General features: G+C 47.5%; 55 protein-coding genes. 25 read left to right on the top strand and 30 right to left on the bottom strand.

Going from position 1 to position 57137, the window contains the following annotated elements; genetic code table 11:
- Positions 1 to 98 (top strand): IS1 family transposase (locus J0L70_RS26120; protein ID WP_502711026.1); only part of this gene is annotated, 98 nt, incomplete at its 5' end.
- Between the two features lie 31 nt (positions 99 to 129).
- Here the strand turns inward: J0L70_RS26120 and J0L70_RS26125 are convergent.
- From J0L70_RS26125 to J0L70_RS26140, 4 genes are all read right to left on the bottom strand, one after another.
- Positions 130 to 963, bottom strand: coding sequence for a nitrate ABC transporter ATP-binding protein (locus J0L70_RS26125; protein WP_287456465.1), 834 nt, complete (start codon positions 961 to 963; stop codon positions 130 to 132).
- 158 nt (positions 964 to 1121) lie between these two features.
- The gene (locus J0L70_RS26130) at positions 1122 to 3122 is read right to left on the bottom strand and encodes an ABC transporter ATP-binding/substrate-binding protein (protein WP_287456436.1); all 2001 of its coding nucleotides are present in this window, start codon (positions 3120 to 3122) and stop codon (positions 1122 to 1124) included.
- Positions 3123 to 3289: 167 nt separating this feature from the next.
- Positions 3290 to 4126: a nitrate ABC transporter permease gene (gene ntrB, locus J0L70_RS26135; protein ID WP_287456437.1), complete on the bottom strand. Its 837-nt coding sequence runs from the start codon at positions 4124 to 4126 to the stop codon at positions 3290 to 3292.
- An 83-nt stretch (positions 4127 to 4209) separates the two neighbouring features.
- Entirely contained in the window at positions 4210 to 5571 is a 1362-nt protein-coding gene (locus J0L70_RS26140; RefSeq protein WP_017289698.1) for a CmpA/NrtA family ABC transporter substrate-binding protein, read from the bottom strand.
- 906 nt (positions 5572 to 6477) lie between these two features.
- Between J0L70_RS26140 and petJ the strand changes: the two genes are divergently transcribed.
- Together petJ and J0L70_RS26150 are read left to right on the top strand one after the other, a co-directional pair.
- Complete coding sequence (gene petJ, locus J0L70_RS26145; RefSeq protein ID WP_316428182.1) at positions 6478 to 6798, top strand: cytochrome c6 PetJ; 321 nt, start codon at positions 6478 to 6480, stop codon at positions 6796 to 6798.
- An 88-nt stretch (positions 6799 to 6886) separates the two neighbouring features.
- Complete coding sequence (locus J0L70_RS26150; RefSeq protein WP_017289700.1) at positions 6887 to 7933, top strand: SpoIID/LytB domain-containing protein; 1047 nt, start codon at positions 6887 to 6889, stop codon at positions 7931 to 7933.
- Here J0L70_RS26150 and J0L70_RS26155 read toward each other — a convergent pair.
- The 4 genes from J0L70_RS26155 to J0L70_RS26170 all read right to left on the bottom strand — a co-directional run bounded on the left by J0L70_RS26155 (position 7924) and on the right by J0L70_RS26170 (position 9892).
- Positions 7924 to 8355, bottom strand: coding sequence for an NADH-quinone oxidoreductase subunit B family protein (locus tag J0L70_RS26155; RefSeq protein WP_017289701.1), 432 nt, complete (start codon positions 8353 to 8355; stop codon positions 7924 to 7926). The two genes, J0L70_RS26150 and J0L70_RS26155, sit on opposite strands and share 10 nt — an antisense overlap.
- Before the next feature lie 244 nt (positions 8356 to 8599).
- Complete coding sequence (locus J0L70_RS26160) at positions 8600 to 9070, bottom strand: Hsp20/alpha crystallin family protein (RefSeq protein WP_026148819.1); 471 nt, start codon at positions 9068 to 9070, stop codon at positions 8600 to 8602.
- 128 nt (positions 9071 to 9198) lie between these two features.
- Complete coding sequence (locus tag J0L70_RS26165; RefSeq protein ID WP_017289703.1) at positions 9199 to 9462, bottom strand: hypothetical protein; 264 nt, start codon at positions 9460 to 9462, stop codon at positions 9199 to 9201.
- 163 nt (positions 9463 to 9625) lie between these two features.
- Positions 9626 to 9892, bottom strand: a complete 267-nt coding sequence (locus J0L70_RS26170) for a GlsB/YeaQ/YmgE family stress response membrane protein (RefSeq protein ID WP_017289704.1) — start codon at positions 9890 to 9892, stop codon at positions 9626 to 9628.
- A gap of 399 nt (positions 9893 to 10291) precedes the next feature.
- Between J0L70_RS26170 and J0L70_RS26175 the strand changes: the two genes are divergently transcribed.
- Positions 10292 to 10423: a hypothetical protein gene (locus tag J0L70_RS26175; protein ID WP_287456438.1), complete on the top strand. Its 132-nt coding sequence runs from the start codon at positions 10292 to 10294 to the stop codon at positions 10421 to 10423.
- A 124-nt stretch (positions 10424 to 10547) separates the two neighbouring features.
- On the opposite strand, the gene J0L70_RS26180 is transcribed toward J0L70_RS26175, so the two are convergent.
- Together J0L70_RS26180 and J0L70_RS26185 are read right to left on the bottom strand one after the other, a co-directional pair.
- On the bottom strand, positions 10548 to 12623 hold the full coding sequence (locus J0L70_RS26180) for a CHASE2 domain-containing protein (RefSeq protein WP_287456439.1): 2076 nt from the start codon (positions 12621 to 12623) through the stop codon (positions 10548 to 10550).
- A gap of 98 nt (positions 12624 to 12721) precedes the next feature.
- Positions 12722 to 12880, bottom strand: a complete 159-nt coding sequence (locus J0L70_RS26185; RefSeq protein WP_287456440.1) for a hypothetical protein — start codon at positions 12878 to 12880, stop codon at positions 12722 to 12724.
- Between the two features lie 455 nt (positions 12881 to 13335).
- Between J0L70_RS26185 and moaA the strand changes: the two genes are divergently transcribed.
- The 5 genes from moaA to J0L70_RS26210 all read left to right on the top strand — a co-directional run bounded on the left by moaA (position 13336) and on the right by J0L70_RS26210 (position 17139).
- Entirely contained in the window at positions 13336 to 14322 is a 987-nt protein-coding gene (gene moaA, locus J0L70_RS26190; protein WP_268181485.1) for a GTP 3',8-cyclase MoaA, read from the top strand.
- Between the two features lie 174 nt (positions 14323 to 14496).
- On the top strand, positions 14497 to 15039 hold the full coding sequence (locus J0L70_RS26195) for an adenine phosphoribosyltransferase (RefSeq protein ID WP_017289709.1): 543 nt from the start codon (positions 14497 to 14499) through the stop codon (positions 15037 to 15039).
- A 37-nt stretch (positions 15040 to 15076) separates the two neighbouring features.
- Positions 15077 to 16126, top strand: coding sequence for an ABC transporter permease (locus tag J0L70_RS26200; RefSeq protein WP_017289710.1), 1050 nt, complete (start codon positions 15077 to 15079; stop codon positions 16124 to 16126).
- Positions 16127 to 16214: 88 nt separating this feature from the next.
- Positions 16215 to 16517: a hypothetical protein gene (locus J0L70_RS26205; protein ID WP_017289711.1), complete on the top strand. Its 303-nt coding sequence runs from the start codon at positions 16215 to 16217 to the stop codon at positions 16515 to 16517.
- 154 nt (positions 16518 to 16671) lie between these two features.
- Positions 16672 to 17139, top strand: a complete 468-nt coding sequence (locus tag J0L70_RS26210; RefSeq protein WP_017289712.1) for a hypothetical protein — start codon at positions 16672 to 16674, stop codon at positions 17137 to 17139.
- Positions 17140 to 17228: 89 nt separating this feature from the next.
- Here the strand turns inward: J0L70_RS26210 and J0L70_RS26215 are convergent, their stop codons facing one another.
- Positions 17229 to 17594 (bottom strand): hypothetical protein, encoded by a 366-nt coding sequence (locus J0L70_RS26215; RefSeq protein ID WP_287456441.1) that lies wholly within the window; start codon positions 17592 to 17594, stop codon positions 17229 to 17231.
- A 366-nt stretch (positions 17595 to 17960) separates the two neighbouring features.
- Here J0L70_RS26215 and J0L70_RS26220 point away from each other — a divergent pair, with 366 nt between their 5' ends.
- From J0L70_RS26220 to hemJ, 3 genes are all read left to right on the top strand, one after another.
- Positions 17961 to 18290 (top strand): DUF3082 domain-containing protein, encoded by a 330-nt coding sequence (locus J0L70_RS26220; protein ID WP_268181482.1) that lies wholly within the window; start codon positions 17961 to 17963, stop codon positions 18288 to 18290.
- A 663-nt stretch (positions 18291 to 18953) separates the two neighbouring features.
- Positions 18954 to 19154: a DUF2811 domain-containing protein gene (locus J0L70_RS26225; protein WP_017289715.1), complete on the top strand. Its 201-nt coding sequence runs from the start codon at positions 18954 to 18956 to the stop codon at positions 19152 to 19154.
- 9 nt (positions 19155 to 19163) lie between these two features.
- A complete protein-coding gene (gene hemJ, locus J0L70_RS26230) occupies positions 19164 to 19739 on the top strand; it encodes a protoporphyrinogen oxidase HemJ (RefSeq protein WP_017289716.1) in 576 nt (191 codons plus the stop codon).
- Positions 19740 to 19821: 82 nt separating this feature from the next.
- On the opposite strand, the gene J0L70_RS26235 is transcribed toward hemJ, so the two are convergent.
- Complete coding sequence (locus J0L70_RS26235) at positions 19822 to 20448, bottom strand: DUF2996 domain-containing protein (RefSeq protein WP_017289717.1); 627 nt, start codon at positions 20446 to 20448, stop codon at positions 19822 to 19824.
- 79 nt (positions 20449 to 20527) lie between these two features.
- On the opposite strand from J0L70_RS26235, the gene J0L70_RS26240 reads away from it, so the two are divergent.
- Positions 20528 to 21352: an alpha/beta fold hydrolase gene (locus J0L70_RS26240; protein WP_017289718.1), complete on the top strand. Its 825-nt coding sequence runs from the start codon at positions 20528 to 20530 to the stop codon at positions 21350 to 21352.
- Between the two features lie 142 nt (positions 21353 to 21494).
- On the opposite strand, the gene J0L70_RS26245 is transcribed toward J0L70_RS26240, so the two are convergent.
- From J0L70_RS26245 to carA, 5 genes are all read right to left on the bottom strand, one after another.
- Positions 21495 to 21773 carry a DUF1816 domain-containing protein gene (locus tag J0L70_RS26245; protein ID WP_017289719.1) on the bottom strand — a complete coding sequence of 93 codons (279 nt, stop codon included), beginning with the start codon at positions 21771 to 21773 and terminating at the stop codon, positions 21495 to 21497.
- A 166-nt stretch (positions 21774 to 21939) separates the two neighbouring features.
- The gene (gene rlmB / locus J0L70_RS26250) at positions 21940 to 23601 is read right to left on the bottom strand and encodes a 23S rRNA (guanosine(2251)-2'-O)-methyltransferase RlmB (protein WP_287456442.1); all 1662 of its coding nucleotides are present in this window, start codon (positions 23599 to 23601) and stop codon (positions 21940 to 21942) included.
- An 88-nt stretch (positions 23602 to 23689) separates the two neighbouring features.
- Positions 23690 to 24085, bottom strand: a complete 396-nt coding sequence (locus J0L70_RS26255; protein WP_197693247.1) for a Mini-ribonuclease 3 — start codon at positions 24083 to 24085, stop codon at positions 23690 to 23692.
- Positions 24086 to 24254: 169 nt separating this feature from the next.
- On the bottom strand, positions 24255 to 24629 hold the full coding sequence (locus tag J0L70_RS26260) for an STAS domain-containing protein (protein ID WP_026148823.1): 375 nt from the start codon (positions 24627 to 24629) through the stop codon (positions 24255 to 24257).
- A 75-nt stretch (positions 24630 to 24704) separates the two neighbouring features.
- Positions 24705 to 25844 carry a glutamine-hydrolyzing carbamoyl-phosphate synthase small subunit gene (gene carA / locus J0L70_RS26265; protein WP_017289723.1) on the bottom strand — a complete coding sequence of 380 codons (1140 nt, stop codon included), beginning with the start codon at positions 25842 to 25844 and terminating at the stop codon, positions 24705 to 24707.
- A gap of 127 nt (positions 25845 to 25971) precedes the next feature.
- Between carA and J0L70_RS26270 the strand changes: the two genes are divergently transcribed.
- Entirely contained in the window at positions 25972 to 26811 is an 840-nt protein-coding gene (locus J0L70_RS26270; RefSeq protein ID WP_017289724.1) for a retropepsin-like aspartic protease family protein, read from the top strand.
- Positions 26812 to 27043: 232 nt separating this feature from the next.
- Here the strand turns inward: J0L70_RS26270 and J0L70_RS26275 are convergent, their stop codons facing one another.
- The gene (locus tag J0L70_RS26275) at positions 27044 to 28111 is read right to left on the bottom strand and encodes a mannose-1-phosphate guanylyltransferase (RefSeq protein ID WP_017289725.1); all 1068 of its coding nucleotides are present in this window, start codon (positions 28109 to 28111) and stop codon (positions 27044 to 27046) included.
- 402 nt (positions 28112 to 28513) lie between these two features.
- Between J0L70_RS26275 and J0L70_RS26280 the strand changes: the two genes are divergently transcribed.
- The 3 genes from J0L70_RS26280 to J0L70_RS26290 all read left to right on the top strand — a co-directional run bounded on the left by J0L70_RS26280 (position 28514) and on the right by J0L70_RS26290 (position 30861).
- Entirely contained in the window at positions 28514 to 29887 is a 1374-nt protein-coding gene (locus tag J0L70_RS26280; protein ID WP_225885684.1) for an LCP family protein, read from the top strand.
- 40 nt (positions 29888 to 29927) lie between these two features.
- Positions 29928 to 30446, top strand: a complete 519-nt coding sequence (locus J0L70_RS26285) for a pentapeptide repeat-containing protein (RefSeq protein ID WP_287456443.1) — start codon at positions 29928 to 29930, stop codon at positions 30444 to 30446.
- Positions 30447 to 30531: 85 nt separating this feature from the next.
- Complete coding sequence (locus tag J0L70_RS26290; protein WP_144056248.1) at positions 30532 to 30861, top strand: hypothetical protein; 330 nt, start codon at positions 30532 to 30534, stop codon at positions 30859 to 30861.
- Between the two features lie 77 nt (positions 30862 to 30938).
- Here the strand turns inward: J0L70_RS26290 and J0L70_RS26295 are convergent, their stop codons facing one another.
- Positions 30939 to 32384 (bottom strand): MFS transporter, encoded by a 1446-nt coding sequence (locus J0L70_RS26295; protein ID WP_026148825.1) that lies wholly within the window; start codon positions 32382 to 32384, stop codon positions 30939 to 30941.
- 163 nt (positions 32385 to 32547) lie between these two features.
- On the opposite strand from J0L70_RS26295, the gene J0L70_RS26300 reads away from it, so the two are divergent.
- The 3 genes from J0L70_RS26300 to moeB all read left to right on the top strand — a co-directional run bounded on the left by J0L70_RS26300 (position 32548) and on the right by moeB (position 35785).
- Positions 32548 to 33954, top strand: a complete 1407-nt coding sequence (locus tag J0L70_RS26300) for an amidase (RefSeq protein ID WP_017289730.1) — start codon at positions 32548 to 32550, stop codon at positions 33952 to 33954.
- 176 nt (positions 33955 to 34130) lie between these two features.
- A complete protein-coding gene (locus J0L70_RS26305; protein ID WP_017289732.1) occupies positions 34131 to 34574 on the top strand; it encodes a M67 family metallopeptidase in 444 nt (147 codons plus the stop codon).
- A gap of 32 nt (positions 34575 to 34606) precedes the next feature.
- Positions 34607 to 35785, top strand: coding sequence for a molybdopterin-synthase adenylyltransferase MoeB (gene moeB / locus J0L70_RS26310; protein WP_017289733.1), 1179 nt, complete (start codon positions 34607 to 34609; stop codon positions 35783 to 35785).
- Positions 35786 to 35874: 89 nt separating this feature from the next.
- Here moeB and J0L70_RS26315 read toward each other — a convergent pair whose 3' ends face one another.
- The 4 genes from J0L70_RS26315 to J0L70_RS26330 all read right to left on the bottom strand — a co-directional run bounded on the left by J0L70_RS26315 (position 35875) and on the right by J0L70_RS26330 (position 38826).
- The gene (locus J0L70_RS26315; protein ID WP_017289734.1) at positions 35875 to 36315 is read right to left on the bottom strand and encodes an HHL1-like protein; all 441 of its coding nucleotides are present in this window, start codon (positions 36313 to 36315) and stop codon (positions 35875 to 35877) included.
- Positions 36316 to 36376: 61 nt separating this feature from the next.
- The gene (argF, locus tag J0L70_RS26320) at positions 36377 to 37312 is read right to left on the bottom strand and encodes an ornithine carbamoyltransferase (protein WP_287456444.1); all 936 of its coding nucleotides are present in this window, start codon (positions 37310 to 37312) and stop codon (positions 36377 to 36379) included.
- A 92-nt stretch (positions 37313 to 37404) separates the two neighbouring features.
- Complete coding sequence (locus tag J0L70_RS26325) at positions 37405 to 37632, bottom strand: hypothetical protein (RefSeq protein ID WP_017289736.1); 228 nt, start codon at positions 37630 to 37632, stop codon at positions 37405 to 37407.
- Positions 37633 to 37665: 33 nt separating this feature from the next.
- On the bottom strand, positions 37666 to 38826 hold the full coding sequence (locus tag J0L70_RS26330; RefSeq protein WP_287456445.1) for an HhoA/HhoB/HtrA family serine endopeptidase: 1161 nt from the start codon (positions 38824 to 38826) through the stop codon (positions 37666 to 37668).
- A gap of 145 nt (positions 38827 to 38971) precedes the next feature.
- Between J0L70_RS26330 and J0L70_RS26335 the strand changes: the two genes are divergently transcribed.
- Positions 38972 to 39313, top strand: a complete 342-nt coding sequence (locus J0L70_RS26335) for a metal-sensing transcriptional repressor (protein WP_225885683.1) — start codon at positions 38972 to 38974, stop codon at positions 39311 to 39313.
- Positions 39314 to 39449: 136 nt separating this feature from the next.
- Here the strand turns inward: J0L70_RS26335 and J0L70_RS26340 are convergent, their stop codons facing one another.
- Positions 39450 to 40139: an SDR family NAD(P)-dependent oxidoreductase gene (locus tag J0L70_RS26340; protein WP_287456446.1), complete on the bottom strand. Its 690-nt coding sequence runs from the start codon at positions 40137 to 40139 to the stop codon at positions 39450 to 39452.
- Positions 40140 to 40259: 120 nt separating this feature from the next.
- A complete protein-coding gene (locus J0L70_RS26345) occupies positions 40260 to 40919 on the bottom strand; it encodes an NAD(P)H-binding protein (RefSeq protein ID WP_017289740.1) in 660 nt (219 codons plus the stop codon).
- 307 nt (positions 40920 to 41226) lie between these two features.
- Here J0L70_RS26345 and J0L70_RS26350 point away from each other — a divergent pair, with 307 nt between their 5' ends.
- Positions 41227 to 41907 carry a DUF1997 domain-containing protein gene (locus tag J0L70_RS26350; protein WP_287456447.1) on the top strand — a complete coding sequence of 227 codons (681 nt, stop codon included), beginning with the start codon at positions 41227 to 41229 and terminating at the stop codon, positions 41905 to 41907.
- A gap of 124 nt (positions 41908 to 42031) precedes the next feature.
- On the opposite strand, the gene cphA is transcribed toward J0L70_RS26350, so the two are convergent.
- Together cphA and J0L70_RS26360 are read right to left on the bottom strand one after the other, a co-directional pair.
- On the bottom strand, positions 42032 to 44734 hold the full coding sequence (gene cphA, locus J0L70_RS26355) for a cyanophycin synthetase (RefSeq protein WP_268181460.1): 2703 nt from the start codon (positions 44732 to 44734) through the stop codon (positions 42032 to 42034).
- Between the two features lie 260 nt (positions 44735 to 44994).
- Positions 44995 to 45837, bottom strand: a complete 843-nt coding sequence (locus J0L70_RS26360) for a cyanophycinase (RefSeq protein ID WP_017289743.1) — start codon at positions 45835 to 45837, stop codon at positions 44995 to 44997.
- Positions 45838 to 46046: 209 nt separating this feature from the next.
- Here J0L70_RS26360 and trmD point away from each other — a divergent pair, with 209 nt between their 5' ends.
- Together trmD and J0L70_RS26370 are read left to right on the top strand one after the other, a co-directional pair.
- Positions 46047 to 46775, top strand: coding sequence for a tRNA (guanosine(37)-N1)-methyltransferase TrmD (trmD, locus tag J0L70_RS26365; protein ID WP_017289744.1), 729 nt, complete (start codon positions 46047 to 46049; stop codon positions 46773 to 46775).
- On the top strand, positions 46769 to 47764 hold the full coding sequence (locus tag J0L70_RS26370; protein ID WP_287456448.1) for a DUF1517 domain-containing protein: 996 nt from the start codon (positions 46769 to 46771) through the stop codon (positions 47762 to 47764). The genes trmD and J0L70_RS26370 overlap by 7 nt, the downstream gene beginning before the upstream one ends.
- A gap of 117 nt (positions 47765 to 47881) precedes the next feature.
- Here J0L70_RS26370 and J0L70_RS26375 read toward each other — a convergent pair whose 3' ends face one another.
- The gene (locus tag J0L70_RS26375; RefSeq protein ID WP_287456449.1) at positions 47882 to 51697 is read right to left on the bottom strand and encodes an ATP-binding protein; all 3816 of its coding nucleotides are present in this window, start codon (positions 51695 to 51697) and stop codon (positions 47882 to 47884) included.
- The gene (locus J0L70_RS26380) at positions 51694 to 54507 is read right to left on the bottom strand and encodes an ATP-binding protein (protein ID WP_287456450.1); all 2814 of its coding nucleotides are present in this window, start codon (positions 54505 to 54507) and stop codon (positions 51694 to 51696) included. Before J0L70_RS26380 ends, J0L70_RS26375 begins: the two co-directional genes overlap by 4 nt.
- Before the next feature lie 193 nt (positions 54508 to 54700).
- Between J0L70_RS26380 and glnT the strand changes: the two genes are divergently transcribed.
- Entirely contained in the window at positions 54701 to 56059 is a 1359-nt protein-coding gene (gene glnT, locus J0L70_RS26385) for a type III glutamate--ammonia ligase (protein WP_287456451.1), read from the top strand.
- Between the two features lie 125 nt (positions 56060 to 56184).
- Here the strand turns inward: glnT and J0L70_RS26390 are convergent, their stop codons facing one another.
- Complete coding sequence (locus J0L70_RS26390) at positions 56185 to 57048, bottom strand: ABC transporter permease (protein ID WP_287456466.1); 864 nt, start codon at positions 57046 to 57048, stop codon at positions 56185 to 56187.
- Positions 57049 to 57137 lie beyond the last annotated feature (89 nt).

Genomic DNA, 57137 nt, shown 5'->3' on the forward strand with positions numbered 1-57137 from the left:
TTGCCAGAAAGACGATCTGTTTTTCCAAGACTGAGAAGATGCATGATACTGTGATTGGATTATTCATCAATCGTCATGAGTTCGGGCGAGCAGTATAACGTTATGCCCACACATCTAGAACACTACCCGTTATTCGTCGTCGTGAGCGAAGCGATTATAGAGGAAATCCAATGCATAGTTTCGCAGTTTGTAATACTCTGGTGTTTCCATCATCCGCCCACGATTTCGAGGACGGCGGAATGGAATCTCCATCACTTCTCCAATGTTTGCCGCAGGTCCGTTAGTCATCATCACTAATTTATCTGCAAGAAATAACGCTTCATCAATGTCATGCGTAATCATCAACACCGTGCATTTGTGAGTGTTCCAGATCTTCAAAAGTTCTTCTTGCAATTCTTCTTTGGTGATGGCATCTAATGCACCAAATGGCTCATCTAAGATCAAAACTTCTGGACAAATGGCAAGCGCACGGGCGATCGCAACTCGCTGTTTCATCCCACCTGAGATTTGGGTGGGCTTTTTCTCCATTGCATCGGCTAGCCCAACCATTGCCAAAAAGTCTTTGACAATCTGAGTTTTTTCAGATTTGGGCTTGTCAGGATAAACGACGTTGACCCCGAGATAGACGTTTTCAAACACGGTGAGCCAAGGAAGCAATGCATATCCCTGGAATACGACCATACGATCGGGACCAGGTTTCTCGATCGGTTTACCTTGCAGCAGAACAGAACCTGTGGTGGGCTTGGAAAATCCGCTCACCATGTTGAGCAAGGTAGATTTTCCGCAACCCGAGTGACCGATAACGCAGATGAATTCACCCTGATTAACAGTGAGGTTGACATCTTTCAAAACCGTGTAGTCGCCATTTTTAGTGGGATACACTTTGGAGACTTGATCGATGACGAGAAAGGGATTGGCTGCTCTGGACGCAGAGCTTTGTGCAGATTGTGCCGAAGTCACCATTGTTCTAGATGATTGAGTGGTTTGCATGGTTAGGAGAGGGTTGATGTGCAGAATGAGGTAGCACGGCGGTGTTGCTGCGCGATCGACGGATCGGTGTTCTCTTAATCCTCCAAATCTGGAGGATCGAGCGAATGTGTGGATTCGCGATCGCGCACACCTTAAGCTGCCAGAATGCCTGGAGCTTTTAGCGGAATGTCTGCCATGTAGACATCGTGCTTAATCTTGAGGTGGTTGAGATAGCCGATTGGATCTTCTGCGGTAAAGGTTGTGCCATCAAACAGTTGAATTGGTCCGCGACTGTAGGAAACATCCTCTAGTTCAAGTTCACGAGACGCGATACTAAAGACACTCACCTTACAAATCCGCTCTAGAATTTCCACCCAGTTCCGCGGGAAGGGAATATCGCCCCACCGAGCCAACTGCGTCAGAATCCAAAGATGCTCTGTCCGGCTGGGACGGTTGACCCCTGCTCCAAAGAACTGAGGGTGTGAGTTCTCGCGCGGCGATCCTTTAATGTCACAAGTACTATGGCTGCCATCGCCAAGCCCAATGTAATCCATCTCACAATCGAGATATTGCGGTTGAGACAGAATCGCTTGAACTTCTGGATGATTTTCTGGATTTGCACAATAAGCACAAGCTTCGAGCAGTGCTTTGACGAGGGCAACGTGCGTGTTGGGATAGGTATTTGCCCAATCTTCTCGAACGCCTAGAACCTTACCAGGATGACCATCCCAGATTTCTAAGTCAGTTGCGATCGTATAGCCAATCTTGTCGAGCGAAGCCCGAATGTTCCAAGGTTCACCAATACAGTAACCATCAATGTTTCCAGCTTCTAGCTGAGCAACCATCTGCGCTGGCGGAATGGTTGAAATGGTTAAGTCTTTATCTGGATCGACTCCACCTGCCGCGAGCCAGTAGCGCAAGAGGAGGTTGTGCATCGAAGCCGGGTGAACGACTCCAAAGGTATGACGTTCATCTACACTCTCGAGCAGCATCCGCTTTAGCTCAGCCAAGGTGGTAATGCCTTTGTCAAAGAATCGCTTGTCGAGTGTAATTGCATTCCCATTTCGGGTCATAGTCAAAGCACTGACGACAGGGAGGGGTTCTCCTAATCCCCCGACGGTTAACCAAACAGGCATCCCAGAAGGCATTTGTGCGGCATCTAAATATTTACCAGCAATGCCATCTTGAATGCCGCGCCAGCTTGATTCACGAACTAAGTTGACTTCATCTAAGCCATGATGGGTGAAGAAGCCTTTCTCTTTGGCAATGATCAGGGGAGCCGCAGCTGTGAGCGGGACAAATCCGATTTCAAGATTGATCTTCTCTAAGCCATGACGAGCGATCGCGGTTGTTTTTCTCGCTCTCAGTTTCTTGATTTGCTTTTGCTGATTCAAGAAGTAAATGATTTCACTGCGATAGCTGTAGTAGTTGGGATGATTGACGACTTCCATGCGCTTGCGAGGGCGAGGAATGTCTACTTCCATGATTTGCCCGATCTTTGATTCGGGTCCATTCGTGAGCATGACAATGCGATCGCTCAACAGCAAAGCTTCATCGACATCGTGCGTGACCATGACAGCAGTCACATGACTCTCTTCGCAGATTTTCATCAATTGCTCTTGCAAGTTCCCGCGAGTCAGCGCATCCAATGCTCCGAAAGGCTCATCTAGCAGTAAGAGCTTCGGACGAGTTGCCAGCGCCCGTGCGATCGCGACTCGCTGCTTCATTCCGCCAGAAAGCTGATCCGGTGGCTTATCCACGGCATGTCGAAGACCAACTAAATCAATGTGTTCTTCAACAATTTGGTTCCGCTCGGCTGCTGAAAGATCTTTCATCACATTGTTAACCGCCAGCGCAATGTTTTGGCGCACGGTCATCCAAGGCAAGAGCGAGTAGTTTTGAAAAACCACCATTTTATCGGGACCAGGGCGCAGGATTTGTTCGCCTTGCAGCATCACGACACCATCTGTCGGTAAATCTAAACCTGCCACCATGTTCAGTAAGGTGGATTTACCACAACCCGAGTGACCAATCAGCGAGATAAATTCGCCCTGCTTAATTTCTAAATCAATTCCCTTCAGTGCAACGTAGTTGCCACCACCTTGAAGGGCAAAGGTCTTTTCAAGACTTTCAACAGTAACAAAGGAAGTCATAACTAAAACCTGGAACGACAGTGGTTAAGTGTTTCAGAACGGAATAGAGAACGATCGCTGGGATAAAAAGTGAAGGACGCAGAGGCGCAAACGTCGGAGAACAAATCCAGTCCTCATCATCCTTCACCTCTTGCTACCGCAGTGGAGCAAGCGCGCTAGTTCTTGGATTACCGTTGGCTTTGCGGCAAGATCTTATTCTGAAGCCATGCCATCAGGTTATCGAGCAACCAACCGACTAAGCCAATGTAAACCAAGGCTAAGATGATTTCACTCACCTGACTGTTCTGATAAGCGTTCCAGATAAAGAAGCCAATCCCCACAATCCCGGACATCACAATCTCTGCTGCAATAATCGCCAACCAAGCCAGACCAATTGCAATTCTCAATCCAGTAAAGATGTAAGGCAGTGCAGAGGGAATCAAAATCTTGAAAAAGTACTCCGACTTGGGCAATTGCAGCACTTGAGCAACGTTGTTATAGTCCTGCGGAATCTGTCGGACTCCCACTGCGGTGTTGATTAAGATCGGCCAAATTGCAGTAATGAAGATCACGAACAGTGCAGCAGGCTGGTTTTGCTTCAATGCAGCAAGTGCGATCGGAACCCATGCCAAAGGCGGAACAGTTCTTAAGATGTTGAAAATTGGATCGAGACCTTTTGAAAGACGTTTGTTCAATCCAACCAAGATGCCTAAGCTAATGCCTACCACTGCGGCAAACGTATAGCCAACTGCAACCCGTTGCAAGCTGGAGAACACTTGCCAGAATAGCCCTTTGTCTGTGCCACCCTTGTCATAGAACGGGTATAGAATCAAAATCCGAGTTTCTTCAATGACTTTGAAAGGCCCTGGCAAATCGGTCGGCACAATCATGGTCAGAATTTGCCAAAGGGCGAGCAATCCGAACAATGCTCCAATCGGCATCAGAATGTTGTCGAGTGTCTCTTTGGTCTTGTCGTCCCAAGTGAAGGCGGGGAATGTTGTCGTTCGCTTCCGGGCGATAGTCATGACGGTTTGCTCCTTATTAACTGCGGTAAGTGTTTAACAAATCAGACAAGTCATTCAAAGTGCGAGATGCACCGATTTAGCAACTACGCTGCTAGCTTCTTAATCTTTAAGCTGTCGAGATAAGCTTTGGGATTCTCTGGGTCAAACTTGACGCCATCGAAGAACTCTTCCACGCCTCGGGATGTACTGGTGGGAATGTCAGCAGAAGCAACTCCTAATTCTTGAGCAGCTTGTTTCCAGAGGTCTTCGCGATTGACTTTATCAATCATTTCTTTCGCTTTGTCTAGCGTGTTTTGTGGCAGGAAGCCCCAACGGACACTTTCGGTTAAGAACCACAGATCATGGCTCTTGTAAGGGTAAGACACGCTGCCTTTGCTATCTTTCCAGTACATCACAGCCAGTGATTTGTCATCGACGGTGCGCTCACCCAAGTTGTATTTGCCCATGAGCGGCTCGATGAGGACGTTCTCTGGAACGTTGAAGTATTCACGGGTAGCGAGGATTTTCGCCATTTCAGTCCGGTTGTTGAAATCATCACACCATTGCTGAGCTTCCATCACAGCTTTGAGCAGTGCTTTGGTTGCTTTAGGATGCTTATCGACCCAGTCTTTGCGAACTGCAAGGTACTCTTCTGGGTGTGCTTTCCAGATTTCTCCGGTCAAGGCAGCAATAAATCCAGTCTTATCAGCAACAATACGAGCGGGCCAGGGGTCGCCTGTACTAAATGCATCCATTGCACCACGTTTCATATCGGCAACGGTTTGTGCAGTCGGTACGGTGAGCAACTCAACATCTTCTACTGGATCAACGCCACCTGCTGCAAGCCAGTAGCGAATCCAAAATTCTTGGTTTGCTTTGGGGAAGGTGTAAGCGGCTTTGAAACGTCCGCCTTGAGACTTCAGACCGCCAAAGAATGCAGTTTGATCGGCGAGTTTCAAGCCGATGTTTTTACCAAGGTGCTTGCTTGCGATCGCAATTCCATTTCCTTGAGTGTTTAATTGCGCCAATACATACATTGGAACTTGAGCGCCATCGGTAATAATGCCTTCAGAAATCAAGTAGGGCATCGGCATTTGCCATTGTCCCCCATCAATTCCGCCGCCACCTGCGCCAATTTTGACGTTATCGCGGGCTGCACCCCAGTTTGCTTGCTTATCGAGCGAAACTTCAGTTAAGCCATGCTTGGCAAAGAAACCTTTTGCCTGAGCGATGATCAGCGGGGCTGCTTCAACGATCGGTAAATAGCCCAATTTGACCGTTTTAACTTCAGGTTCTTCGCCTGCTTTGACGGCAGAACCTACATTAGCAACGGGAGAAGCTTGTAGTCCACCAGTCGTCTGCTCTGGCGGATTTCCTAGACATCCTTTTAATAAGAGCGTAGAAGCAGTAGTCGCTCCTGCTGTTAATAAAAAGTTGCGCCGTGACATCGACGAAAAACGCTTCATATCCAACTCCCAAACATAGATAAATCAACAAATTAAGCGCTCGATTGAGCAAGCGAATCTGATCCAGAGATCCTTGTAATCACTGGAGTCTAGCTATTCAGACTGCGAAAATCTAATGTGCAAATTCAACGACAAAAATTAAGTTGAATTGCTGCATCACACCAAGCAAAAGCAGCCCTTTGAGCCGCAAAAATTAGACCAGCTTTGGCAGTTATTAATCGGTTTAACTCACTTGTTTAAGTCAATCAAACTTGATTAATCTGTTGAATATTAAGATACTCTGAAATTCTGTAAAAAGTCTAGACGTTGAAGTGCAAATAAGACCATAAATCTCAAATCTAATAGATGGATTTCAGTCTATAGATTCTCATCCCTGGATAGTAATTACTCCGATAAGCAAAGGATATATTAGTGATGAGTTACAGCTGAAAAAATACTGTGTATTCTGCTGAAATTCCTACTGTGACAAGACTACGCATGTTTTAAATAATTTGTATATGGCCTAAATTAATAGACTTATTTCTATTTTTTAGAAAGTATCTCTCCTCATCTCATAGGCTCAACTCATTGGAATTATCAAAATCAAACATACATTGATGAGATTCAATAATGGCATCGATTCTTTGAGATGAATAGATGAAATTAAGGTAATTAATTGGGTTGCTCTATCCATTGAGCGAATCCACAATGAATCATTACTGAAAGCCCTAAAACTGTAAACTTCTGTGAACCTTTATTTGCATCCCAGGTAACGAACTATTGCGGTTAATAACGAAACCGAAAAGTTTTACGCGCTGTCTTTTGACGTAGGGATTTTCCTGAAGACAGCATGACACTGGTGAGAACTGCTTACCGAATGTTGATGTTTAAGAGAAGAACAAAATGATTCGCAGAATGAGAACACTGTTGGCTACAATCGTCCTGTCTGTGGTGTTTCTAACCACATTGATCAGCCAACCTGCATTTGCAGCCGACGCAGCAGCAGGCGGAAAAGTCTTTAATGCAAACTGTGCAGCTTGTCATGCAGGCGGCGGTAACGCAATTAACGGCGCAAAAACTTTAAAGAAAGATGCGCTGACCGCAAATGGCAAAGATACAGTTGAAGCGATCGTTGCTCAAGTGACGAATGGCAAAGGTGCAATGCCCGCATTCAAAGGTCGTCTCAGCGATGACCAAATCCAATCCGTTGCACTCTACGTCTTAGATAAAGCAGAGAAAGGTTGGTAAGCGGATTTTGGAATTCAGGCTTGAATAGAGGGTAAGGTGGAGATCTGTTCCGAATATTCAATCCTGAATTCCGCACTTTATTATTAATATGTGGCGTAAATCGATTTTAGAGTGGCTAAAACAGCGTCCCTGGTTATTGGTTCCGTGTCTGGCGTTAATTCCGCTGGCTGGCGTTTATTTGAATCAGCAAAGTCATAGTGAACCTGCACCGCTGCCTTCTCCGATCGCATCTCCGTTGCCAAGCCCGATCGCTTTGCCGTCACCTCCGCCGAAATTAGCGCAACCCGTTAAGTCTCCCGCTCCAAAAAAGACGTTAACGCCCGTTGATCCGAAGCAATTTACTCCAGAAGAAGCTGCCCTGAATGCGAAAACCAAAGCGGCATTGATGGCTTCGATTGGAACGGTTGATTCATTAATTGAAATGCAAGTTGCGATCGCAATGGGACAACCGAGTTTGGCGATCGCGGCTTCTCAAGGTGCAACGATTCTGGATGGAGAAGGAAAGCCCATCGGTCAACTTTCGTCTGGAAATTCTTACCCGATTCAGGGAATTGGCGATCGCATGAATTTCGGCAACGGACAATTACCAGGAATGGTGATGATTCAGCCCCCGCCGAACGGAATTCTCTATCTTGGAGACAAACCGTACCGAGGTCGATTTTTACTCGCGGCTCAAGGCGGAAGAATTTGGGTCGTGAACTATATTAATTTGCGACACTATTTGCATAGTGTCGTTGCCAGTGAAGTTTCACCTAGCTGGAGTGCAGAAGCGCTAAAAGCTCAAGCCGTTGCGGCGCGATCGTATGCCTTAACTTACTATTTCCGGCGTGCTCAACCGCTTTATCACATGGGGTCTGACGAATATTTTCAAGTCTATAGCGGTATCTCTAGAGAAGCAGATGCCACCAATCGGGCGGTTGATCAGACCGCAGGGGAGTTTGTCAGCTATCGCGGCGGAATTGTCGAGTCGCTGTATGCCGCATCGGATGATATTGTCGCAGAAGCCTTTCGAGGCAAGGGAATGAGCCAACTAGGAGCATTGAGCCTTGCCGAACAAGGATATAACTATCGTCAGATTTTGGCACGCTACTATCCGAAAACGGGAATTGCTCGGATTGAGCAGGATCACGAATGATGCAAAGATGCGATCGCGTTTAACAGCGTTTGCGATCGCAATGGGCATTCCATAATGTAAGTATTGACTGGAATCAGACTGCCTACAGCAGTGAGCGAATTCTCGATCGGGCTACATCCTCCGAGTGCGATGACAAATTTTGGATCGGGCATTTGTTCGTAAAGCCGGATCAAGGTCGGGGCAAAATTGGGCGTGACTAGGCTAGCTGTGATGAGTAAATCAGCGGGATGAGCAGGTGCTTTGTGGGTACTCAGCAATGATGCAACCTTGATGAAGCAGCAAGTCGGCTCACATTCAGGCGAAGACAGTTCAGAGCGATGGATCTGTTGATATAAATTGTTGACGGTTGTTAGGATTGCATTTTCAAACAGAGGCTGTTTGTTCGGGTGCAATTTGTCTGCAATTAAGATTGTGTTTGGCATGGGACTGAGTATCCTGAGTGTGATCGATTGAATGCAGAATCAGTTCATTTTTCGCGGTTGTTGTAGCGTTGTTGCGAAGAGACAGTTTCAGTTTGACATAATCTTCTGAGATGACATCCGGAGTTTTGCAGAGATTCATATTTGACTGCTAGTACAAACAAAACTAGCACACACAAAAAATGGGAGGCACGATCGTGCCTCCCACCTCTTCAGAGTTCAATCTGTTTAGAATTCAATCTGCAAACTATGCGTTGGTCGGTTCAGGTGTCCCTGCGATCGCGCCTGTGGCATCTGCCAAATTCAACTTCACAGTCTTGACTTGATCAACTTTCGGCAAGATCAAGCTCAAAATTCCATCTTTGAACTCAGCTTTGACTTGATCATTCTTCACTTCAACTGGAAGAGGAATGACTCGTTGAAACTTACCATAGCGGAATTCGCTTCTAAAGAATCCACCTTCTTCGGTCTTTGATTCTTGGCGATGCTCACCTGCTAACGAAACCGCATCTTTGGTCACCTGAACATCAAGATCCTTTGCGTCAATGCCAGGGAGTTGGGCGCGGAGAACAAACTCATGACCTGTATCTTTTAATTCGACTGCAGGAGTCCAGTCAGTCGGCTCATGGGTCATCGGAGCCATCGAATCAAGCAATTGGTCAAATTGGCGACGGAATGTATCGATTTCTCGCCAGGGTTGCCAGTAACGAACTAACATCTTGTCACCTCTTGAAAAACGATTAAGAACTTGAATCTTCATGTCCTTATCGTGCCGCATCTTGAGGCAATCGACAGTCGCGTAAACTGTACTCTCTGAGTAGAGCTAACCGACTATGCTCAGACAAGCTAAGCTAAGACAAATTCGACGAGTGAATTGACACCTAGCGCATATTCAATGTCATCAATCTGATCGTGGTCGCGCCATTCATCCAAGACACCGAGTAAACAGCGTACGGCTAAATCCCGCTGAATCAATTCTGTAACGGCTTGCCATGCATCTGGCGCGTTCAGGAAAAATCCAAGCTGGATCATGCCTCCTTCATGCCACCAGACCCCAATCCAACCGGAATCTTGCTCTGTGATTTCGATGTGCTGTCCGAGGTAGGTCATCACTGTTTTACCTTAGTTACAAATCTTGAATGCATCTCAGCATACGATTTGCGATCGCAGTTTGACCTCTACTAAAAAGAAGGGATCGTACAATTCATCTCCCTATTCAGAGGAAGAGAAGTAGTACAACCCCTAATGTTGAACTTAAAAGAGTTTTACAATCTTAAGAAGCGCTGCGAGTGACTAATCCCCACAAGAAGATTGCAATCATTGCACCCAGAATTGCCACAATTAAGCTCGGTAGGCTAAATACCGAGATGGCAATCTTACCGCCGCCCGTGATCAGCGAGAATAAGCTACCTCCTAGCATTGCGCCTGCAATTCCCAAAATCATGGTGCTGAGAATGCCGCCGCCTTGGCGACCGGGATAAAGCAGCTTCGCGATCGCGCCAGCGACAATTCCAAGTAATGCCCAAGCAATAATGTTCACAGAAGTTTCTCCTAGAGCTTCAAAGTCTTAGCTGATAAGAATGTGCGATCGCAGGTATAGAATAGCGACCGACTTTTTCTATCTGTGGAGATACTATATCTTCCTCTTTGCTTTTAACAAAGCAATAAAATTTTTATTTAATAATCTACGACCGTAAGTGTACTAAAGCTATTGTTCAATTTTTTACTTCGAGTTTACAAAACGATTTAATTCATCATTCAGAATTTTCTGATACTCGTACTTTGGCAGGGATAAGATTCTATCTCAAGTCATATGACGTTCAGGTAAAGTGAGTTAAAATAGTATCACAGGGCACAAAAAAGATTCGGACATGCGTCGATTTGCATGGTGACAGGTTTGGAAGTGCCTCCTGCAATTACTTCATTGAGGAGGACTCTTATGAAATTCTTTCAACGTCAGAACTCGGAAAAAGACCAACCCCAAGTAGAACACGGTCCGCAACGTGAGCCAGAAGGTCATGTTCATCCGAACTATCGTCATTGGGTTTACTTGCGGAGATCGAGCAAATAGCTTGCGGGAGTACTAAAATTTGCGACTGAAGGGGCTGATTGGATGCAGCCCTTTTTTTTGCATTGACATTTTTGCATGGACAAAGGGAGAGTGAGGCTTCCTAGCAGATTAAGGTCTTGTATGCTTATGCACCGAGGCGATCGCGTAATTCTAAGTGAGTGATTGCAACTTCGGAGGCAGACGCATCGCTCTCGGCAGACGTGACGAATTCTGCATCCAGATCAAACCAAAACATAGTCCCAACTTGCAGAGTACTGTGAACTTGTAGCTTGGAGCCAAGTAGCTGGAGTAATTGTTGGCTAATCGATAAGCCTAAGCCAGAACCTTGTCCAGATCTGCGCCCTGACTCGGTTTGCATAAATGGTTTAAACAGCGACTGCATCTCGTGCGGCGCAATTCCAATCCCAGTATCTTCGACTTCAAAGCGCAATCGCGATGCTTCTATCCATAAGACGCGCAGAGAAATAGCACCTTGTTGAGTAAACTTCAGTGCATTGGTCAGAAGATTCATTAAGACTTGCCGTAACTTGCATTCGTCAGTTTGTACCCACTCTGGAACCTCTTGATCGCAGTGCAGCGTTAGGGTTAAATCGCGCGCGATCGCTTGAGGTTGATAGAGTTCTTCTAAACTGTGCAACATCTGGGGAATCGACACGGCTTGCAACTCGACAGTTTCTGCATTCGCTTCGAGTTTTGCCAACTCTAAAACACCGTTGATCAAATCTAAAAGGTGCTGCACACTTTGAGTAATCATCGTCAATCGCTCTTTCTGTTTCGGTGCAAGCGATTTATCGTAACCCATCAATTCGCTGCTGCTGAGAATAATGGACAGTGGCGTGCGCAACTCATGATTCACATTGGCAAGAAACGTTGTTTTAGCTCGATCAGCAGCTTCGGCTTCTTGTTTTGCCTGCATCAATTCAAGATTCTGTTGCTTTAAAGCTTGGGTGCGCTCTTCGACTTTCTGTTCTAAAGTTTTTGCATAATGTTGCAGCATGTCATGAGATTCAGAGAGCGATCGCCAAACTAAATGCATCCGCATGGTTAACGCGACCAATTTCATTCCCAAAATTGGAGCGACGATCGGCATCCACCAGCCTGCCAAAAATAAAAGATACGTTCCAGCAATGCCGCTTAACGTAACGCCAACGGCTAATATCAGTGCCAATCGCAACGATTTCACACGCCACCCTAAGACCGCACCGCCTCCGAGCCAAATTAACAACCAAGCGCCCCCGACTCCAGCCGGAACCCCTCGTAAAAGTGGTCTGCCCTCGATCGCAGCGCTGATCAACTGGCTGGAGAAATCTGCATGCACTTCAACGCCTGCTGAAGTCATTTGAGCCGTTTGCGAATAGGGGGTAAAAAAGCGATCGTTCAGACTTTCTGCGATCGACCCAATCACCACGATGCGATCTTGCATCAATCCGGCGGGAACCCGATCTTGTAGCACATCGTTAAAACTAACCGAGGTAAAGCGCTGCCTCAGATTGCGAAAATTCGCCATCAGCTGAAATCCACCCGTGTCCGCGCGAACATACCCCCCAGTTGTTGGCGACAAAGCTTCCAAACGGGCGCGCCCGAGTTGGATCTGAGATGTTCCGGAGATCGGTCTTGGCGTAATGCCTTCTGCTTTGAGATACTCTAGCGCCAAGCGAGTTCCCAAGGTTTCCAGCGTCCGCGAATCTTTTCCCCATAGCTTATTGACTCTCAGCGAAAGCAGGTTGCGCCGCACTTTGCCATCGTGATCGAGAACAATATCGCTCGCTGCAATTTGATTGCGCTGACGCAGGATAGGCGGGGGATCAACGGAAGGAAAGTTGTTGCCGCTGATCGTCTTCTCAATGCCAATCAGATTGGACATTTGACTGTAAACCTTTTGCAAGGCGGCATGTCCAGGTTCAACAGGCAGATTTCGATACAGATCCATTCCCACGACTCGTGGCTTTTGGCGCTGAATCTTGGTGAGCAACTCAGCCAGGAGTTCATCTGAAATTGGGTATTGTCTGAGTGAATTAAAGTCAGATTCGTCGATCGTGACGATGACCAACCGGGAGTCGACAGGTTCTAAGAGACGTGCCCGAAACCATTGATCGAGCACCATTAACTCCAATTGCTGGAATGCGCCAGCAAGCTGCATTCCGAGAACTGCTGTTGCTGTTGCGATCGTGCTGAGACTAACTCTTACCCACTGCCGCACTGATTTTCACCACTCCTAGCCCCTAAGCTGCTGTTATTGTCAAGTCTTTACAAACTTTAGGGCAGTGTGATGAAGTTGTCTACCGCAACTGAAAATAATTAAGATCGCGATCCGCCACCTGTGGTGGTTCCGGGTGAACCTGAATTTGGAGGCGGTGTGATTTGGGCGTAGGCAGAATAGCTTGAAGCGGAAATAATCTGAATCCCAACCGACAAACCGATAGCGAAAACTGCGTAAGCAAGGCGAGAAGTAGTCATATTTTTGCCCAATGGAATAATCTGATGACACTGTTCTGAGTCTTCGATCGACAGTTTTGTCGTAACGAGGTTGAGCCATGATGTGAACCAGTAGGTCAGTAAATGAGCGGGTGAGTTGCCTCAGTCGCATCAAATGACTTAAGAGAGAAGAGATGGTTCACGCAAATAGAGAATAGAGCGATCGGTGAAACTGTCGATGGATACGGGGTTCGGACGCAATTAAGTTACTATACAAACCCAGGAAGATATCTCAGTATTTTTACGGCGGTTTCCTGCTTCTTCAAACAAGTTTTCCTGAAGAGATGATAGAGGTTTGATGAAGACCGAAGTTGATGTTCCACTGTCAGGCTGAAATGACCGAGTTGCAATTGATACACGCTTTATAAGATTTATGAATCGCCTGAGTAGTTTTGAGGAGATTGCGGCTTTCGGGGCGCATCCGGCAGAATGGAACGATGAACCAAGTTGATTATCTACGAATTAGTTTAGTCGATCGCTGTAATTTCCGGTGCCAATATTGTATGCCGGAAGGAAGTGACTTAGCGTATGTATTGCAGCAAGATCTGTTGACTCAGGCGGAGTTGCTGACATTGCTGCGAGAGGTGTTTATTCCAGTTGGGTTTACACGATTTCGGCTGACGGGGGGAGAGCCTTTGATTCGTCCGGGAGTCGTCGAGATTGTCAGCGCGATCGCACAATTTCCTGAAACCAAAGACTTGTCGATGACGACAAATGCCTTCTTACTAGAGTCGATGGCGCAGGATCTCTATGATGCAGGATTGAGAAGAATCAATATTAGTTTAGATTCACTCGTTCCAGAAATCTTTGATCAAATTATTGGTCATCGAGGTAAGTCTCGTTGGCAGCAGGTTTGGGATGGAATTCAAGCCGCGCATCGGATTGGATTTAGTCCTTTGAAGCTGAATGTTGTGGTGATTCCAGGTGTGAATGATCATGAAGTGCTAGAGTTAGCAGCTCTGAGTCTTGATCGAGAATGGCATGTGCGATTTATTGAGTTCATGCCGATTGGGAATGATCAATTGTTTCAGCAACAGGGTTGGATCGATTCAGAAACGATTCGTCAACAGATTCGAGAACGCTGGGGATTAACAGAAGCGACTGTGAAAGGAAATGGTCCAGCGGATGTGTTTCGGATTCCAGGGGCGAAGGGGACGTTGGGATTTATTAGTCAAATGTCGGAATGTTTTTGCGATCGCTGTAATCGAATGCGATTATCTGCCGATGGCTGGCTCCGCCCTTGTTTGCTCAATGAGATCGGACAGATTGATTTGCGATCGCAACTGCGATCGGGCGTTTCGACTCAAGCACTGCGCGAGCAGGTCAGTGAACTTTTAGGACTGAAGCCTGAGATTAACTACAAACAGCGTGATTCGGGCACCACTGGGAAGTATCACCGCACGATGTCGCAGATTGGAGGTTGAGAAGCTGAGAGTGACATGACAAATTTGCAGGAAACCAGAGAGAATTCCCAAGTATTGAATGACAACGGGAAAATCAAATTTGTCTACGATCGTGATCGGTGCCGAGATTTTTGAGCGATCGTCTCAGTTGCAAACTGTAGAAATCTTTGCCGAGACTCAAGCGAACGGTAAGATATGACTGACCTTCTTCCAGTCTTGCCCATTATGGATCTCAAACCCTTCATCCGCGAAATTCCAGATTTTCCCAAACCCGGTATTCTGTTCAGAGACATTACAACTTTATTACAAAATCCAGCCGGACTAAGAGCCACGATCGAGCTATTTGAGGAAAAATGTTCTCACCTCAATCCTGACTACATCGTGGGCATGGAATCGCGAGGGTTTATTTTCGGCGCACCCTTGGCTTACCGAATGAATATCGGATTTGTACCTGTCCGTAAGCCCGGAAAACTGCCCGCTGCGGTGCATTCAGTCGAATACGAATTGGAATATGGAACAGACACTTTAGAGATGCATCAAGACGCGGTACAGCCTGGAAGCCGCATCTTAATTGTGGACGATCTGATTGCCACGGGCGGAACCGCAGGTGCAACGGCAAAACTGGTTCAACAAATTGGGTGTGAATTAGTCGGCTGTGCGTTTTTGATTGAATTAAAAGAATTGCAAGGACGCGATCGCTTGCCGCAAGTTCCGATCGTTACGCTCGTCGAATACTAGCGCTATAATCACGAAACCGATCGCTCTGGTTTTCCACATGACTACTTCAACCCCTAGAAGATTCCAATCTGGTTTCGATCGAATTCTTGAAGCGCTGACCAGTGAAACTTCGATTTATGTGATGAAGCGATTATTGCAAGCATTATTTACACTCTTGCTTGCCGCCGCATTAAGCTTTTTCATCATTCAGCTTGCGCCAGGTGACTACCTCGATACGCTGCGCGAAAACCCGAAAATTTCGCCAGAACGGATTGATCAACTTCGCAAGCAATATGGGTTGGATCGATCTTGGATCGAACAGTTCTTCTTGTGGGTCTGGAACATCATTACAAAAGGTGACTTCGGAACGAGTTTTGTTTACAATCGCTCGGTTGTATCATTGCTCTGGGAACGAGTTCCACCCACGCTTTTACTAGCAATCACTTCGCTGGTTGTAACGTGGGGCGTGGCGATTCCGTTGGGAATCTTAGCAGCGATTAAACAGCAAAAATGGGTGGATCGAGTTTTACAAGTACTCAGCTATGCAGGACAAGGATTTCCAAGCTTTGTGACTGCTTTGCTGCTGCTCATTTTTGCACAGAATACTTCGCCCCTGTTTCCAGTGGGAGATCTGACCAGCATTGATTTTGCAGATTTGAATTGGTTCGGTAAGATTCTCGATGTTGCCTGGCATTTGATTTTGCCGACTTTGGCTTTAGCGATCGCAGGATTTGCCGGATTGCAGCGAATTATGCGAGGTCAGTTGCTCGATGTGTTGCGCCAAGATTATGTGCAAACGGCGCGCGCAAAGGGACTGTCCGAAAATCGCGTGATTTATGTTCATGCGTTGCGAAATGCAATCAACCCGCTGATTACGCTTTTGGGCTTTGAATTTGCCAGCCTGTTAGGTGGGGCCTTTATCACGGAGAATTTCTTTAATCTCCCAGGCTTGGGGAGATTGATTTTGCAAGCTGTTCAGGCTCAAGATCTGTACTTGATTATGTCGAGCTTGATGATGGGAGCAGTGATGCTCATTGTCGGGAATTTACTAGCTGATTTACTGCTGAAAGCAGTTGATCCACGAATTAGCATTGATGACTTGAATTAGCATGGATTCTAGGCAGATGAGCATCAATCATGATTCGTCTGAACTAAACCTGACTTTAAAGTTCAGGACATCAAGATGAGAGCTAAAAATGTTTTCACAGACTTACTATTTAATTCGATCGAGAATTGACGGCAGCTATCTTGCTGCTTATCCGAAGTTAAAAGAAGACGAAGCGCGATCGCCTGCAAATGGGTATGTCCTACTCTTTCAAGAACAATTCGATGCATTGGGATACCTCAACAAGTATGCAGGTGAAATGAGCGATCGTTTTGTCACCGAATCGATCATTGGCTCGCAAATGACGAGTTTGCTTGATCGCTGGGGCTATAAGGGATTTGGCATCGTCAAAGACCCTTTGATTCCTACCATCGAATTTCTGTCAAAATCTTAGCCTCATCCACCTTGAGATAGGAATCACTGGAAGAAAAACTCACCCTGATGCAGATGGTGATCGATGGGAAAGTTTGAGTAGATAGTTGCAGATTTAACGCGAACTGCCTTTGGCAAGTTTCTAAAAAAACTCTGTACCTATGGAGGGTATCTGTATGAAATCTTTGTTATCTGGACTCCGGTTTTTCTTCACGGTTTGCCTCTGTGCAACGATGATGTTTGTCTCAGTGGTATCGAGCGCTTCGGCTCAAGCTGTTGTCAAAGACAAACCGATGACGAACGAAGCATCCGAAGTCGCAAAAGAATATGAACGGACTGCGAAAGACACGATCGATAAAGGTGGTTTGCAATCACTCGAAGAAGTTCGCGATCGCTCGAAAGGTGGCGCGATCAACGAAGTGCAAGGCACCGCAGGATTCTATAACATGAAGCGCCCATCGAATACCGACGCTAAATCGATCGAGCAACAGATCGAAGAAGGGTTAGATAACGCTGGAGAAGCACCTGCAAAGCTCAGCAGTGAAGCCAAGAAAGCTGCAAAAGATGCTGAGAAGACCGCTAAGAAAACCGCTAAGCAAGCAGAAAGAGCAGCGAAGAAAGCGATGAACTCAATGAATGACTAAATCCTACAGCTGGCTTAAACGTGGATAAATGCAGACTAAGGAGGTAATTAGGATATTGCCTCTTTTTTTTGCAATGATTTTTGCAATGATCAAGCTCCATCTTGATAAATGGAGAGTTCATCGACTCGAATCTCAAACTGATCGAGCATCTCTGGAGTAGGGTAGATGCGGATTCGAGCATCTGTAGAAAATTCTGCTAGCTCATTGCCCAGATTGACAACCTGACTGAGTATTGCCCAATTCGTTACACGATTAGGACAAACAATCACTAACGTGACAACATTTGTGGTGGTTGTGATTGCCCAAGCACAGGCATTGAGTAAGGTTTGGAGTTCTGAAGTGCACTGTTGTCGAAAACGTTGAGTAAGAGATAAGTCGAGCTGACGGCGCAGGTCGCGATCGTCGATTCCAAGCTGTTCTGGGGGAAGATCATTCCAGGGAAGAAAGGGTGTCATTAGCGGGTTATCTCCTCTGATGCAATGAGCGATCGCTCGTAGACGACCTATTTCAGTCGCCTCGATATTCCAAGGCTCGCGATAACGCCGATCGCTCAGAAATCATCTAAACCTTTGAATTGAAAGTCAGCCCTCCTGCTCAGAAGCTTTGCGCCATCTCAATCTCTGCGGCTGAAACAGCAGAAGCTTTTTTCAGTTTAGAACATTAGATTTGCAGACTCGCGACAGCTATTACCCTGTACTCAATCTCTAAACATAGCTCAGCACAACCTTTCTAAAGTCTGCCTGGGAAAGGGGATGAGAATTAGTCACTTCAGCAGCAGGCGATGTTTTAAACTAGACAGACACTCGATCGATAGACCCCTCATGTCAGACTCCCCTACTCCCCAATCCCCTACTCCCCAATCCCCTACTCCCCAATCCCCTACCCCACTCCGCTGCCTCCTCGGCGCGATCGTTGCCGCTGTCCTCGCTTATGCGCTCTACAACATGACAAGCTCGATCGCGATTTCTTTCGCTACCAAACCGATCGATACCGACACGACACTTATCGTTCAGCGCATTTCCTCCGCCGTCCGCACCCTCGTTTTGGGCATGAGCGCAATGGGAACCGGAATTTTTGGACTTGCAGCTCTGGGACTATTTGCCCTCGCCATCCAACTGCTGTTCCGCAAACCGGATTCTTCCGCAAACTAAAGCAAAAAAACCGTGACTTCCTGAGCCAACTCCTGCTAAAATCAAAAGCCCGAATCGGCAAGAAGGCATGTCCAAATTCTTTTTTCTTGAGACTTTCTTGATCGACATCCTGCCAGTCGGCATCGCTTAGGGTTGCATCTGGTTCCCCAGCAAACCTCAACATATCATCCCTCGCAGAACTGCCCGAATTTCGGCACACAGTTTAACCCCAACGGAGACTGAAAATTCAAGTTTTCCACAGATCTTTACGCTACTTTTCCACAGGGTAGCGTAGTTTTCCACAGGAAAAAAGGTGATCCTGTGGAAAAACCGTGTTTACACTGAAAAAACCATCAGAAAATGTATAATAACAGGCTGTAGTGATCAGAATTCAGAAAGTGAAATCGCTGAAACCCCCATTCCATCGTCGTATTCTGCTGAAATGATCCTTTACGATACATTTTCTAGCATTGACAGAAATAAGCATTTGGAAGCACAATAAGACCGTTTCAGAAACCGCTTCAAAAACGGCTGAAACCAGTACATATGCAACGTCCTAGCCGATCTTAATGATGCAAACTCGCATCGTAAGCTCTGGCTGAACTTTTTTGTGTCGATTGAAGTTTTCCACAGCCTGTTGAAAAACCAGGCTCGTTTGTTTACATCTCCAAATCGAGAGCTTTTATGTACCCGATCATCAGCATCTTAACCGACCTTCCCGAAGCCCTTCATACCTCCTTGACCCAATATTTAGAGCAGCATCCAGATTGGGATCAAGATCAAGTTCTAACCGCCGCATTGAGCCTCTTTTTATTGCAGAATGGAGAATGCGATCGACAAATAACCTCGGTTTACCTCGATACGCTTTTCAAACACTCCACTTAATTATTTTCTATGGCATATCAGTGGTTTAAGGCGTTTCACATCGTAGGAATTGTCTGCTGGTTTGCGGGAATGTTTTATCTGCCTCGGCTCTTTGTCTACCATGCTGAAGCAAATGAACAACCCGAACCTGCCCGCAGCATTCTTAAGGCGCAGTATCAGATCATGGAGAAGCGCTTATACAGCATCATTATGACCCCAGCGATGTTACTCACAATCGCCATGGCGATTGGGCTAATTTCAACTGAACCCGATGTGTTGAAAGAGCCTTGGCTGCATGTCAAATTAGCCTGTGTTGCTCTGCTTGTGGGATATCACCATCTCTGTAAGCGCATCATGAAACAATTTGCATCAGACACTTGCAAAATGACAGGTCAGCAGTTTCGCTGGTTTAATGAGTTTCCAACGGTGTTTTTTGTGATTGTTGTGATGCTGGCGGTGTTTAAGAATAACATTCCAACCAGTGCAACGGCTTGGGGCATTTTTGCAATGACGATCGCGATGGCAGCATTCATTCAGTTGTATGCAAGAAAACGCCGCCTCGCTAAGGAACAGGAGGCGCAAGCGATCGCAGAATCTGTTTCGTGATCTCAAGTTGAATTCAAGTTGAATTCCATAAAAAATCGCGATCGTAACTTGTGCGATCGCGATTTTTTAATTCATGCTTTCACTAATTCCGTGCTAACCACTTTTGACCATTCAAGCGCTGCACTGCACCAAAAACCAAAAGGTCGAGCGAAACTTTCCGCTCATCAATCAGAAAAGACTCCATCGTACTCAGGAGATCACCCTCGGCGCACGCAAAGCCTTTCAGACCATTAATGCTTTCATCAAAGAAGTAAATGTTGAACTCGCGCAACTGCTTGTAACTCGGCTGCCACTTGCCAATCACTTGCCAACATTCTGGAGCCTGATCATATCCTTTGATCGGAATTTTGCGCTTCTCGAAATGTAGCTCTAGCGATCGAGTGCCTAATTTCTCTAGCCCTTGCTTGAGCGCCGGCAAATAATCTTGCTGAATGAACTCTCCAAATGGTTTGTCTTCAACACTAGGAGCCTTTTCTTTCTTCGCCTTTGCAGGTTTTAGCGCCTCATCAGATTTCGCAGCTTTCGGTTTTGCTGAGTTAACATTATTCTCAACGGCAGTGGGATCAGGCGCATTCGCAGAAGGAATTTCAGTCGTCGCAGATGTAGATTCGCTATGCAAGTTTTCTTTGACAACCTCCGGGACATTGCCACCGACGGTTGGTGGGAGTTCCTTGTCTTCACCTTGAGGGTTCGTTTCTTCCGTTGCCATAACACCAATTCCGTTTGGGAGTACTCGTCTTTAATAATATCGAACAGCGGCAAGTGAGCGAAAGGATTTAGGTGTCTCGATGAATCGATTTTCTTTGAAGGTTTGGATTGATGGAAGCGGGTATCCGATCCTCTGTTTGCATGGGCATCCCGGCTCAGGTCGCAGTATGAGCGTGTTTACTGAGCATTTCGCGCAACGGTTTTATACAATTTCGCCTGACCTACGTGGCTACGGACAATCCAAGACACGCGAAAACTTCGTCATGCTGGATCATCTGGATGATTTGCAGGGCGTGTTGGATCAGTATGGAATCGATCGCTGTTTAATTCTGGGTTGGTCACTGGGCGGGATCATCGCACTTGAACTTGCTGCACGATTTCCAGATCGAGTCAGCGGACTCATCTTGATTGCAACTTCCGCGCGCCCCTGGGGAGATCATCCCAAAATTAGCTTTCAGGACAATCTATTCACTGCAATTGCTGGAATTCTCAATGCAGTCCGCCCCGGTTGGCAGTGGAACATTGATACGTTTGCAAAGCGATCGCTGTTCCGTTACTTAGTCCGACACCATACACCCGCAACCTATCGCTACATTGCGAGTGATGCAATGTATGCCTTTCTCAAGACTTCGCTGGCTGCAAATCGAGCTTTGAATGCAGCGTTGAGTCCAGGTTACTATCGAGTTCAAAATTTTGAAGACATTAGCTGTCCAGTGCTCATGCTAGCAGGAGAACACGATCGACATATCACCGCGATTTCTAGTGTTGAAACTGCGAAAAATCTACCAAACTGCGAATATAAAGTTTATCCAAACACCGCGCACTTATTGCCTTGGGAGATCCCCGAAACAATCCTCGACGATATCGATCAATGGCTCGATCAACACCCTGAAAGTTGGAGGTGATCGTAGAACTTCATTCATCCACACCCCTAGTAGTTTTCTAGGCGAGGGCGATTCGGCGGTCTTCTCAAACTCTCAGATGCAGGGATCATGCCTGATAAAACGGTGTAGAGACGGCTCGCCGAACCGCCTCTACAGGAATGGTTTAATACTGGCTACTAAACACGCCGGAGACTTTAAACCCCACATCCACCTTCTCGTCGTAAATCGTCAGATTCGACGGCTTACAACGCTTTACATCAATGCGGATATTCGTTGCGCCCTCTTTCTCCAAATCTTCTACATAGCCGCCTTGATGGGTTGCTGCTGTCTTCTGGTTTGGAAAAGGACCAAAATAATACACACAGCGGGGATTATCGGTTGTCACCTCAACCCACCAGGCAAAACCGACCGCGCTAAGAAAACTTGTCCAAAGTTCATTCATAAGCCTGTTTATTTACCCAAAGAACTACCTGCAAACAGGAGCAATCATCCGTTCAAACTGCAAACTTTGAGAAGCATCATGCCTAGATTGTGCATCCGATCGACGGTTCAGTGCTGTGCTTGATGTTTCAAAACTGGAGTTCAAACTTCTTTATACTCCGTTACACTTAACTTTTCAATCCAAAAGTTGGCTTAAGTCCATCAATGTGGATGGTGCTTTCCCAGCGTTGGCGGAACACTTCATAAAGTGCCATTCCTGCTGCTACAGAAGCATTTAAGCTGGGCGTTGTGCCTTGTAGTGGAACTGAGACCAGTACATCACACCCGCGCTGCACCACTAATCCTAAACCTTCCCCTTCTGCACCGATTACCACCACAGCAGCTTTCGCAAATTTTACCGTATGAATCGGCTGACTGGATTCAGAAGCTGTGCCATAAATCCAAAATCCTGCTGATTTTAAATCTTCCAAAGCACGCGCAAGATTGACGACACGGGCAACTGGGAGTTTTTCGATCGCACCTGCTGCAACCTTCATCACAGTTGAGGTTACGCCAACAGCACGCCGTTGCGGGATCACGATCCCCTGTGCTCCTAAAGCTTCGGCTGTCCGAATGATTGCACCTAAGTTATGGGGATCAGTAATCCCATCAGCAACGACAATCACAGGCTGATCGGTTGCTGCTTTAGCTCGCACAATTAAATTGTCTAGCTCGGTGTACTCATAAGCTGCAACTTGGGCTGCGATCCCCTGATGATTGGCACCATGCGTAATTTGATCCAATCGTTTCGGGGTTACTTCATCAATGACAGTTCCGTTGGCTTTTGCTTGGTTTAGTAAAGACAAATAGCGGGGATCGTAATGCAGCTTTTCAGTTACCCAAATTCGGTTTAAAGTGCGCTCTCCCTGTAGAGCAGTTAAGACAGGATGGCGACCATAGAGCAGATCGGGTTCTTCATTGCTTTCAAAAGGTTCATCATGTGAAACGAAATGCGAAGGAATATCATCGCGCGCTTGTTCAGCTAAGAAGCGATCGCGCTTCTCAAATCGTGAGTCTGATCCAGGTGCAGACCGATCAAATTTCCGCCCCCCGAACTCACCTCTTGGGCGATCAAAGCTCCGTTCTTGTCGCTCACCCGCGGGACGGTCAAAGTTGCGCTCTTTCCGTTGTTCGCCCTTAAATCCGTCTCTTGGACGGTCAAAGTTGCGCTCACGGCTTTCGTAGCCGCCACGTCGTTCTCTTCTTTCGCCGTTGAACTCACGATTCGGACGATCGAAGTTGCGCTCTCTTCTCTCACCATTAAATTCACGGTTGGGACGATCGAAGCTGCGTTTTTCGCCGTTGAACTCGCCTTTGGGACGGTCAAAGTTGCGCTCTCTTCTCTCGCCATTGAATTCACGGTTGGGGCGATCGAAGCTGCGTTTTTCGCCGTTGAACTCGCCTTTGGGACGGTCAAAGTTGCGCTCTCTTCTCTCGCCATTAAATTCTGAACGATCCCGCCCACGTGTGTCGGAGCCATCGCGTTTTTCAAAGCGTCGTTCACCTGAATCATTGCGATTCGGACGATCGAAGCTGCGCTCTTTGCGCTCATATCGGCGCTCACCGGAACCCTCATTGCGATCCCGTGCAGAGTTATCGCGTTTTTCAAAGCGTTGCTCACCCGAATCGTAAGAGCGGCGCTCAGGGCGAGAATCGCGATCGAAACTGCCCTCACTGTCGCGACGTTTAGGAGCACCAACCCGCTTGCCCTTAAACTTCGGTTTGCCTCCACCAGCATCGCGATTTGCTCGACCCTTGGAATTGGAGTTGCGTCTATCGGAAGTAGCCATAATGATTTAATCCTGTTGAAGAGAAGGCGAAGAGATACGAATTTGAGACGAGCAGTAACCTTCGCCTCAAGCTTAGTATTGATTCTGTTTACTGAAGGTCGAGAAATCCTAGTAACTCAGACAAACGATCGGGGTTAGTGAGATAGAGATAGCCAATCAGTGCTTCCAAACTGGTGGCAAGCTGATAAATTTCCGGCTCAAGTCGTTTCGGGCGGTTTAAAGCGGCATTGCGACCTCGTTTGACAAACTCATGTTCAGCTTCGCTTAAGTGGGGCATGAGCGATCGTAAATGCGCGGCTTGGGACTCCGCCTTTACATGCGACACAACTTGCCGATGATAATCTTCAGAACGCTTCGGTGGCAAGAGAAACTGCCTCCGAATATACAGTTCGTAAACTGCATCTCCCAAATAGGCAAATGCAGCCGGAGAAAGACGCTGGATCTCAGACGAGGAAGGAGCAGACAACCCTGGAGACAATTCCAAAAAACCTAACTCATTTGAGATCACATCTGTTCTAGCTCCACGTGAGAAATCAAGCTTACTGATCCTAGCAGACCATGAAAAAACCGACTATTCGAGCGCAGACGAATAGCGGTCTAACTTCGAGAGGCTCAGCAAATAGAATTCGCTAGACTCCTGAAAATGTATCGACTTAAGAGGCAGATTGAATATTTTCAATCGCCGTTTCCACAGACGGTTGTAAAGCAAGAAATTGCTCTAGGCGAACTAGCTTCACGGTCTGTGTAACCCGTGCATTCGTGACAATCTGCAAGGTTCCAGAGGCTTGTTGCGCTTTTTTAGCGACCTGCACCAAAGCGCCCAAACCCGAACTATCCACAAAGTCGATTTTGGATAAATCTAAAACAACGTGCTTAGGACCATCCTCAATACACTTCGTCAGCACCTTCCGGAAGGTCGGTTCAGAAAAGGCATCAAGTTGCCCTACGAGGCGAAAGAGTTGATATGTATTGTCCCTAACTTCGCGTGTGCCTCGAAGACTGACTGTTAGGGTTAGTTGCTCAGGAATAGCCCCCTCCTACCATAATTGAAAAATCAAATATATAATTCGACGCTCCAGTATACCCTCTTACTGCAGACTTGACTACTGTTTGTTTTCGCGCATCGATTGCACGAAGTTCTCGAACAGATAATCGGCATCATGTGGACCTGGACTTGCCTCTGGATGGTACTGCACCGAAAACATTGGTAACGTCTTGTGGCGCAGTCCTGCAACTGTTTTGTCGTTCAAATTCAAATGTGTAATCTCGACAGTCGCGTCAGAGAGAGAATTCGCATCAATGGCGAATCCATGATTTTGACTGGTAATTTCAATTTGCTGACTCAAGCCACAGGGTTGATTTAATCCCCGATGTCCGAATTTGAGCTTGAAGGTTTCCGCTCCCAGAGACAATCCTAAAATTTGGTGTCCCATGCAAATCCCAAATAGAGGTTTTTGAGCTTCCAGTAATGCTTTGGTTGTCGCAATTCCTTCAGTGACGGCGGCGGGATCGCCAGGTCCATTGGAAAGGAAAATGCCGTCAGGATTGTATTTGAGGATTTCTTCGGGTGGGGTGTCAACGGGCACAACGATGACTCGGCAGCCGTAGCTTGCTAAGCGCCGCAGAATATTGCGCTTGACTCCGAAATCGATCGCGACGACGGTCAGGGGTTCTTCTTGGGTTTGAGCCGTGCTGCTAAATTCCCAAATCGTCTCTGTTTTTTCTGACCACTCGTAAACTTTGTCGGTGGAAACTTCTTTGACGAGATTTAATCCAGCCATACTGGGAGCGTTCTGAACTTGTTCTAACAGTTCGCCGGGATCGAGAATTTCAGTTGAGATTGCGCCATTCATCGCCCCTGCCGATCGCAGTTTGCGGGTTAGGGCACGCGTGTCAATCCCATAAATTCCCAGGAGTCGATGCTGTTTGAGATAATCGCTGAGCGTCGCTGTCGATCGCCAATTGCTCGGACGCTCACAGATATTTCTCGCAATTACACCCCGCACATGCGGGACATCTGACTCTTCGTCTTCTGGGTTGACTCCAGTATTTCCCAGTTCTGGATAAGTGAACGTGACGATTTGACCGCGATAGCTGGGATCGGTCATGACTTCCTGATAACCCGTCATTCCAGTATTAAAAACGACTTCTCCGATCGTGGTTCCGGTTGCGCCGAACGAGAATCCGCGATACGTCGTTCCATCGGCAAGCACAAGTAAAGCAGGCTGAACAGCAGAAGACATAAACAGGAGCAACTTCTAAAAAATCCTATCCATTATTTCATGTCTGTTTCAGGTTGCAAGGATTACCTAAGCTTTTACATAGATTTTGAGGGAACGCTAAGACAGACAGACTTCGGACGTCGGAACTATGCTCAGATTTGGAACTTGCGTGATTTTGCCGCTGTTAATGGCGACCTCGGCTGCAATCGGGGTGGGCTGTAGTCGGATGCAATTGACACAGACGCGATCGCTTCAAGTTGCGACACCTCCTGCTCCCCCCAAGCCAACTCCGACTCCGGAGACGATCGAAGATTTTTATCAATCGGCTCTCGACAGTGCTGCTAGTGCGCGATCAATTAGCCAATCGGCGCTGTCTCCAGAAGATTGGCAATTAGTGGCGAGTCGGTGGAAAAGTGCGATCGCCGCACTCAAACAAGTTCCTAAATCTGATCCCAATCGCAAATTCGTCAACCAGAAACTTGGGGAATTTAATCAAGCTTTGGCAAATGCTGAGGATCGGGCTGCTCGAACTGGCAAAGAAAAAGTAGCAGTGCTTGACCCAGGGATTAAAGTTGATCCAGCCTTGTCGTCTAAAGAGATCGCGACGATTGCAGCCCAACGATCGCGCACGTTACAAGTCCCAATTAAATACCGAAAGAATAATATTCCGGTCGTGGATGTGTTGTTTAACAATCGTCAGCGATTTGAAATGATGGTGGATACTGGGGCTTCGGCAACAATGATCACCCAAGAAATGGCACGACAGTTGGGTGCTCGATCAATTGGTGAAACTCAAGCGATGACGGCAGCAGGTGTGACCACCGTGCAAATTGCAATGGTGCAATCGATGTCGGTGTCAGGTAAGACGATTCGAGATGTCCCAGTCTCGATCGGTCCTATGGATATCGGGCTTTTAGGTCACGATTTCTTTGGAGATTGCGATATTACGATCAAGCGTAATGTCGTCGAGTTTGGTAAGTGTGGTTAGGTCTTTCTAAGTGTTTTGATACTCAGTGCCGCGTGTGCCGAATTCTTTCTCGATCGCGGTATAGGTGCTTTAGTCGTCAACCGCATTTATTTTTGGGAGGGGGGAGTGGGGAGTAGCAGCTATAGAGTTTAGATCTAGAGTTCAGTTCTTGACCCTATCTCCCTATCCCCGAACCGCAGCTTGAGCGCAAAGAGCCTGAAAGTATGTAAGCCTCCAGGTTTTGCAAGATTATTCAGAGCAGTCCTTGAAATTCAGATCGCTCTTGAATGGTTTTCAGCACGGCTTTAATCTCTTGCGTCCGGTCTTTTTTCACAATGAGTGTGACTTTCCCATCCCGGACGACGACAGTATCGTCTAGTCCGATTGTCACAATTAATTCATCCTCATCTGAGGTGTAAACAATTGCGCCGCTCGTATCAAGACAAACATGCTGTCCGAATTCGACATTCGGATGATCCGCTGATTTCATCAATCGCTCGATCGCGCCCCAATCTCCCAAATCGTCCCAACTAAATTGCACCGGAAGCACACAGGCACGATCGGTCTTTTCCATCACTGCGTAGTCAATGCTGAGCTTGGGGAGAGTCGAATATGCGTCAATTCCTTTCTCTTCTAGGAGTTGAATGATTTCAGGAGCGTGTTGGTGCAATTCAGCGAGCATCACGCTGGCTAGAAACACAAACATCCCGCCATTCCAGCTAAAACGTCCACTGCTGACAAATGTTTCTGCAGTATCTTTATCCGGCTTTTCTGTAAAGCGATCGACCTTAAATGCCGGATAGGCTTGACCAAATAACCCAATCTTTTCACCCTGCTCGATATAGCCGTAGCCTGTCGCGGCATGAGTTGGCGCAATGCCTAATGTGACGATCGCTGAATGCTCAACTGCCGCCTCTACTGCCGCCATCAACGTGGCTTCAAAAATATCCTGCTCGGCAATCCAGTGATCCGCAGGGAAAAATCCGGTCACGACATCTTTGCCGTAGCGTTTTGCCACTTCGACCGTACTCCAAGCCACAGCCGGAGCGGTATCACGCCCTTCTGGCTCCACCAAAATATTTGCTTCTGGTAGCTCCGGTAACTGTTCGCGCACACCATCTGCCAAATGCGAAGCGGTCACGACCCAGAGATTGTCCCAACCGCCTGCTGTTTTTAATAAGCGATCGGCCGTTGTTTGTAACAAACTCCGTCCACTGCCATCGAGACAAAGAAACTGTTTTGGACGCTGTTTGCGGCTGAGGGGCCAAAACCGCTCACCTTTTCCACCCGCTAAAATAATCGGAACCAGAGATTGAGTCATAAGCGCACTCAGTAATTCGGGGCTAAACGATTTGGATTGTAATCAATGTCAGCACATTCTGAAGGTGCTGACTGCGATCTTTGCTGACTCTTCTAATTTTCCCAAGCTTGGTCTTATTTTCTGGTGAGTTCTACGGTTCTCTCCGGACTACAACTCCAGTATTGTGATTCCGATCGTAGGGAGACTAGCCGAAAGTCGAAGTTCGAGTGTAAAATTCCCAGGAAATGCTTAAGTTCGGACAAATCGCGTTTTTGTAGCCCAGACTACAAGCGGTTTTCACTCAGATTAACGAGAAAATCTATTTCCAAAAGCTGAAGGAAATTGAAAATTTTCTGGTTAAGATAACGAACAATATAGTTCTGGCGATCGTTTTGACCGAGATGTTTTTGAGGTGTGAGCGGAGTGAAAGAGTCTAGAAGCCAACCGACGCTAGATCCCACTAGTGTGCCTGGGCAGTCTATCCCGGCAAAATCTCGGCTGCCTGTTCCAGTGGAACCGCCTCGCCCAAAGCCTTCTCTGACTAAGACGTTGACTTGGATTGCTGCCTTTTTAGGGGCAACGACGATTTCTGCAATGCTTGGAACCACGCTTGCCCTGCTTGCTCCGATTCCAGGTGCGGCTCCAGAGCAAGGTCGGAAGCTGCTTGGCGACTTGTGGAGCAGCGGATTTCAGTACAAGATTTCTCGTCCGGTGAACGTTCTGGTGATGGGAATTGATCGGGTTGTGGACGCTAAGCCTGGTTCGGACGAAGTCTTTTCAGGTCGCAGCGATACGATGCTGTTGCTCCGACTTGATCCAACAGATAATTCGGTGAATGTGCTGTCGATTCCTCGCGACACTCAAGTCGAAGTTCCAGGAATTGGTGTGACAAAGATCAACCAAGCCAATGCCAGTGGTGGCCCTCTTCTTGCTCGCGAGACGATTAGTAAAACGCTCAATGGCGTAGAAGTCGATCGCTATGTTCGCGTCAGCACCGATGCGTTTCGTGAATTAGTTGATTTAGTTGGCGGTATCGATGTGTATGTTCCGCAGCGGATGGAATATACAGATAACACTCAAAAACTCAAGATCGATCTTCAGCCAGGTTGGCAAACTTTGGATGGTGCGAAAGCAGAACAGTTCGCTCGATTCCGCCACGATTCGTTCGGTGACATCGGGCGGGTACAGCGTCAGCAAGCTCTGATCAAGGCACTGCGGGCTAAATTGACGAATCCGTTGATTCTGCCGCGTATTCCAAACCTGGTTAGCATGATGCAGAAGTACATTGATACGAATCTCAGCATGGAAGAAATGCTGGCGTTGGTCAACTTTGGGCAAAAGCTGGATAAAGATGACTTTAAAATGGTGCTGTTGCCTGGACGGTTTAGTGCTCCGAATGAGTTTCGTGCCAGCTATTGGATTATGGATGAGCAGGGACGCGATCGCGTCATGCAAGAGTATTTCAAAGCTTCTACTGCAACTGCTGACGAACTCCCGCTGGCAAATCTGAAAATTGCCATTCAGAATGCTTCTAATGATCCCCAAGCTGGTGCGCAATTTGCGCAGTACTTGAGCACGCTAGGGTATACCAACGTTTACCAAGCTGAGAACTGGCAAGATCTCCAGCAAAAAACTCAAATTATCGTGCAAAAAGGCGACTTGCAAGGTGCGAAAGTGCTGCAGGGGGAATTGGGATTTGGCAAGGTTGAAGCCACTTCGACCGGAGAGCTGGATTCAGATTTGACGATTCGGATTGGCAGCGACTGGAGCGCTATGCGGTCTAAACTGCCTCAGTAGTCGTTAAGCTTGAGATAGCCCAATACTTCGGTTTGTCCTCATGTTTTTAGCGATTCCGCGATCGATCAGGCGTTTCATTTATGCGCTGCTAATTTTGGTATTAGCCTGGTTCTGGATTCTTATGGGCGCAAGCCCTGCTTATGCTGAAACCAAATTTCTCAATTACTCGAATGCCAATTTGACAGGTCAAGATCTCTCGAATCAAGATTTTGAAGGTGGAGTGTTTGTTTCGGCAGAGATGCGAGAGACAAATTTCAAAGGCGCAAATCTGAAAAATTCGATGCTCACCAAAGGAAATTTGTTGGGTGCCGATTTGAGTGGAGCAAATTTGCAGGGATCGTTGATCGATCGAGTGACGCTCTACAAAGCAAATCTCAGCAATGCGATTTTAGTTGGAGCGACCTTGACAAACACGATTTTAGATGAAGCAGAAATTACCGGGGTCGATTTTACGGATTCGATCCTCGATCGCTATACAACGGCACAACTGTGTAAACGGGCGGCTGGAACGAATCCGATGACGGGTGTGGATACTCGTGAAAGTTTAGGCTGTCGTTAGGTGTAATTTTTTGGGTCGATCGGTGAACTCTAGACAGTGAATCTTCGGATAGAGATTGGAGTTCATTTCGTCAATGCAGAAAACCATGTTTGACTTGAAACATTTCGTACGATTTTGCTTCTTGCTGGTGATCGGATTGCTGATTTGTCTGATTCCAATTACGATCGCGACTCCGTTGCGTGCTCATGCTGCGTTTGAGGCAGGGATGACGATGACGAAGCTTGACGCGATGCAGCGATACAAGATGGGACATTATGCCGCTGCGATCGAGATGTGGACTCGTGTATTAGAGAACACGACAGATCCTACGGAGCGATCAGAACTGAAGACGAATATTCAGAAGGCACAACAGGATTTAGCGCAGCAGCAATTGGAACGCAAAAAACAACTAGAGCAGCAAAAACCAGCGAGTTAATTCAGCATTACTCAATTTAGAACTCCGAGCTTTTAAAACTCGGAGTTTTTTGTACAGTAGGTTTGCAACCCGCAGCATCAAGATTTTTCTGACAGTTGTAAATCGACTTGATCCTTCGCAAAATACGATCGTAGAACCTGCCGGACTGATCGCCCTCCCCTTTCCTGCACCCAAATTAACGGCGCGAGCGCCACAAATCGGACGATCGTAGAAATCAAAAATAATCCGGGCAACCCGCCATAATTGGCAAGCTCTGCGAGAAATCCGCCTGCTGTCGTTCCCAACGCACCGCTGACACCCGCGATCGCAGCCGCCAGTGCAAAATATGTCGATTGATTTTGCAGGGGTGCGATTTCAAGCTGAATATTGTTATTGCAAAGGTCGATCGCAGCCCAAGTTCCGCCCGCTAAGATGTGCAGCAACGGCAACCACAGCCAGAGAGATAGCAGATCCGTTCCTGTCCCCAGCCAGAAAATCGGAGTTGCTGCAACGAGCACGCCAACGCTGAGGAGCAAAAATCGATTGCCTACGCGATCGGCAATTCTTCCCCAAAAAACGAGCATCAGCAAATTTGCCGCAGAAGTCAGACTGCTATAAATCGTCACCCAACTCACATCCAAGCCCAAATTATCGAGCAAATAGAGATTAAAAAAGGGCGCACTCAAATTGACTGCAAACATCCAAACGCTGAAGTAAATCAGAAATCGGACAAAATTGGCATCTTTGAGAACGGTGATTAAAGGAATTGCATCGGTCGCGATCTCATCGGAAGCCGTCACGGCTTTCTGCTGCTCTTGCGGATTCACATCGTTCATAAACCACTGAAATCCGAGACTGAGAATTCCCGCCACAATGCCGAACACTAAGATGACTCCGTACCCCAAAATCGATCCGGTTGCAAATTTCGAGACTAAAAATCCACCCAGTGGCACGCTAATTAAACAAGTGAGATTTGCCGCACTGTTACGAATGCTGAAATATCGACCGCGTAAGCGTCTGGGAACCAGCGCCGCGAGCCAAGACAGCCAGGAAGCCCCGCCCAAAGCGCCTAAAAAATGCGTGCAAAAGACGATCGCTAAAGTGAAAAGAACGAGCGTATGATCCGCAATTTTTCCAGCAGTAAATAAGCCAATACAAATTGGCAATAAAAGCCAGATTAATCGAGAAGGCGTATAAATGGCCAGACAGTAATTATGGCGGCTAGTCGTACGATCGCCGAGCCAAGCTCCGAGCGGTTGCAGCAAATTCGCCATCATGGGAATCGAAGCAGATAACCCAATTTCAACCGGACTGGCATGAAGTTCAACTAAGAAATTACTGAGGAGGACTCCTCCAGCAATATTGGAGAAGACTGCGGCAAAGATCCCATCTAAAGTAGAGGCGCGCAGGCTCGATCGAATTTCACTCTTAGAAAATCTCGATTCGGGCATTGCAGCCAACGGAAAAACGGCTTCACTGCCTGTAATTGGCTCTGGGGACTCTGTAATATGTGCGGGAGTGGGGGTAATCGGTAATGGCTCCACAGAATAACCTCGACGATCCGTGCCTGCGCTTCCAAAAAGTTTAAATTTAAATGTCACTTGGGATCGATCTCTCTTAGAAATCTCATGCCACAATTCCAATCAAATTAGAACCCAGTATTCGTTACATTGCTTCTTAAATTACTCTGCCTCAAGGTCGTATTTTATGGATTCTGTTGATTTAGCTTTTAGCTCAGCCCTTGATCAAGCAAAACTCGTTCGGAATAAAGAAATTTCTCCGCTTGAACTCACCCAGCTTTACCTAGATCGAATCGAGAAATTTAATCCGCGATTAGGCAGTTTTTATACTGTGATGCGAGAGCAAGCGATCGCAGAAGCCCAGACGAAAACGAATCAGCTATCAGACGTGGAAATACCGCCGTTTCATGGAGTGCCGATCGCGATTAAAGATCTCAATGCAGTTGACGGCGTGCCCTGTTCTTATGGCTTGAAAGTTGCAAAGCAGCGACTTGCGACGCAGGACGACCTCGTGGTCAAAAAACTGAAACAAGCTGGATTTATTATTTTGGGGAAAACCGCAACGGCTCAGCTTGGTTCTTTTCCTTATACCGAACCGCCTGGATTTCCACCTGCCCGCAATCCTTGGAATTTAGACTATACACCTGGGGGATCGAGTGGGGGATCATCTTCGGCAGTTGCAGCAGGACTATGTGGAATTGCTCAAGGCAGTGATGGCGGGGGATCAGTTCGAGGTCCAGCGGCGTGTTGTGGGTTAGTCGGACTCAAACCCTCACGCGGTCGGATTTCGATGGCTCCCATCGGTGAAGCTTTCTCAGGATTTGCCGTGAATGGAGTCTTATCGCGAACTGTGGCGGATGCCGCCGCCTTTTTAGATATGACAGAAGGCTATGTCACGGGTGATCCCTATTGGCTTCCTTCCCCTGAGACTTCTTTTCTCGAGTCAACTCGACAGGAGTTAGAACCGTTAAAAATTGGATTAGTGACCGCGATCGAGCCTGCTGGAAAAGCCGATCGCGACTGCTTAGCAGCGGTGATGAAAACGGCACGGCTGCTTGAAGAAATGGGACATTCGATCGAAGAAATTACTCCAGATTTAAGCGACATGATCGAACCGTTTATGATTGCTTGGCGCAATCAAACCGATGTAGGAGTACCGCCCTTTTTGCTTGAAAAAGTGAATCAATGGTTATGGTGGCGCGCAAAATTTACGCCTGCGAGCCGATTGGTACGGTCGCAGCAGCAACTGCAAATTTTCGCTCGTAAAATCGTCAAGATGTTTGATCAATTTGATGTCTTGTTAACCCCAACCTACATGCATCCAACGATTCGAGTTGGGGAATGGAAAAATCTCAGCCCGATGAGAACGATCGACGAAATTATCAAATGGATTGCCCCTTGTCCGGCATTCAATGTCTCCGGGCAGCCTGGAATCAGTTTACCAGCGGGATTTGATCAAAATGGGTTACCGATCGGCATTCAGCTTGTCGGTCGTCCAGCAGACGAAGCAACGATTCTGGCATTGGCGGCGCAATTGGAAACGATACAACCTTGGGCACATCTTCGCCCCGAAGCATTCTCATCATCTTCATAAAAATCAATCGTCAATCTTCCAACTCCCTTACCCCTGAATCCCTTAGAATAAGTATCTGATTTAACGCAAATTTCGATCGGACTTTCGCTTCGCTTGCACTTTGTCCGTCCATAGAAAGCGGATCGAGTTGGCAACGTGGCGACTGATCGAGCTTGCATTCACCCTGAATCAGCATCATGCCCGTGATTCTCAGACTCAACGCTCAGCACATCATGAGCATTCGTGCTCATGCCGAACGCACCTATCCCGAAGAGTGCTGCGGGTTGCTGTTAGGCAAGAGTGACCCCACTGGGAAAACCGTCATGGAAGTGAAAGCCACGAAGAATGGATGGAATGACGACCAGAATGATCTGACGAAAATGCGTCGATACGAAATTGCTCCCGCAGAAATGCTGGCGGTCATGCAAGAAGCTCGATCGCACAATCTTGAGATTATCGGGATCTATCATTCTCATCCGAATCATCCGGCAATCCCTTCAGAATGCGATCGTGCCGCTGCCTGGTCACAGTACAGTTATGCGATCGTTTCAGTTTTGAATGGAACTTCGGCTGATCTTCAAAGCTGGAGCCTCGACGATCGGCAAGTTTTCCAACCTGAAAGCCTGCTGATAACTCCCTAGAAAACGATTGTCAACTTGTTCAGCAACGCATCATGTTAAATCCAAATCTGGACGAGATCCAGTTAACTCAAGATGATATTGCCCGATACTCCAGGCATTTAATTTTGCCGGAAGTTGGGGTCGATGGACAGAAACGCCTAAAAGCAGCCAGCGTTCTTTGTATTGGAACGGGTGGCTTGGGGTCGCCTTTATTGCTGTATCTTGCTGCTGCCGGGATTGGACGGATCGGGATTGTCGATTTTGATGTCGTCGATCACTCGAATTTGCAACGGCAAGTCATTCACGGCACATCGTGGGTCGGCAAACCGAAGATCGAATCAGCTAAGAATCGGATTCACGAAATTAATCCATTCTGCCAAGTTGATTTGTATGAAACGCGCCTCAGTTCGGAAAATGCGCTCGATATCGTCGCGCCTTACGACATCGTGGTGGATGGAACGGATAATTTCCCGACTCGGTATTTGGTCAATGATGCCTGCGTGCTGTTGAACAAACCGAATGTATATGGTTCGATTTTCCGCTTTGAAGGACAGGCAACGGTCTTTAACTACGAGGGCGGACCGAACTATCGAGATTTGTATCCAGAACCCCCGCCACCTGGATTGGTTCCGTCTTGCGCCGAAGGTGGAGTCTTGGGAATTTTGCCGGGTATTATCGGTGTGATTCAAGCGACTGAGACGGTCAAGATCATTTTGGGTACAGGCGAAACATTAAGCGGGCGACTGATGCTTTACAATGCGCTCGATATGAAGTTCCGCGAGTTGAAACTGCGCCCAAATCCAGTGCGTCCTGTGATTGAGAAATTAATCGATTACGAGATGTTCTGTGGCATTCCTCAAGCTAAAGCTGCCGAAGAACAGGAAAAAGCCAATATGCAAGAAGTGACTGTTCAGGAATTGAAGCAACTGATCGACAGTGGTGCGATCGGAAGCGAATACGTTCTTCTCGATGTCCGCAATCCAAACGAGTACGATATCGCTAAGATCCCTGGCTCTGTCTTGATTCCGCTGCCTGACATCGAAAATGGTGATGGCGTTGCGAAAGTCAAAGAATTGCTGAATGGGCACAAGCTCATTGCTCATTGCAAGATGGGAGGCCGATCAGCGAAAGCGCTCGGCATTCTCAAGTCTTCAGGAATTGATGGCATCAATGTGAAAGGTGGGATTACTGCCTGGAGCAAAGAAATCGATTCCTCTGTGCCGGAATACTAAATTAACCTGATTGGATCTTGAAGGACTCGGAGTTTTGAACGCTCCGAGTCCTTTCTAATTTCAAGATGCTCAAGCTAAGCAGATGGGCATTATTTTGCTTTGCTGAATAATCCGCCGATTTTTTCGCCCACCGAGGCGATCGCACCTTGCAGCACTCCGGGAACTCCAGGTGTCGGGCGGACGGCTAATTGAATTTCTTCGTCTTTAAATTCTTTCAAGCGATAGCCATATTCCAGCGATTCGCGCTCTTTGCGTAAGCCAGGGAAGAGACGGAATGCGCCTTTTAAGAGTTCTTCTTCGTTGGCGTAAATGGCTGCACTGATTTGAGAGGAGCGTTTTACCGCGATCGCGCCAATGGGAAACCATTGCAGTTTCTTTTTGCCCTGGACTCGGAGGTAGATCTCATATTCGGGGAGCCCTTTCGATTTGAAGTCGTCAAACTGCTTCGAGGCTTGGGCACGTTTTGCCGTCCCAGTCGTTTGCTTCTTCTCTTTATGAACCTTTTTTCCGAATCCAGGAGAGCTTGTCATAATCTCAAGTTAGAAGTGTCCTTATTAACAAAAGTTTACGACATTTTAAGGAAGTTTGGGATCAGACTGCACCGAGCAAACTTGCCATGAGCGCTTTTTGAGCGTGCATACGATTTTCGGCTTGATCCCAAACTTTCGATTGAGAGCCTTCGATCACATCCTCGGTGATTTCTTCGCCCCGATGTGCCGGAAGACAGTGCAGCACGATCGCGTCTTTATCCGCATAACTCATCAACTCGGAATTCACTTGGTAAGGCTGAAAAATCGGAATTCGGCTTTCGGCGAGATCCTCTTGTCCCATACTTGCCCAGACATCGGTATAGAGCACATGGGAATCTTTTGCGGCCGCGATCGGATCATCGGTTAACAGCACTTCAGATTTACTGTTGGCAATTTTTTCCGTCAGTTGCACAATTTCGGGCAGAGGTCGGTAGTCTGCGGGAGTTGCAATGCGGACATTCATTCCCACTAATGCACAGCCCAACATTAGGGAATGCGCGACATTATTGCCATCTCCAACATAGGTCAGCGTCAGACCGGAAAGCGTCGAAAAGGTTTCTTGAATCGTTTGTAAGTCGGCTAAAACCTGGCAAGGATGCTCTAAATCCGTCAGGGCATTGATGACTGGAATCTGCATTTCTTGAGCGAATGTGTCGAGATCTGACTGCTCAAAGGTACGAATTGCCAAGATGTCGAGGTAGCGATCGAGGACTCTTGCCGTATCTTCGATCGGTTCTCCACGGCTCACCTGAGTAGCGTTCAGAGGCAAATCAAGAACTTGCCCACCCAGGTGATACATGGCAGTTGAAAAGCTCACACGGGTTCGAGTCGAGGCTTTATAGAACAGCAATCCCAACACGGGCGGATGACCGTTGACCGTGATCCGTGGGTTTAATTTTCCAGATTTAAGCTGTGCTGCAATCTCTAGCAACTCCATCACTTCGTCTGGGCTGAGATCTGACAATTTCAATAAATCCCGTCCTTTAAGTGAACCCATATGATGCTCCTCACAAATCAAGAAATAAAAATCGCTCCTCACTTAGACAGTAAAGGAGCGTTGTTCTTTTAAGAGTAGCAAATCTACCAGGATTAGCCCCAAGTCATCGAATCTAAGACTCGCTGGATGGTGTTGCCAAATTTTTCTTGTTGCACTGCCGCTAATCCCCCGAAGAAAATCGAGGAGACTGTGAGGACGAGATAGTGAGCCAAGTGATATCCGCTTTGGTTAAAGTAAACTGCGATCGACAACGGAACCCAGGCGATGAACAGTCCAACTGCCAACCCAATCAGAAACATCAAAAATCGATTCTGAGCCATGTTGAAATTCCTCCGAATGCTAGTGAGAAACTACTAGCCCACGTCTTGCAGTTCCGCAGGCTTAACTAACAATTGCTGCATTTGCTTGCCCCGCTGAACCTGAACTTTCAAGGTTTGACCGGGTTTCACATTTTCCACTAGGGCTTGAAGCTGTTCTGCTTTAGAAATTGCTTGTCCATCAATTTCAGTGACGACATCACCTCGGCGGAAGCCAGCCGCAGCAGCCGGAGAATTTGGCACAACGCGCACGACAATCACGCCATTGACTTCAGGGACTTCAAACGGCGAATTTGGATCGGTATTGTTTTGACGCGCAATTTCAGGAGTTAAGGTCGTCATTTGCACGCCAATGTAAGGATGTGGAATCTTTTCACCCTTGGCAAGCGCATCTTTGACGGATTTCGCTTTATTGATCGGAATCGCAAACCCAATTCCCATCGCATCCGGGCGGATGGCAGTGTTAATTCCGATCACTTCGCCACGATCGTTGAGCAAGGGGCCACCCGAATTTCCGGGATTGATTGCGGCATCGGTTTGTAAGAAATCTAAGCGTTTATCGGATAAACCAATCTGAGCGCTCGATCGATGTAACGTACTGACAATTCCCAAGGTCACAGTGTTATCTAAGCCGAGAGGATTGCCGACTGCGATCGCCCAATCTCCAACTTGCACTTGGTCAGAATCGGCTAAAGGTGCAGTGGGCAGATCTTTGCCCTCAACTTTGACCACAGCTAAATCCGTCACTTCATCAAAGCCTCGGACTTTTCCTTCAAACACTCGCCCATCTTTCAAGGTCACAGTCACTTTGTCCGCGCCGTTGACGACGTGTGAGTTGGTCAGAATAATGCCGCTTTTCTCAATCACAAATCCCGATCCTTGACCGCGTAATGTCTCCGATCGTGGAGCAAAATCTTCCCCAAAGAATCGGCGAAACATGGGATCATCGAGCATCGGATCAGCCCGTCTTGTAACGGTTTTCTCGGTGTCGATTCTGACGACTGCTTTTCCCACTTTTTGCACGGCTTCCGCAACAAAGCTACCGCGTGTAATGGCGCGCGGAGCGGGTTGTGCTGCTTCAGTTGTCTCGGCGCGAACCGATTGAGGAAGCGATAGGGTAAAGCCGAACATCAGCGCGAGCGTGACGATCGCAATTTGAATTCGCCGAAGCTGATTTGAGAGTTGAGCGCGTTGCATAATTCTTAAACCTAATGAAAATGCCGCTGTCTAGCCATTATTCCTATCCTACGACTGAAAACAAAATCGAGTCTGGTAGAGATTTCACCCCATTCTCCACACCTCGCACTAAGATCAAACTGGATCTCTAATGAGTTTGAAGACGATGACGACCTCAGATTTGCCTCACGGTACGGAGTCGCACTCTCATCATCACGATCATGAGCCGCATGATCATGTCCATAGCGAAGAATCGATTCGGAAGGTGGTCAATCGTCTTTCTCGAATTGAAGGACATGTGCGGGGTATTAAAGCGATGGTAGAAAGCGATCGACCTTGCCCAGATGTTTTAGTCCAAGTTGCCGCAGTCCGCGGGGCACTCGATCGAGTAGCTCGTTTGATTTTAGACGAGCACTTATCTCAATGTGTGGCGCGTGCGGCTCAAGAAGGCAATATTGAAGCGGAAATTGAAGAACTGAAAACCGCACTCGATCGCTTTCTAACTTGACGGTGTCTATATCGGAACAACTAGAAATTTCAGTCACTCAGCGATCGCTCTTGGGTAGTCCGCTGTACAAGGGTTTTTAGATGTCGCAATTTCTCAGCGACCTTGATAATCTCTATCTCTTTAGAAGATTTCTTGATTACCCTTTCTGATACATATTAATCTCTCCAATATCGACAGTATTTGAAAGTGTGAGAATCCATTCAATTGTAGAAATGACATCTGCCAGTGAAATTGGAACTTGTGGTGTAAATCTGCCCTCTTCAATATCTGCTATGACTTCTTCAGTTGCGATATTGCCTGGGTTAATGACCGTAATCCCAATCTTGTAATCACAGAGAGCAAGTTTCAATGCCTGGGCTGCTCCCCTTAACCCAAATTTAGATGCTGTATTTGCGACCTCGATCGTTGGAGAGTGATCCAATCCTGAGAGTGCGCCAATAAATATGGCTCTTGGGTTGTCAGACTGGGCAAGGTTTTTAGCAAGCTGCTTGGTCAGTTCAATCGGCGCAATTGTATTGACAGCTATCACAAAGCGAGTTTCTTGATCAGAGCTTGTCATAAAGTCATATTGATCGGTAAATGCGCCGTTTTCCCAAACTCCTCCCATAAACAAGAGGGCATCGATTGTTGAGTCACCAATGCGACTGACAATGGATTGGATTCCTTCTGGATTGGAAATATCTGCTTGAATCCACTTTCCTGCTATCGGCTGACTTCTGGAAATCGAGAACACAGAATCACCTTTTTGGGCAAAGTGCTGTGCGACAGCCGCTCCAATCCCCCGACTCGCTCCGACTACAACAATTTCTCTTTTCTTAGATTCCATATCCAACTCTTGAAACATGCGCTTTCTGAAATCTAACAAATGATTGCGGAGTATCGTGGAACCTTGGAATCTTTCACTCCGTTTCGCAAAAGAACGGAGCGAAAGATCAAACATAGAGGCTTAAGCAACTGAAGCAAATAGCGCTTCAAACGATTGCTCAGGGGCTTCTGGTTTTGCCACGATTTCTACAATTTTGTTGCGAGCACTGGGCTGAAAGGCAGACTCGATGCAAACTTGTGCAACTTTGGTGCGGGGAATGCTGCCTTCGCTGAGGGTATCTGCCGAGGACATGATAATGCGATCTTGATTGTCTTCGTTCTTTAAGCCCCCCGGACGCACGATCGTGTAAGTGAGTCCGCTCTTTTGTAGATATTCTTCTGCCTGTTTCTTCCAGACCAGAATTAACCAGAACAAGTTTAATGGGTGAAAAAACTGTGAGGTACACAGTGAGGAAACGAATACAAAATGCTCAATTCCTTTCGCTTTCGCAGCATCGACGAGATTCTTTGTGCCTTCTAAATCGACTTTATAGGGTTGGGTGGGATCGAAGCTCGGTTTCGCTCCCGTTGCGCAGAACAACACGGTGGAGTCTGCGATCGCGCCGACTAAGTCTGCTTTATTCAAGACATCCCCTTTCACCAATTCAACCCCGGTGGGTAAAATCGATCGTGCTTTTTCGGGATCGCGCACGAGCGCGCGCACAGGAATTCCGCGATCGACGAGTTGTTGAACAATCCTACGTCCCGTTTCACCCGTCGCCCCTGCTACAAATGCTTTCATAGAATTTACCAAATCACTGTCTATCAATATTTTGCTGACCCTTTCTAATCTACATCGTGCAGAAGTGTGATCAATGCCAGCTCGATCCGCGATTTTTTTGGCTTACCCTTCCCAAACCCTCGTACACGGAGTAGGATATGTAAGGCACATCCTTAACTTTTGTAAAGATAGAAATAGATGGCTGTACTCATCTGAAATCCGCATGGATTTTACTGATTTTCAGGAGAAGCCCCGACTGAAAGTGGAGCCTATCAGTATCCTTTGGGGAACCTTGACGTAGAACCACGGCAAACGGAAGAGAGAGTGAATGCAATCGCAACCGACCGATCCCTCAGACTTCGCGAATCCCAATTTCGCCCGCCCTACCGATGCTGCGGGTGGAAATGTGACTCCTGCTCACACGGATGCTCTGATTAATGAGCCAACGGTGTTTTCGAGCCAGTTTGTGGACTGCATGGAGATGAATGCTGATGCGCGAACGGTAGCAGCCTATCTGGATGTGCATCAAGAATGGTTTCGACGCTGCGCGCATCCGATGCAGGTTGAACCGATCGGGCAAAATAGCTATGCGCTGATTATTGGTCATTTTGGGGCGTTTGGGTACGATGTGGAGCCGCGAGTTGGCTTGGATCTGTTGCCACAGCAAGAAGGGATTTATCGGATTGAAACAGTTCCAGTTCCAGACGATACTTATCTGGGCTATGAAGTAGATTTTCAAGCGGCATTGAATCTGGTGGAGCATTCAAGCCCTAGTGATCCCAACTTGAAAATGACTCAGGTGCAGTGGCAGCTTGATTTAAGTGTTGCGATTCAGTTTCCGCGCTTTATTCATGCGTTGCCGGATGCGTTGATTAAAAGTACGGGAGAGCGGATTCTCAAACAGGTTGTTCGTCAGGTTTCGCGTCGTCTAACGCATAAAGTTCAAGAAGATTTTCATTCGTCTCGAAATTTGACGGTTCCAAAGCGTGTACGTAAGCGGTTTTTGTAAGCGATCGCAGTTCAACTGATTTTGACAGACTCAAGTGCAAAATCCCTCGCGTTTGATGTGCGAGGGATTTTTTTAATTGGTTGGCTAAAGTACAAGGCAGCGTCCAATCATTCGCTAGAAATTACTAGGAAGTTGGGATTGCTTCTCTCGCGACCATCTGGGGCTTCACAGGATCTGAATTGCCATTTAGAGTTACAACCGGGGTCATGACCTGAACTGCATTTCGAGCCTCAATGAGCTTGATCGCTCTCGTGACACTTTCCGGCAAGATCACCACTAAACTGCCAGGAGTTGCACTTTCTAGCGCCGCCTCGATCGCTTGAGTTTCATCGAGAATGACTTCATATCGAGCATCCGGTTTCGTTGCTTTTACGCCTTGCACAATGAATTCAGCGGTATTGCCACGCTCGCGTCCGCGATTGTCGTCATCTTCTTTAATGATCATGCGATCGAATAAGTCTGCGGAGAGTGTGCCTAACTCGACAAAATCTTCATCGCGTCGATCTCCCGGTGCGCCGATTACTCCAATGCGATCGCCATCCGTCCAATTCTGAACAAAGCCACCTAATGCCTTATAGCTATGCGGATTGTGGGCATAGTCGATCAGCACATGGAAATGACCCAGGTTGAACAGATTCATCCGCCCCGGAGTTTGCTTCGTTGAAGCTTGGAAGGTCATTAAAGCCGCTCGAATTTCTTCAATCCGCACGCCCTGAGCAAATGCTGCCAAACTTGCAGCCAAAGCATTCGCAATCATGAATGGCGCGCGTCCACCGAGAGTCAAAGGAACATTGATCGCTTGTTCAATTCTCAGCGTCCAATCGCCTTTCAAGATCGAGAGATAGCCATTTTCATATACGGCTGCGAGTCCACCTCGTTGGGTATGCGATCGAATTAATTCATTCTCTGCATTCATCGAGAAGTAAGCAATTTGAGCCGAAACGCGACTCGCCATTGCTGAGACTAACGGATCATCTGCATTCAAGACGACATAGCCTTTGGGCAGTGCAGCTTCCGCGACGACGCTTTTGACTCGCGCCATTTCGTCGATCGTATTAATATCCCCAAGTCCCAGGTGATCGGCGGCGACATTCAAAACCACACCGACATCACAAGCATTGAAGGCTAAACCCGATCGCAGAATTCCACCTCTAGCACTTTCAAGCACGGCGACTTCCACGGTGGGATCTTGCAGGATTAACTGTGCGCTTTGAGGCCCGGTATTATCGCCAGGTTCAACGAGGTAGTCCCCAATATAAGTACCATCAGTTGTGGTGTAACCTACGACTTGCTTCGTCTGTTTAAACAGATGAGCAATTAAGCGCGTTGTGGTTGTTTTTCCGTTTGTTCCAGTAATCGCAATGATTGGGATGCGACCATTGGAATGATTCGGAAACAGCATATCGATCACGGGTTCAGCAACATTGCGCGGAATCCCTTCACTCGGACAAACGTGCATCCGAAACCCAGGAGCCGCATTGACTTCGACAATCACACCATCGACTTCGCGCAACGGCTTTGAGATATCCTCAGTGACGATATCAATTCCCGCAATATCTAAGCCGATAATTTTTACGACGCGCTCAGCTAACCAGAGATTTTCAGGATGAATATCATCGGTACGATCGATAGCAATGCCGCCAGTACTGAGGTTCGCAGTTGCTCTCAGATAGCACATCTCGCCTGCTGGTAGTACCGTTTCCAAGTTGTAGCCTTTTTGTTCTAACAATTCCCAAGACGTGCGATCGACTTCGATCTTTGTCAGGACATTATCGTGACCTGTACCACGTCGCGGATCTCGATTCGTTTCATCAATTAATTGTTGAATCGTCGAGCGACCATCTCCTACTACATGTGCAGGAACTCTTTCAGCTACAGCAACAACTTTCCCATTGACGACTAAAACTCGGTGATCGCGACCCTGATAGAACCGTTCAATGATGACCGACTTAGAAACATCTTTGGCTGCATCGTAAGCAGCTTCGGCTTGTTCCCAGGTTGTAATGTTAATCGTAATGCCTCGACCATGATTGCCATTCAGCGGCTTAATCACGATCGGATATCCACCGACATCCGCGATCGCATCTTCTAATTCGTCTAAATAGCTAATAACGGTGCCACGCGGAACTGGAACTCCAGACGCTCGCAGCATTTGTTTCGTTCCTTCTTTATCCGAGGCAAGCTCAACCCCAAGAATGCCAGTGCGATTGCTCAACGTCGCTTGAATGCGCTTCTGATGGACACCAAAGCCCAGTTGAATCATGGCGCGCGCGCCGAGTTCTGTCCAAGGAATATTGCGGGCTTCGGCTTCTTTGACGATTGTTTCGGTACTCGGTCCTAAACTGCACTCTGCGGCAATTTCGCGCAGGTCGTTGAGATCTTTTTCAAGTTCTTCTTTTGGATATCGTCCGGTTTCAACCAGGGTTTGGCAAATTCGGACGGCAGCCCTCGCTGCATAGCGTCCGGCGCGTTCGTGAATATATTCGATCGCAACTTGGTACACGCCCGGTTCGGCGGTTTCGCGAGTTCTTCCAAATCCAACCAGCATTCCGGTTAATTCTTGAAGCTCTAGCGCCACATGCTCAATGATATGTCCCATCATTGTGCCTTCCCGAACGCGAGCTAAAAAGCCACCTCGGCAGCCCGGAGAACAGAAATGTTCGACAAGTGAAGGAAGCAACTCGACCAGACCTTCGTAGAACCCAGGAATTAAGTTAGAAGGTGTTTCTGCCAGATCTTCGAGATCTAGACGCATTAAAACAACTTTATGGCGGCGAATACTCCAATAGTTGGGTCCACGTAACGTCTGAACTTTGAGTATCTTCATAGGGGTCTATTCAGGGATACAGGCTGGCGTTTAGTTAGTTGGCAATCGAGATCTGAACCAGATTACCTGCAAAAGCAGTTATCTAGTTTCAGATGCAATCTGAGCGAGGAAGTGTTCATGATAAACAGTTTGTGTAAAGAACTGTTGCCGCCAAAAGTCGGGAATTCAAGCAATTCTGTAACATCGTGCAACCTGATCTCATCGAAACGCTACCAGATCTCCTCGAATCTACAAGTTAAGAAAATCTGATTTCTTCAATCTCAGGGACGATCCCAGAATGGCTTTCTCCGCGATTCCCGCAAGAGCATGGTGCGCCGCCGTAGGTCAAATCGACAACCCGCACTGAGAACATGCAAGCGCAAATTTCCCATACAAATCGGGTCGGTTTTGTTGATTTCGGCTTGATTGGTGTAGTTCATTTCGCTGGGGTCGAGGATGGTGACAGCTCCTTTGCCTAGGACTTGTAAAATGCCGTCTCCTTCAAATAATGCACAGGTGTCTTCATCAATTCCAATTCCTAATCGGTCGGGATGGGCAACGATCGCGCTCATTAATCTCGCCATGCGATTGCGATTATGAAAATGTTGATCGACTAAGACTTCTGGAATGATGCCAAGTCCGAGGGTCATATCGACTAAAGAATGATTGGGAGATTCGCCACTGCCGCCGCCAGCAATCATGTGATGTCCCATAACGGCGGCACCAGCGCTGGTTCCTGCGAGGGTAATTTCGCCGGATTGGGCGCGCGATCGCACAATATCCATCACAGGCGTATCCGATAACAATCCACACAGGCGTAATTGATCGCCTCCGGTCAGGAAAACAGCGCTACATTCGCTGACATACTCTTGCATCTCGGGTGCGTCACATTGCGCCCGATCAAGAATGTTCAGTACCTTGATTTCCTGAGCGCCCATATCGGAGAAGATAGTGTAGTAGCGATCGCCAATCACTAGGGGTTCACGGGAAGCGGAGGGAATAATCGCGATGCGGGCATCACTTCCTCCTGCCCGAAAGAAAAAGTTTTGCAGGATTTCGCGTCCATGAATTTTATCTTCTGCGCCGCCAATTACCATAATGGCGGTATTGAGAGACTGAGGCATCTGCGGTTCAAACGATTGCAAGACTGACTCTAGCATGAAGGGATGAGGGATGATATGTGAAGGGTGAACAGGGAAATCGAAATTCGCATCGCGCTGGCGCGGGAGTTGTGTCGTCTAACGCTATAAATTTAATTTTTGATTTCTTATGACTCTCCATCATGCCAAACTATTAATTTTTTGTTAACAGTTCTTCGTTCTTATTTATCAACATGCGCTTCGATATTGTCACGTTGTTTCCAGATTTTTTTGCGTCGCCGCTGCAATCTGGATTACTGGGGAAAGCTTTGGCGAAACAAATCGCGGAGGTGCATCTGACTAATCCGCGAGATTTTGCGATCGATAAACATCGCCGAGTCGATGATGAGCCTTACGGGGGCGGGGTCGGCATGTTGATGAAGCCAGAGCCAATTTTCGCAGCGGTCGAATCTTTACCCGTACTGCCCCGTCGCGAGGTAGTATTTGTGACACCGCAAGGTGAGCCGATGCGACAAGATTTGCTCAAGGAATTTTCGGCGAATTTTGATCAGATTGTCATCATTTGCGGACATTATGAAGGGATAGACGAGCGGGTGCTGAATTTGGTGACGCGCGAGGTCTCGTTAGGAGATTTTGTGTTGACGTGTGGAGAGATTCCGGCTTTAGCGCTTTTAAACGGCACGATTCGGCTGTTACCGGGTGCGATTGGCAAGGAAGAGTCGCTGAAATTGGAAAGTTTTGAAACAGGATTGCTCGATTATCCGCAATACACCCGTCCGCCCGTGTTTCGAGAATGGGAAGTTCCGACTGTTTTGCGATCGGGCAACCATGCTGAAATCGATCGCTGGCGGACGCAGCAACAGATCGAACGCACTCGAACTCGTCGCCCGGATTTATATCAAGAGTGGCTGGAGCAGACGGGGCAATTTAAACCTGATGAAGTAAATCACGAACCATGTTGACGAAAAAATTCCGCTTACTCTGTGCCACGATCGCGAGTTCTGCTGTTTTGAACTCGATACAAGTGCCGATGCCGTTTCGATCTTCAGAATTGCTGCTTGATTCTGCGGCATATGCAAAACGCAGTGGTGGTCGCAGCAGTGGCGGATCGTTTAATCGCAGTAGTGGGTCTTCTCGCTCTTCTGGCAGTTCGACTCCGGGTGGCTCAAGCTCTGGAAGTTCAAGTTCTGGACGCTCAAATTCTGGAGGATATCAGGGGGGTGGCTATTATGGGGGCGGCTATTATGGGGGCGGCTATAGCAGCGGGTATTCCAGTGGCGCGAGCATCGTGTTATGGATTGTGGCGTTAATTCTCGTCGGTGGTGCTGGATTTTTCGTGTGGTACTTGCTGAAGAGTGCGAAAAAGAGCAAGGGCAATGAGCTTGACAATGATATTGTGACGGTTTCCATGATTCAGATGGGATTGCTGGCGGAAGGTCGAGCAATTCAGAAGGAATTGACGGAGATTGTGGAGCAGGGTGAAACGGATTCGATCGAAGGGCTGCACGCGCAACTGCAAGAGGCAGTTTTGGCGTTGCTAAGAATGCCGGAAAATTGGAGTCATGTGCAGGCGAGTTCTGAGACGGTGAAGACCCGAGACGAGGCGGAGAAAGCGTTTAATCGGTTGTCGATCGCCGAACGGACAAAGTACACCACAGAGACGATCTCGAATGCAGGAGGTCAGTTGGTGCTGAAAGAGTTTGAGGTTGATCCGGATAAGGAGCCTGCCTCTTATATTGTGGTGACATTGCTTGTCGGGACGGCAGATGATAAGCCGCTGTTTATGGAGATTCGATCGATGGAAGCGTTGACTGAGGTGCTGAATCAGTTAGCGAGTTTGAATGCAGAGTATTTAATGAAGTTTGAACTGCAATGGACTCCACAGGCAGACGGAGATAGTCTCACTTATGATGAGATGCTACTGGAATATCCGAAAATGTTGCAGATTTAGAGTCACGGAGAAAACGATTGAGGGGCGAGTTTCACCGCAATAAATTTTGGATAGGGAGATAGGGAGCAATCTCAATCTGGGTGCTCCCCACTCCCCACTCCCCACCTCCGAAGGTCTCTATTTTTTCGTCAATGCCGCGATCGCATCAATCAATTCTTCAGATTCCAACGGTTTCGCGAGATGCTTTTGAAATCCAGCGGCGATCGCTTGTTTTTGATTCAACTCTCCTGCATAGGCAGTGAGCGCGATCGCACGAATTTCTCCGCCTTGGTCTGGCGGTAACGCTCGGACTTGCTGCATCAGCATGTAACCATCCATTTCCGGCATTCCGATATCACTGACGAGAATATCGAAACGCGATTGTGCCAATGCCTGTAATGCTTCGCACGCTGAAGGGACAGACACTACGATCGCTCCAGCTTCTTCGAGCAAAAATTCCACAAGCCCAAGCGCATCGGAATCATCATCGACGACTAAAATTTTGAGATCCTTCAAGCTAGCGGATGAATCAGCCGATTGTGCTTCAGATTGAAGCTCGGCTGCTGTTGACAAGCGAGGTAATCGCACCATAAATGTTGTTCCTTGCCCTTCACCTGGGCTTTCTACTGCAACAGTTCCACCATGCAGTTCAGTTAGATATCGAACGATCGCGAGTCCCAATCCTAACCCGCCAAACTGACGAGTGGTTGCGCCATCTTCTTGACGGAAATAGTCAAATACATGCGGTAAAAACTCAGGAGCAATACCCTTTCCTGTGTCGTGTACAGTCATTTGAATTTGATGGTCAATTGCGGTCAAATGAATCTGCACCTGCCCTCCAGTAGGCGTAAATTTCACGGCATTTGAGAGCAAATTCCAGACAATCTGCTGTAAACGAGTCGCATCTCCTGCAACATCGTTGACCTCAGACTCAAAAACGGTTTCAATCTCAATCGATTTCGCTTCAGCCGCTAACCGAACCGTCTCGATCGCGGCTCGAATCACCGTTGCTAAATTCACCGTGTTGACATTGAGGTTGATTTTGCCTTGCAAAATTCGCGAAACATCGAGTAAGTCAGCAATGAGATCTGACTGGAGTTTGGCATTGCGCTCGATTGTGGCTAACGCATAAGCCGTTTTCTCTGCATCTAATTTGCCCGTTTGCAAGAGCTTCGACCAGCCTAAGATGGGATTCAGGGGAGATCGTAATTCATGAGAAAGCACCGCGAGAAATTCATCTTTAATCCGATTCGCTTGTTCAGCTTTCTCACGGGCAACTTGCTCAAGCTGAAGAATATGAGCTTGCTCGGCTTCGAGCTGCTTGCGCTCGCTAATATCGCGATAAAAAATTCCTAACCCTTCCTCAAATGGATAAGCGTTTAGTTCTAACCAAACATCGTAATTCGGTGGCACATAATAGTGATGCTCAAAGTGAACGGCTGTCTGTTCCGCGATCGCTCGACGGTATTGCATCTCAACTTCAGTTCCGAGCACAGCAGGCCATTCCTCCCAAACTGTTTTACCGATGACTTCAGAACGAGGTTTGTTGTTAATGCGTTCGGCAGTGGCATTTTGATAAATAATTTTCCAGTGATGATCTAACGCTAGAAAGGCATCACTCATACTTTCTAGAAGTTGATCGATGCGTTTTAGGGCAGTTTCGGCCTGTTGTTGTGCAGTTTCGCTCGCGGCTCGTAAGGTTTGTTCTCGTTGGATGGCTTCTTGTCGAAGTTTCGAGAGTTTGAGGGTCGCTTCGACTCTGGCTAATAGCTCACGTGCAGAAAAAGGCTTGGTCAGATAGTCATCGGCACCCGCTGCTAAGCCTTCGACTCTGGCTTCTTCTCCAGCCCGGGCAGAGAGGAGAATGATCGGAATCTCTCGCGTTTGCGGGTTGTCTCGCAGTGCATTTAAGACTCCAAATCCATCGAGTCGCGGCATCATTACATCCGTGAGAACGAGATCTGGAGCGCGATCGCAAACCGCATCCAACACGGCTAAACCATCCGAAACTGCTTTGACTTCATACTGCTGAGCGAGAAGACGTTTGACATAATCCCGCATATCCGCATTATCATCGGCAAGTAGAACGTAAGCCTGAGGACTCGAAGACTGCATCACCGGATTCAAGTCCAGTGGGGTAGCAACGGAACTTGAGTCTGGTAGCCATCGTAGCGCTTCTTCGACATAAGAGCTTGCACCCGTTGCGCTGGTCGTACGAGTTTCGCTAATTTGTTCAACCGGAAGATGAGCGGTTCCGGTTGGAATGGCGATCGTAAAACAAGTTCCTTCTCCTTCCTGGCTGATGACCTCGATCGTGCCTTGGTGCAGTTTGACTAATTCTTGAACTAAAGAAAGTCCAATTCCTGATCCTTCAAAGCTTCGTCCTTGTGACGCTTTCACCCGATGGAACCGCTCAAACAGATGCGGAATTTCTGCTGCGGGAATGCCAACTCCGGTGTCTCGAACGATCAGTTGAACCTGGTCTATCCGCCAGCACAACTGCACAGTAATCTTGCCTTCAAAGGTAAATTTGAAGGCATTCGAGAGAAGATTCAGAACAATCTTTTCCCACATCTCATGATCGACATACACCGCTTCTGGAAGTGCAGGACAATCGACCACGAACTGGAGATTGGCACGCTCGATCGCAGATCGAAAGACACTCGCTAAATCTGTTGTGTAGCTTGCCAGATCAGTTGGTTCATAAACGGCTTGCACTCGTCCGGCTTCAATTCGAGAAAAGTCTAGCAGAGTGTTCACTAGCTTTAGCAAGCGCATTCCGTTGCGTTGAACGATCTCGATGCGTTCTCGCTGGGTCGGAGGAAGGGGATGAATCGGATCGCTGAGTGCCTCTTCAGTGGGGCTTAACATCAGCGTCAGAGGCGTGCGAAATTCGTGGCTGATATTGTTAAAGAAGACGGTTTTTGCTCGATCGAGTTCTGCAAGGGTTTCGGCGCGTTTACGTTCTTCTTCATACGCCTGAGCATTGGCAATGCTTGCTGCGATCTGACCTGCAACTAGATCAAGAAAGCCTTGATAGTTATCATCTAGCAATCGGAACGGATTGAGACCTGCGACTAAAATACCAGCTTGTCCTGTGTCTCCTGAGGCGACGATCGGCATAACAATGGCTTGATGAGGGGGATGCTGCCATGCGCCTTTGGGAAGCTCAGCGGTGAGGTTTGTAATGATTGCGGATGTTTGCGATCGCACAACCTCACTCAACTGCCAAATCGAATCTTGGTCGAATCCGACCGCTTCAAGCGCCAGCGGATGATCACGCTCGATTCCCGCTGTGCCGGATAAGATCACTTGCTGCTGTTCAACATCAATCAGATAAATCAAAGCAAACGGCAGATCATAAGGATTTGCAGCTAAACACTGGGCACTGAAAGTACAAGCCTCATCGAACGTCCGAGCATCCGCAGTTTTAGCCGCAAGGACACGTAACAATGCTAACTGTCGCTCTCCAATCACTTGCTGCGTATTGTCAGTATTGGCGCAAATAATCCCGCCTGTTCCGCCTTGATCATCCGGGATAGGACTATATGAAAACGTGTAGTAAGTTTCTTCGGGATACCCGTTGCGCTCCATGATCAGCAGCAGCGATTCATCATAGGTCGCTTCGTTTCTCAGCATGACTGAAGCCGTTCGCGGCTCGACCTCATCCCAAATTTCACGCCACACAACCGAGGTCGGCTGTCCTAACATTTCTGGATGTTTGCCGCCGAGAATCGCTCGATACGCGTCGTTATAGAGGTAGGTTAAGTTGGTTCCCCAGGCAATCCACATCGGTTGACGCGAGGTCAGCATAATTCGCACCGCTGTTTTTAAGCTTTGCTGCCATTGTTCTGGCTCACCGAGCGGAGTCTTTGACCAATCGAGTTCTCGAATGCGTCTGCCCATTTCGCCACCGCCTTGGAGAAAGCTTGCTGTGCTCGGTTCAGGTTTCATGCTTGGCTCCTTGATAATGTGGCGATCGCACGAATCAATTCTTCTGGCTCGATGGGTTTGGCAAGATGCTGCTGAAATCCGGCTTCAAGCGCTTGCTGCTGGTTAAACTCTCCTGCATAGGCAGAAACTGCGATCGCGGGAATTTCTCCTCCCCATTTCGATGTTCTAGCACGAATCTGTCGAATTAACAGGTAGCCATCCATCTCAGGCATCCCTAAGTCACTGACGATGACATTGGGCAAGGTCTGATCGAGTACCTGTAAGGCGGCGAGTCCAGATGGCACGGCAATGACTGTTGCACCATTTTGTTCAAGTAAGAAAGCTTGATATTCGCGAGTATCGAGATCATCGTCGATGAGTAAAACTGTTACATGGTTTAACTCTCCTTCTTGCGCTGCATCCGGGCAATGCGGCTCAAGTGCGCTCTTGCTCAATTGCGCTTGCAAATTCATCGGCAGTTTTACAATAAATGTCGCGCCGTGATTGACTCCCTGACTTTCTGCCTGGACGGTTCCGCCATGCATTTCGATGATGCGCTGTACGATCGCGAGTCCCAGTCCTAATCCGCCAAATTTGCGAGTCGTTGAGCCATCTTCTTGCTGAAAGGAGTCAAAGATCCGAGGCAAAAAATTAGGCTGAATGCCTTTACCTGTGTCGATGACCTGAATTTCAGCCCGGTGATCGCTAGACCTTAATGTGACTGTCACAGTTCCGCCGTCTGGCGTGAACTTGACGGCATTGGTGAGCAAATTGCAGATAGCTTGCTGTAATCGAACTGGATCAGCCGATACGGGAGCCGTCGGATTAAAAGTGAGCGTTAACTGAATGTTTTTTGCGGCAGCGGCGAGACGTACTGTCTCAACGGCGGCAGAAATGATCTGAGTCAAATCAACAATCGTAGGATTTAACAGCAGCTTGCCTTGAATAATTCGGGAGATATCGAGTAAATCTTCGATCAGTCGAGATTGCAGCTTGGCATTGCGCTCGATCGTGGCTAAAGCTCCTCGCTGTTGATTGGCATCGAGTTTGCCCGATTGTAGCAATTTGATCCAGCCTAAAATCGGATTCAGTGGCGTTCTCAGTTCGTGAGAGAGAACCGCGAGAAATTCATCTTTGATCTGATTTGCTTGATCGGCTGCTTCTCGTGCAGCTTCGCGCTCTGTTTCGATTCGCCTGCGCTCGGTCACATCCTGAAATAGCACTGCAACTTTGTTGCTTTCAGCAGGTTCAAGCCGGAATGCATAGATATCAAACCAACGATTCATCGCAGCCGAGTGATCCTGAAATCGCGTCGGTTCGCCTGTCCGCAGCACTTGCGCATAGATATCAAACCAGAATGTTTCAATCTCAGGAATTAGCTCACGAATTGTTTTGCCAACGGCTTGTGTCAGTCCCGTTTGCTGTTCAAAAGCTGGATTGACTTCAACAAGGCGATAATCAATTGCTATGTCCTTCTCAAACACGAGTTCAATTACACAGAAGCCTTCATCGATCGATTCAAACAAGGTTTGATATCGTTTCTCAGAGTGTTGGAGTGCTGCTTGAGCTTGGATCTGCTCGGTTACGTTTCTAAAGTAAACGGTAATGCCTGGCCTGGCTGGATAGGCACGAACTTCGTACCATCGATTGTGGTCGGGATAAAATGCGGTTGTTGCGCCGACAACTTGATCGTGCATTGCACCGCGATAAATTCGCTCAAACTCAGTTCCGATCAAGCCTGGATATTCTGTCCACAGGTTCTTGCTGACCGAAGCGTTGCTCGATCGCTCAAGCATTGCTTCAGCCGATTTGTTCATGTAAGTAAACTGCCATTGGGCATTCAGTGCAAAGAACCCATCGGTAATACTTTCTAGAATGTTACGACTCTGTTCTTCACTGTCTTGCAGTGCGATCGCGGCTTGTTTACGATCGCTAATATCGGTGAATAAAATGGCAAACTGTGGATAGGTATCGATTGGGAAAGCACTGACTTCAAACCATCGATTCATAGCCTGAGAGCCACTCTCAAAGCGTTCAGGTTTCCTCGTCTGTACAACTCTACTATAGGTTTCGAACCAAAACTCTTCTAAATTAGGGACTAATTCTCGTGCTGTTTTTCCGATTGCACCTTTCAGCCCTGTCATCGATTCAAAAATAGAATTGGCTTCTAGGAATCGATAGTCTTGCGGATTTCCTTGTTCGTCAAACATCATTTCACAAAGGCAGAATCCTTGATTCATCGACTCAAACAAGGTGCGATATTTTGTCTCAGATTGTCGGAGGGCTGCTTCTGCGCGTGCCCGTTCAACGGCTGCCCAAGTTCGCTCTGCGGTTTCTTCGATCTGTCTTGCTTCCAGCTTTGTCCATTGTCGCGGAGTCGATTGATGCACAATGAGCAAGGCGACTAATTGACCGTTCTTGATCAAAGGCGTATCACAATAGGCGGCAATGTCGATCGCTTTGAACTTTGCTTTCTCACGCTCTGTCAGGCGCTTACTGTGCTGAATATCTGAGACAATCACTTGTTGCCCCATTCTGTAGTCTTTGATCAAGTCTCGACCATATTCTTCTGTACTAAATACTCCGCTCAGTTCTGCTACGCCGTTTGTGTAGCTCCGGTAGATGCTCACTTGTTGAGGATTCAGTAAAATTTCAGCATAAGCAACACGGCTTGCCCCTAACGACTCGCCTAGCACATGCGCTGCTGTTGACTGAATTGCTTCCGCATCTGTCAGTGGACGTAATGCATCATTCAGTACGATACAAAAGGCATCAATCTGATTTCCTATCAGGATGTCTTCAGTGCCTGTTGCTTTCTCATCCTGAGCCACGCTCTATTCTCCCAATTTTCCCTCTGATGAACGGCTTAGTAAGCGTAGGGTTGACTAGCAGAAAAGATAAAACAATCGCGTATCGCTAGACACTATCTTTAGATAGAATTTTGCTTAACCTGAACAAGTGCCAATCAGCAATTAAATCTGCGTCTGATACGGTAAAGTCCAGTCTTAATAACTATCTCAATCTATGACCCATCAGCTTAATCCGGATTTGCAGCAGTTCAAAACGATGCTCAAAGACCAAGGTGTGAAATATGCGATCGCGAGCTTTGTCGATATTCATGGCATGTGCAAAGCGAAAATGGTTCCCCTGTCGCATTTTGACCAGATGATGCAGGGGTCAGAGCTATTTACGGGAGCTGCTTTGGATGGCGTTCCTCAAGAGGTCAGTGATGAAGAAGTCGCAACAATGCCTGATCTTGCCAGTGCAACAATTTTGCCTTGGAATTCAGAGATGGTTTGGCTTGCTAGTGATTTATATTTGCAGGGTAAACCGTTTGAGGCTTGTTGTCGCAGCATTCTCAAATCGGTGTTGCAGCAAGCAGCAGAAATGGGGTTTCAGTTTAATTTAGGGATTGAAACTGAGTTTTTTATTCTCAAAGATCAGGATGGGCAAGCGGTTCCAATCAGCGATCGCGATACGCTAGCAAAGCCTTGCTATGACCTGCAAGGATTGCTCGATAACTATGCCTGGGTAGACGAGATTGTACAAGCGATGAATCATCTCGGGTGGGATGTGTATTCGTTTGATCACGAAGATGGCAATGGTCAATTTGAAACGGATTTCACGTATACGGATGCGCTGACGATGTCCGATCGCTTGATCTTTTTCCGCTTGATGGTGAAGGAGATTGCGCGGAAGCATGGTTACTTTGCCACGTTTATGCCCAAGCCGTTTGCAAATCGCACGGGAAGCGGCGCGCACTACAATATGTCGCTTGCAGATCTGAAAACCGGGGAGAATTTGTTTGTCGATCGAGCAGATTCGCGCCGCTGTGGTTTGTCGAAGTTGGGCTATCAGTTTATTGCGGGTGTGCTTCGTCATGCGCCTGCGATTTGTGCGGTGATTGCTCCGACTGTGAATAGCTACAAGCGATTGATCGCGCGCGGAAGCATGTCTGGCTTTACTTGGGCACCGGTGTATATTTGCTATGGCAACAACAATCGCACGAATATGTTGCGCATTCCGCTAGCAGGTGGACGAGTTGAATGTCGCGCGGCTGATATTTCGTGCAATCCCTACTTGGGTGCAGCGATGATTTTAGCGGCAGGGTTAGAAGGGATTCGAGAAGGACTCGACCCAGGCGAACCGCATACTGAGAATATGTATACCTATACGACAGCAGAGCTAGCAGAAATGGGAATTAAGATGCTTCCTCGAACTTTAGGAGAAGCGATCGAAGCTTTTGCTGCTGATCCGTTGAGCGAATCAGTAATGGGTTCGCTAATGTATCAAACCTATGTTGACTTCAAAACTCAAGAATGGTTTGAGTATCACAATCACGTTTCAGATTGGGAAGTCCAGCGCTATATGAAGTTCTTCTAGCTCCCCATCTTTCACGAAAAACTAGGCGAAATCTGAGAAGTTGAGCCTAGTAGCACTTCTATTTGAATAGGGGAATGGAGAGCAATTCCCCCCATTCTCCTATTCCTCATCTTCCCAACTGATGTCTAATGCCGCGTCTGATCTGCCCAAGGCGTTAACACTGCCGACATCCACTTCAGACCATAATCTATCGCGAGTCCAATCACACCAATGAGCAAAATGCAGAACAACACTTTCTCAGTCTGCAAATAGCGCTGAGCCTGAATAATTCTGAAGCCTAGCCCAGTTTGCGCCGCGACTAATTCAGCAATGACGAGATAGTTCCAAGCTCCTGAAATGTTCACCCGCAGCGTATCTAACACACTCGGAAACGTCGCTGGAACAATCACCCGAAACAAGACATCTCGCCGCGTTGCACCTAACGTATAAGCAACATTGATCATCTCGCTCGGAATGAACTTCACCGCATCCGCAATCATAATCGCGTTATAAAGCACGACGCCCAACGTAATGATTAGAATCTTAGACTCCTCACCCAAGCCGAGCCAAATCACAATCAGCGGCACAAATGCAGTCACAGGCATGTAGCGCACTGTTCCGACAAAAGGCGCAAACAAGCTCTCCATGCTGTAGAACGTCCCCATCGCAATGCCCATCGGCACACCGATCACTGCTGCAACAACAAATCCGGCTAACACTCGCCCACAACTGATCAGCACATCTGAAATCAGATCATTGTTCATGAACATTTCAATCCCAGACTGCACGACCGCAGTCGGTGTGGGCAGAAACATTGGCGGAACGACTTGAGCATAGCTAATCAGCGACCAGAGCAAGAGTGGAACTGCTAGCGAGAGCATCACAATCAGTGCCGCCAATCGGCGCGGAAATCCCTGACGAATGCTCCAAAACACGGAATGCTTTAGATACTTATATTGTCGATCGACAGATTGAGGCGAACTAAGACTTGCATCAGTCACGGGATTCATCCTTTGAGTGCAGATTAAAACGTCATCGATCAATGACATGGGTTCAGTCTAGAGAGAGAGTTGACTGCGTTTTTGTATTGACAACTACA

The sequence above is a fragment of the Leptolyngbya sp. UWPOB_LEPTO1 genome, from assembly GCF_017302695.1.
Lineage (GTDB): Bacteria > Cyanobacteriota > Cyanobacteriia > Leptolyngbyales > Leptolyngbyaceae > Leptolyngbya > Leptolyngbya boryana.

What these genes read in the sequence shown, in the direction of transcription:
- J0L70_RS26125 (WP_287456465.1), bottom strand. Translation starts at nt 963, where the DNA reads ATGGTGACTTCGGCACAATCTGCACAAAGCTCTGCGTCCAGAGCAGCC.
- J0L70_RS26130 (WP_287456436.1), bottom strand. Translation starts at nt 3,122, where the DNA reads ATGACTTCCTTTGTTACTGTTGAAAGTCTTGAAAAGACCTTTGCCCTT.
- ntrB (WP_287456437.1), bottom strand. Translation starts at nt 4,126, where the DNA reads ATGACTATCGCCCGGAAGCGAACGACAACATTCCCCGCCTTCACTTGG.
- J0L70_RS26140 (WP_017289698.1), bottom strand. Translation starts at nt 5,571, where the DNA reads ATGAAGCGTTTTTCGTCGATGTCACGGCGCAACTTTTTATTAACAGCA.
- J0L70_RS26150 (WP_017289700.1), top strand. Translation starts at nt 6,887, where the DNA reads ATGTGGCGTAAATCGATTTTAGAGTGGCTAAAACAGCGTCCCTGGTTA.
- J0L70_RS26155 (WP_017289701.1), bottom strand. Translation starts at nt 8,355, where the DNA reads ATGCCAAACACAATCTTAATTGCAGACAAATTGCACCCGAACAAACAG.
- J0L70_RS26160 (WP_026148819.1), bottom strand. Translation starts at nt 9,070, where the DNA reads ATGTTAGTTCGTTACTGGCAACCCTGGCGAGAAATCGATACATTCCGT.
- J0L70_RS26165 (WP_017289703.1), bottom strand. Translation starts at nt 9,462, where the DNA reads ATGACCTACCTCGGACAGCACATCGAAATCACAGAGCAAGATTCCGGT.
- J0L70_RS26175 (WP_287456438.1), top strand. Translation starts at nt 10,292, where the DNA reads ATGAAATTCTTTCAACGTCAGAACTCGGAAAAAGACCAACCCCAAGTA.
- J0L70_RS26185 (WP_287456440.1), bottom strand. Translation starts at nt 12,880, where the DNA reads ATGACTACTTCTCGCCTTGCTTACGCAGTTTTCGCTATCGGTTTGTCG.
- moaA (WP_268181485.1), top strand. Translation starts at nt 13,336, where the DNA reads ATGAACCAAGTTGATTATCTACGAATTAGTTTAGTCGATCGCTGTAAT.
- J0L70_RS26195 (WP_017289709.1), top strand. Translation starts at nt 14,497, where the DNA reads ATGACTGACCTTCTTCCAGTCTTGCCCATTATGGATCTCAAACCCTTC.
- J0L70_RS26200 (WP_017289710.1), top strand. Translation starts at nt 15,077, where the DNA reads ATGACTACTTCAACCCCTAGAAGATTCCAATCTGGTTTCGATCGAATT.
- J0L70_RS26205 (WP_017289711.1), top strand. Translation starts at nt 16,215, where the DNA reads ATGTTTTCACAGACTTACTATTTAATTCGATCGAGAATTGACGGCAGC.
- J0L70_RS26210 (WP_017289712.1), top strand. Translation starts at nt 16,672, where the DNA reads ATGAAATCTTTGTTATCTGGACTCCGGTTTTTCTTCACGGTTTGCCTC.
- J0L70_RS26215 (WP_287456441.1), bottom strand. Translation starts at nt 17,594, where the DNA reads ATGACACCCTTTCTTCCCTGGAATGATCTTCCCCCAGAACAGCTTGGA.
- J0L70_RS26220 (WP_268181482.1), top strand. Translation starts at nt 17,961, where the DNA reads ATGTCAGACTCCCCTACTCCCCAATCCCCTACTCCCCAATCCCCTACT.
- J0L70_RS26225 (WP_017289715.1), top strand. Translation starts at nt 18,954, where the DNA reads ATGTACCCGATCATCAGCATCTTAACCGACCTTCCCGAAGCCCTTCAT.
- hemJ (WP_017289716.1), top strand. Translation starts at nt 19,164, where the DNA reads ATGGCATATCAGTGGTTTAAGGCGTTTCACATCGTAGGAATTGTCTGC.
- J0L70_RS26235 (WP_017289717.1), bottom strand. Translation starts at nt 20,448, where the DNA reads ATGGCAACGGAAGAAACGAACCCTCAAGGTGAAGACAAGGAACTCCCA.
- J0L70_RS26240 (WP_017289718.1), top strand. Translation starts at nt 20,528, where the DNA reads ATGAATCGATTTTCTTTGAAGGTTTGGATTGATGGAAGCGGGTATCCG.
- J0L70_RS26245 (WP_017289719.1), bottom strand. Translation starts at nt 21,773, where the DNA reads ATGAATGAACTTTGGACAAGTTTTCTTAGCGCGGTCGGTTTTGCCTGG.
- rlmB (WP_287456442.1), bottom strand. Translation starts at nt 23,601, where the DNA reads ATGGCTACTTCCGATAGACGCAACTCCAATTCCAAGGGTCGAGCAAAT.
- carA (WP_017289723.1), bottom strand. Translation starts at nt 25,844, where the DNA reads ATGTCTTCTGCTGTTCAGCCTGCTTTACTTGTGCTTGCCGATGGAACG.
- J0L70_RS26270 (WP_017289724.1), top strand. Translation starts at nt 25,972, where the DNA reads ATGCTCAGATTTGGAACTTGCGTGATTTTGCCGCTGTTAATGGCGACC.
- J0L70_RS26275 (WP_017289725.1), bottom strand. Translation starts at nt 28,111, where the DNA reads ATGACTCAATCTCTGGTTCCGATTATTTTAGCGGGTGGAAAAGGTGAG.
- J0L70_RS26285 (WP_287456443.1), top strand. Translation starts at nt 29,928, where the DNA reads ATGTTTTTAGCGATTCCGCGATCGATCAGGCGTTTCATTTATGCGCTG.
- J0L70_RS26290 (WP_144056248.1), top strand. Translation starts at nt 30,532, where the DNA reads ATGTTTGACTTGAAACATTTCGTACGATTTTGCTTCTTGCTGGTGATC.
- J0L70_RS26300 (WP_017289730.1), top strand. Translation starts at nt 32,548, where the DNA reads ATGGATTCTGTTGATTTAGCTTTTAGCTCAGCCCTTGATCAAGCAAAA.
- J0L70_RS26305 (WP_017289732.1), top strand. Translation starts at nt 34,131, where the DNA reads ATGCCCGTGATTCTCAGACTCAACGCTCAGCACATCATGAGCATTCGT.
- moeB (WP_017289733.1), top strand. Translation starts at nt 34,607, where the DNA reads ATGTTAAATCCAAATCTGGACGAGATCCAGTTAACTCAAGATGATATT.
- J0L70_RS26315 (WP_017289734.1), bottom strand. Translation starts at nt 36,315, where the DNA reads ATGACAAGCTCTCCTGGATTCGGAAAAAAGGTTCATAAAGAGAAGAAG.
- argF (WP_287456444.1), bottom strand. Translation starts at nt 37,312, where the DNA reads ATGGGTTCACTTAAAGGACGGGATTTATTGAAATTGTCAGATCTCAGC.
- J0L70_RS26325 (WP_017289736.1), bottom strand. Translation starts at nt 37,632, where the DNA reads ATGGCTCAGAATCGATTTTTGATGTTTCTGATTGGGTTGGCAGTTGGA.
- J0L70_RS26330 (WP_287456445.1), bottom strand. Translation starts at nt 38,826, where the DNA reads ATGCAACGCGCTCAACTCTCAAATCAGCTTCGGCGAATTCAAATTGCG.
- J0L70_RS26335 (WP_225885683.1), top strand. Translation starts at nt 38,972, where the DNA reads ATGACGACCTCAGATTTGCCTCACGGTACGGAGTCGCACTCTCATCAT.
- J0L70_RS26340 (WP_287456446.1), bottom strand. Translation starts at nt 40,139, where the DNA reads ATGGAATCTAAGAAAAGAGAAATTGTTGTAGTCGGAGCGAGTCGGGGG.
- J0L70_RS26345 (WP_017289740.1), bottom strand. Translation starts at nt 40,919, where the DNA reads ATGAAAGCATTTGTAGCAGGGGCGACGGGTGAAACGGGACGTAGGATT.
- J0L70_RS26350 (WP_287456447.1), top strand. Translation starts at nt 41,227, where the DNA reads ATGCAATCGCAACCGACCGATCCCTCAGACTTCGCGAATCCCAATTTC.
- cphA (WP_268181460.1), bottom strand. Translation starts at nt 44,734, where the DNA reads ATGAAGATACTCAAAGTTCAGACGTTACGTGGACCCAACTATTGGAGT.
- J0L70_RS26360 (WP_017289743.1), bottom strand. Translation starts at nt 45,837, where the DNA reads ATGCCTCAGTCTCTCAATACCGCCATTATGGTAATTGGCGGCGCAGAA.
- trmD (WP_017289744.1), top strand. Translation starts at nt 46,047, where the DNA reads ATGCGCTTCGATATTGTCACGTTGTTTCCAGATTTTTTTGCGTCGCCG.
- J0L70_RS26370 (WP_287456448.1), top strand. Translation starts at nt 46,769, where the DNA reads ATGTTGACGAAAAAATTCCGCTTACTCTGTGCCACGATCGCGAGTTCT.
- J0L70_RS26375 (WP_287456449.1), bottom strand. Translation starts at nt 51,697, where the DNA reads ATGAAACCTGAACCGAGCACAGCAAGCTTTCTCCAAGGCGGTGGCGAA.
- glnT (WP_287456451.1), top strand. Translation starts at nt 54,701, where the DNA reads ATGACCCATCAGCTTAATCCGGATTTGCAGCAGTTCAAAACGATGCTC.
- J0L70_RS26390 (WP_287456466.1), bottom strand. Translation starts at nt 57,048, where the DNA reads ATGAATCCCGTGACTGATGCAAGTCTTAGTTCGCCTCAATCTGTCGAT.